Source organism: Aquimarina megaterium XH134 (genome assembly GCF_000520975.1).
Lineage (GTDB): Bacteria > Bacteroidota > Bacteroidia > Flavobacteriales > Flavobacteriaceae > Aquimarina > Aquimarina megaterium.
This window is the reverse complement of sequence record NZ_JACB01000067.1, coordinates 1-43658: the sequence shown is the minus strand read 5'-3', so window position 1 is coordinate 43658 and position 43658 is coordinate 1. Positions and strand designations below refer to the sequence as shown.

Annotated in this window: 32 protein-coding genes; 16 read left to right on the top strand and 16 right to left on the bottom strand. The window is 32.8% G+C overall.

The window, feature by feature from the left end:
- From leuB to Z053_RS0126250, 4 genes are all read right to left on the bottom strand, one after another.
- A partial coding sequence (gene leuB / locus Z053_RS0126265) for a 3-isopropylmalate dehydrogenase (protein WP_025667937.1) occupies nt 1–1080 on the bottom strand: 1080 nt, incomplete at its 3' end.
- Between the two features lie 102 nt (nt 1081–1182).
- The gene (gene leuD / locus Z053_RS0126260; protein ID WP_025667936.1) at nt 1183–1770 is read right to left on the bottom strand and encodes a 3-isopropylmalate dehydratase small subunit; all 588 of its coding nucleotides are present in this window, start codon (nt 1768–1770) and stop codon (nt 1183–1185) included.
- Nucleotides 1771–1772: 2 nt separating this feature from the next.
- The gene (gene leuC, locus Z053_RS0126255; RefSeq protein WP_025667935.1) at nt 1773–3155 is read right to left on the bottom strand and encodes a 3-isopropylmalate dehydratase large subunit; all 1383 of its coding nucleotides are present in this window, start codon (nt 3153–3155) and stop codon (nt 1773–1775) included.
- A gap of 54 nt (nt 3156–3209) precedes the next feature.
- The gene (locus tag Z053_RS0126250; protein WP_025667934.1) at nt 3210–4379 is read right to left on the bottom strand and encodes a 2-isopropylmalate synthase; all 1170 of its coding nucleotides are present in this window, start codon (nt 4377–4379) and stop codon (nt 3210–3212) included.
- Between the two features lie 208 nt (nt 4380–4587).
- Between Z053_RS0126250 and Z053_RS0126245 the strand changes: the two genes are divergently transcribed.
- The 3 genes from Z053_RS0126245 to Z053_RS0126235 all read left to right on the top strand — a co-directional run bounded on the left by Z053_RS0126245 (nt 4588) and on the right by Z053_RS0126235 (nt 9682).
- Nucleotides 4588–6132 (top strand): class I SAM-dependent methyltransferase, encoded by a 1545-nt coding sequence (locus tag Z053_RS0126245; protein WP_025667933.1) that lies wholly within the window; start codon nt 4588–4590, stop codon nt 6130–6132.
- 187 nt (nt 6133–6319) lie between these two features.
- Nucleotides 6320–8818, top strand: coding sequence for a T9SS type B sorting domain-containing protein (locus Z053_RS0126240; RefSeq protein WP_025667932.1), 2499 nt, complete (start codon nt 6320–6322; stop codon nt 8816–8818).
- A 54-nt stretch (nt 8819–8872) separates the two neighbouring features.
- Nucleotides 8873–9682 carry a DMT family transporter gene (locus Z053_RS0126235; protein ID WP_025667931.1) on the top strand — a complete coding sequence of 270 codons (810 nt, stop codon included), beginning with the start codon at nt 8873–8875 and terminating at the stop codon, nt 9680–9682.
- A 23-nt stretch (nt 9683–9705) separates the two neighbouring features.
- Here Z053_RS0126235 and Z053_RS0126230 read toward each other — a convergent pair whose 3' ends face one another.
- Nucleotides 9706–10404, bottom strand: coding sequence for an RluA family pseudouridine synthase (locus tag Z053_RS0126230; protein ID WP_025667929.1), 699 nt, complete (start codon nt 10402–10404; stop codon nt 9706–9708).
- A 138-nt stretch (nt 10405–10542) separates the two neighbouring features.
- Entirely contained in the window at nt 10543–11361 is an 819-nt protein-coding gene (gene panB / locus Z053_RS0126225) for a 3-methyl-2-oxobutanoate hydroxymethyltransferase (protein WP_025667928.1), read from the bottom strand.
- A 159-nt stretch (nt 11362–11520) separates the two neighbouring features.
- On the opposite strand from panB, the gene Z053_RS0126220 reads away from it, so the two are divergent.
- Nucleotides 11521–12000 (top strand): nuclear transport factor 2 family protein, encoded by a 480-nt coding sequence (locus tag Z053_RS0126220; protein WP_025667927.1) that lies wholly within the window; start codon nt 11521–11523, stop codon nt 11998–12000.
- Between the two features lie 71 nt (nt 12001–12071).
- Here the strand turns inward: Z053_RS0126220 and Z053_RS0126215 are convergent, their stop codons facing one another.
- Nucleotides 12072–13496, bottom strand: a complete 1425-nt coding sequence (locus Z053_RS0126215; protein ID WP_025667926.1) for an L-serine ammonia-lyase — start codon at nt 13494–13496, stop codon at nt 12072–12074.
- Between the two features lie 227 nt (nt 13497–13723).
- Here Z053_RS0126215 and dnaK point away from each other — a divergent pair, with 227 nt between their 5' ends.
- Nucleotides 13724–15643 (top strand): molecular chaperone DnaK, encoded by a 1920-nt coding sequence (dnaK, locus tag Z053_RS0126210; protein WP_025667925.1) that lies wholly within the window; start codon nt 13724–13726, stop codon nt 15641–15643.
- Between the two features lie 95 nt (nt 15644–15738).
- On the opposite strand, the gene Z053_RS29405 is transcribed toward dnaK, so the two are convergent.
- Entirely contained in the window at nt 15739–15927 is a 189-nt protein-coding gene (locus tag Z053_RS29405) for a hypothetical protein (protein WP_025667924.1), read from the bottom strand.
- 423 nt (nt 15928–16350) lie between these two features.
- Between Z053_RS29405 and Z053_RS0126200 the strand changes: the two genes are divergently transcribed.
- The gene (locus Z053_RS0126200; RefSeq protein ID WP_025667923.1) at nt 16351–17085 is read left to right on the top strand and encodes a head GIN domain-containing protein; all 735 of its coding nucleotides are present in this window, start codon (nt 16351–16353) and stop codon (nt 17083–17085) included.
- A 71-nt stretch (nt 17086–17156) separates the two neighbouring features.
- On the opposite strand, the gene Z053_RS0126195 is transcribed toward Z053_RS0126200, so the two are convergent.
- From Z053_RS0126195 to Z053_RS0126185, 3 genes are read right to left on the bottom strand one after another with little or no spacing between them, the layout of a single operon-like run.
- A complete protein-coding gene (locus tag Z053_RS0126195; protein ID WP_025667922.1) occupies nt 17157–17834 on the bottom strand; it encodes a DNA alkylation repair protein in 678 nt (225 codons plus the stop codon).
- Nucleotides 17835–17847: 13 nt separating this feature from the next.
- Nucleotides 17848–19563: a gamma-glutamyltransferase gene (ggt, locus tag Z053_RS0126190; protein ID WP_035096938.1), complete on the bottom strand. Its 1716-nt coding sequence runs from the start codon at nt 19561–19563 to the stop codon at nt 17848–17850.
- Entirely contained in the window at nt 19560–20147 is a 588-nt protein-coding gene (locus tag Z053_RS0126185; protein WP_025667920.1) for an acyl carrier protein phosphodiesterase, read from the bottom strand. The genes ggt and Z053_RS0126185 overlap by 4 nt, the downstream gene beginning before the upstream one ends.
- Nucleotides 20148–20464: 317 nt before the next feature.
- On the opposite strand from Z053_RS0126185, the gene glmM reads away from it, so the two are divergent.
- The gene (glmM, locus tag Z053_RS0126180) at nt 20465–21853 is read left to right on the top strand and encodes a phosphoglucosamine mutase (RefSeq protein ID WP_025667919.1); all 1389 of its coding nucleotides are present in this window, start codon (nt 20465–20467) and stop codon (nt 21851–21853) included.
- Between the two features lie 411 nt (nt 21854–22264).
- Here glmM and Z053_RS0126175 read toward each other — a convergent pair whose 3' ends face one another.
- From Z053_RS0126175 to Z053_RS0126165, 3 genes are all read right to left on the bottom strand, one after another.
- On the bottom strand, nt 22265–23164 hold the full coding sequence (locus tag Z053_RS0126175) for a lysophospholipid acyltransferase family protein (RefSeq protein ID WP_025667918.1): 900 nt from the start codon (nt 23162–23164) through the stop codon (nt 22265–22267).
- Nucleotides 23165–23230: 66 nt separating this feature from the next.
- Nucleotides 23231–24130: a lysophospholipid acyltransferase family protein gene (locus Z053_RS0126170; protein ID WP_025667917.1), complete on the bottom strand. Its 900-nt coding sequence runs from the start codon at nt 24128–24130 to the stop codon at nt 23231–23233.
- Nucleotides 24131–24262: 132 nt separating this feature from the next.
- Nucleotides 24263–25162 (bottom strand): lysophospholipid acyltransferase family protein, encoded by a 900-nt coding sequence (locus tag Z053_RS0126165; protein ID WP_025667916.1) that lies wholly within the window; start codon nt 25160–25162, stop codon nt 24263–24265.
- Nucleotides 25163–25302: 140 nt separating this feature from the next.
- Here Z053_RS0126165 and Z053_RS0126160 point away from each other — a divergent pair, with 140 nt between their 5' ends.
- A complete protein-coding gene (locus Z053_RS0126160) occupies nt 25303–25953 on the top strand; it encodes a rhomboid family intramembrane serine protease (protein ID WP_025667915.1) in 651 nt (216 codons plus the stop codon).
- Nucleotides 25954–26005: 52 nt separating this feature from the next.
- Here Z053_RS0126160 and Z053_RS0126155 read toward each other — a convergent pair whose 3' ends face one another.
- Nucleotides 26006–27139, bottom strand: coding sequence for a TlpA disulfide reductase family protein (locus Z053_RS0126155; RefSeq protein ID WP_025667914.1), 1134 nt, complete (start codon nt 27137–27139; stop codon nt 26006–26008).
- Nucleotides 27140–27515: 376 nt separating this feature from the next.
- Here Z053_RS0126155 and Z053_RS0126150 point away from each other — a divergent pair, with 376 nt between their 5' ends.
- Nucleotides 27516–29879 (top strand): hypothetical protein, encoded by a 2364-nt coding sequence (locus Z053_RS0126150; protein ID WP_025667913.1) that lies wholly within the window; start codon nt 27516–27518, stop codon nt 29877–29879.
- Nucleotides 29880–29965: 86 nt separating this feature from the next.
- On the opposite strand, the gene Z053_RS0126145 is transcribed toward Z053_RS0126150, so the two are convergent.
- On the bottom strand, nt 29966–31147 hold the full coding sequence (locus Z053_RS0126145; RefSeq protein ID WP_025667912.1) for a Pycsar system effector family protein: 1182 nt from the start codon (nt 31145–31147) through the stop codon (nt 29966–29968).
- Between the two features lie 56 nt (nt 31148–31203).
- Between Z053_RS0126145 and Z053_RS0126140 the strand changes: the two genes are divergently transcribed.
- The 7 genes from Z053_RS0126140 to Z053_RS0126110 all read left to right on the top strand — a co-directional run.
- Entirely contained in the window at nt 31204–34908 is a 3705-nt protein-coding gene (locus Z053_RS0126140) for a metallophosphoesterase (RefSeq protein WP_025667911.1), read from the top strand.
- Nucleotides 34909–36093: 1185 nt separating this feature from the next.
- Nucleotides 36094–38730, top strand: coding sequence for a S8 family serine peptidase (locus tag Z053_RS30555; protein ID WP_025667910.1), 2637 nt, complete (start codon nt 36094–36096; stop codon nt 38728–38730).
- A 625-nt stretch (nt 38731–39355) separates the two neighbouring features.
- The gene (locus Z053_RS0126130) at nt 39356–39553 is read left to right on the top strand and encodes a hypothetical protein (protein WP_025667909.1); all 198 of its coding nucleotides are present in this window, start codon (nt 39356–39358) and stop codon (nt 39551–39553) included.
- Nucleotides 39554–39839: 286 nt separating this feature from the next.
- Nucleotides 39840–40685 (top strand): hypothetical protein, encoded by an 846-nt coding sequence (locus Z053_RS30550; protein ID WP_025667908.1) that lies wholly within the window; start codon nt 39840–39842, stop codon nt 40683–40685.
- A 90-nt stretch (nt 40686–40775) separates the two neighbouring features.
- Nucleotides 40776–41864, top strand: coding sequence for a hypothetical protein (locus Z053_RS30545; RefSeq protein WP_152538401.1), 1089 nt, complete (start codon nt 40776–40778; stop codon nt 41862–41864).
- Nucleotides 41865–41885: 21 nt separating this feature from the next.
- Complete coding sequence (locus Z053_RS30540) at nt 41886–42794, top strand: tail fiber protein (protein ID WP_025667906.1); 909 nt, start codon at nt 41886–41888, stop codon at nt 42792–42794.
- Nucleotides 42795–42842: 48 nt separating this feature from the next.
- A partial coding sequence (locus Z053_RS0126110; RefSeq protein WP_025667905.1) for a hypothetical protein occupies nt 42843–43658 on the top strand: 816 nt, incomplete at its 3' end.

Sequence of the window (43658 nt, the reverse complement as noted above, 5' to 3'; positions counted from 1 at the left end):
AAAATTGATATTAGAATCCTCGGGATTTAATATGTAATCAGCAATAAAATCTCCTACTTTTTCTGTGGTAAGTGGGTTACTAGGATTTAGATCAGAAGTAGTAAGATTTAACTCTAACGCTTTTTCTACAGCATCTCTAATTGCATTGGCTTCTCCTAATAAATTAAAATGCTCTAATAACATAGCGGCAGATAATATAGCGGCAATTGGATTAGCTATTCCTTTTCCTGTTGCCTGCGGATAAGATCCATGTATAGGCTCAAACATACAGCATGTATTTCCAATAGAAGCAGATGCTAAGAGACCAATAGATCCACCAATCACACTAGCTTCGTCAGAAATAATATCACCAAACATGTTTTCGGTAAGAATTACATCAAACTGACTAGGGTTGAGTATCATTTGCATTGCAGCATTATCAACAAATAAAAAGTCTAAGGTTACATCGCTATAGGCTACAGCGATTTCGGTAACTACTTTTCTCCATAAGCGAGATGATTCTAATACATTGGCTTTATCTACAAGAGTAAGTTTTTTTCTTCGCTTTTGTGCTGCTTTAAATGCCAAATGAGCGATACGTTCGATTTCTTCTCTAGAATATTCGCAAAGATCAGAAGCAACGTTACCATCATCGCTTAATTCTTTTTTACCAAAATAGATACCACCAGTTAACTCACGATAGATAGAAATATCTGTTCCTTCGATAATCTCACGTTTAAGAGGTGATTTGTCGATTAAAGTAGAATAGGCCTTTACAGGACGAATATTAGCATAGAGCCCAAGTTCTTTTCGTAATTTTAATAGACCTTGTTCGGGACGAACCGGAGCACTAGGGTCGTTGTCATATTTTGGAGCACCAATTGCGCCAAACAAAACAGCATCTGTTTGTACACAGAGTTCTAAGGTTTCATCTGGTAATGGGGTTCCGGTTTTGTCAATGGCAATAGCACCTACTAATCCTTCTTTAAAAATAAAGGAATGATCAAAGTTATGTGCGATTGCCTCTAATGCTTTTATAGCCTGTGCGGTCACTTCTGGGCCAATACCGTCTCCTGATAATACTGCGATATCTAATTTCATAAGTTTATTCTTTTTGTCACACTAAACTTGTCGAAGTGTTTTTTTGTTCTTGATTGTAGTTTATAAGACTTCGACCAGCTCTGCCTGACAACTTATATGTATTTATATTCTTTCGTTTTCAAATTCTTCTATTTCTGCTTTATTACTGATTAAAAAATCAATGTCATCATAACCATTCATAAGGCAGGTTTTTTTGTACGGGTTAATCTCAAAAGTTGAAGAAGAACCAGTAGCGAGAATGGTAATTTTCTGAGCTTCAAGATCTACTTCAATTTGCGTATTAGCATCTTTTTCAATTTCATTAAATAAGTCTTGTAGGTATTCTGGAGTTACCTGAATGGGTAATACTCCGTTATTAAGAGCGTTTCCTTTAAAAATGTCAGCAAAAAAACTAGATATCACTACTTTAAAACCATAGTCATTAATTGCCCATGCGGCATGTTCTCTACTAGATCCGCATCCAAAGTTATCTCCTGCTACTAATATTTTACCTTTATAAGTAGTATCATTCAATACAAAATCATGATTTATACTTCCATTTTTATGAAAGCGCCAATCTCTAAATAAATTTTCTCCAAATCCTTCGCGACTAGTAGCTTTTAAAAACCGTGCAGGAATGATTTGATCTGTATCTACATTTTCTATAGATAATGGTATAGCAGAGGATGTTAGTTTAGTAAACTTATCCATAATTAATTTAATTGTTTAGTAATATCAATAATTTTTCCTTCTATAGCTGTAGCTGCAGCAACTAGAGGGCTTGCTAAAATTGTTCTTGCACCTTGTCCTTGTCGTCCTTCAAAATTTCGATTAGAAGTAGATACGCAATATTCTCCTTCCGGAATTTTATCATCGTTCATTGCCAGACATGCAGAGCATCCAGGCTGTCGTAATTGAAATCCAGCGTTTTCAAAAACATCTTTTAATCCTTCTTCAACGATTTGCTGTGCTACGAGTTGCGATCCCGGAACAAACCAAGCAGTTACATTGTTGGCCTTTTTCTTACCTTTAATATAGTTTGCAGCAATTCTAAAATCTTCGATTCTACTATTGGTACAGCTTCCTATAAAAACATAATTTACTTCTTGATCTACGAGAGATTGTCCTTTCTCAAAATTCATATAAGCTAATGATTTTTCGAATGAAGCATTATCTTCTACAGGTATATTTTCTGATATTTTGATTCCCATTCCTGGATTTGTACCATAAGTAATCATGGGTTCTATATCCGATGCATCAAAATGATACTCTTTATCGAATACCGCATCTTTATCTGTAGGTAATGTTTTCCAGTAGGCAACTTTTTTGTCGAATTCGACCCCTTTAGGCGCAAATTCTTTGCCTTTGATATATTCAAAAGTAGTTTCATCTGGGGCAATCATTCCTCCTCGGGCACCCATTTCGATACTCATATTACAGACAGTCATTCTGCCTTCCATTGACATATCTTCAAATACATTACCAGCATATTCACAAAAATATCCAGTACCGGCATTAGTACCAAGTTTTGCGATCACATATAAAATTACATCTTTTGGTAATACGCCAGGTTTTAACTGCCCATTTACATTAACTCTAAGGCTTTTTGGTTTTTGAAGCAGTAAACACTGACTGGCAAATACCTGTGCTACCTGACTGGTTCCTATACCAAAAGCAATGGTTCCGAATGCACCGTGTGTAGAAGTATGGCTATCACCACAAACCATAGTCATTCCAGGTTGTGTAATACCTAATTCTGGTGCCATTACATGAACAATACCATTATATTTATGACCAAGGCCATATAATGTAATTTCATTTTTCTCACAATTTTTGGTAAGCTGCTCGAGTTGATTTCTGGATAATGCATCTTTAACAGGAAGATGTTGGTCTTCTGTAGGCGTATTATGATCTGCAGTAGCTACAATTTGATCGGGTCTAAAAACAGGAATCCCACGTTGTTCTAATTCTCCAAATGCTTGTGGGCTGGTAACCTCATGAATTAGATGTTTATCAATATATAATATTTGTGGGCCGTCTTGTATCTCTTTGACTACATGCGCATCCCATACTTTGTCAAATAAAGTTTTCTTCATATGTATATAAAACACCTACACAAAAATAATGCTTTTGTAGGCTTTTAGTATTATTTATGCTACTACAGTAGCTACATTAGTATTTTTCATAATTTGATGAATATCTTCATCGATAACTTCTTTCTTACGATCAGCAAATTTCAAAAATTCTGAATAAACATCATCTAATTGAAGTTTAGATAATTCGTAACCAACTTTTTTGGCTCTATAAGCTAGTGCAGCTCTACCGCTTCTGGCGGTAAGTACAATAGCAGACTCTGTAACTCCAACTTCCTCGGGATCAATAATTTCATAAGTCTCCCGATTTTTAATTACTCCGTCCTGGTGTATTCCCGAACTATGAGCAAAAGCATTAGCTCCGACAATTGCTTTATTAGGTTGTACCATCATACCCATATGATCAGATACCATTTGGCTGGTACTGTATAATAATTTAGAATCAATATCGGTATTTAGATTTAAATACGGATGTTGTTTCATAATCATAACTACTTCTTCTAGAGATGTATTGCCTGCACGTTCACCGATACCATTAATTGTACATTCAATTTGTCGAGCACCATTAATTGCTCCTGCGATAGAATTTGCAGTAGCAAGGCCTAAATCATTATGACAGTGGCAAGAAATAATAACATTATCTATACCTTTTACATTTTCTTTAAGGTATTTAATTTTAGCACCGTATTCTTCTGGCAAACAATACCCGGTTGTATCAGGAATATTAAGTACAGTTGCACCAGCTTTGATCATAGCTTCGCATACACGAGCTAAAAATTCATTATCAGTTCTCCCGGCGTCTTCTGCAAAAAACTCAACATCCTCTACAAAGGATTTTGCATATTTAACTGCAGCAACTCCTTTTTCTATTACCTTATCTTGTGTAGAATTAAATTTATATTTAATATGAGACTCAGAAGTACCTATACCTGTATGGATTCTAGGTCTTTTTGCATAACTTAAAGCTTCTGCAGCAACCTTAATATCTTTTTCTACAGCTCTGGTTAATCCACATACAGTTGCATTTTTTACGATTTTGGCTATTTCACTTACCGAAGTAAAATCTCCTGGGCTCGAAACAGGGAATCCTGCTTCTATAATATCTACACCCAAAAGATCGAGTTGTTCTGCAATAACTAGTTTCTGTTGCGTATTTAATTTACATCCAGGGACCTGTTCTCCGTCTCTTAATGTGGTATCGAATATTTGAACTTTATTATTACTCATAGAAATACAGTGAATTTGACTTTTAGTGTTATCTATAAAAACATCATTATTTTAAAATATTCTTAAAAGATGTTTCTTTAATCTCTTACGAATTTATATTTTGGGAATTCAAAAAGGAAGTATTTGATTACTGATTTTACAATGCTAAAATCTTTTAATTAAAACATAACTATTTTTAAATCAGTTAATTATATTATATTTTCATACAATGACTAATGACCAAAAAGATCCATTGTTTGTTTTAGTGAAGTCACTTTCTAAATCAGAAAAACGACAATTTAAGGTATATGTAGGACGATTAGGAGTAAACACAGATTCAAAATTTCTAGCTCTTTTTAATCATTTGGATAAACACGATACTCTGGATGAAGATCTTATTGTTTCAAAAGGAATTGTAAAAAAACAACAATTTTCTAATCTTAAAGCTCATTTATATAAACAAATATTAATTAGTTTAAGACTAAGCCCATTACATCAAAATACTCGATCACAAATACGAGAACAATTAGATTTTGCCTCTATATTATATCATAAAGGACTATATAAGCAAAGCCTTAAGGTATTAGATAAAGCCAAAACCCTGGCTATGGAAAATGAAGAGCATAATATTGCTTATGAAATTGTAGAGTTTGAAAAAATTATAGAAACGCAATATATAACCAGAAGTATCAATAGTAGGGCAGATGAGCTAACGGTAGAAGCCAAGATGTTAAGTATGAAAAACGTGTTGACTAGTAGGTTGTCTAATTTATCTCTTCAGTTGTATGGTTTGATGCTTAAAAGTGGTTATGTAAGAAACGATAAAGAACATCAGGAAATTACTAATTATTTTAATGGGAAACTGCCAAAATATGAATGGAATATGTTAGGGTTTAGAGAAAAACTTTGGCTATATAAAGCTCATCTGTGGTATAGTTTTATTGTTCAGGATTTTTTATCGTGTTATAAATATTCGAAGAAATGGTTGGATTTATTTTATGAGCACCCAAAAATGATTGTTCAAAATCCTGTTTTTTTTCTTAGAGGAAATCACTATTTATTAGAGTCTTTGTATCTCATAAAAGATAAAACACAATTAAGATCAACTTTGCAAGAATTCGAAAATAGAATTACCGATCTTACTTTTCCTAAAGATGATAATATAGAAGTTTTATCTTTTCAATTTATTTATAACAATAAGTTGAATGTTCATTTTTTAGAAGGAAGTTTTGACGAAGGAGAGTATTTGGTAGAAGAGATTCTTAGCGGAATATCAGAATTTAAAAATCGTTTGGATGATCATCATATAATGGTACTTTATTATAAGATTGGGTGTTTATATTTTGGAATGGCAAATCATCGAAAATGTATTGAATACCTATCCAAAATTATTAATAATAAATCTTTGAAGATGAGAGAAGACTTGATGTGCTTCTCCAGAGTACTAAGTTTGGTAGCTCATTATGAAGCTGGGATGGATTATCATTTAGAAACCCAACTAAAAGAGACTTATCGGTTTTTAATAAAAATGAATGACCTACATGAAGTACAAAAAGAAATGATCAAATTTCTTAAAAACCTTGGAGATATTTACCCTCACCAAATTAAAGAGGAGTTTAGAAAACTTCATAAAAGATTAAAACAGTATGAAGATCACCCTTATGAAAAGAGAGCTTTTTTGTATTTGGATATTCTTTCATGGCTCGAAAGCAATATTGAAGGGAGACCTGTTGCAGATATAATAAAGGAGAAAGCAAAAGGGCTAATAAGGTAACTTAAATTTTTATAAAGAGCTGAAAGTTAATTAGTATTTTATATCTTTCGTCCTTTGAAAAATAATTGGAATACTTTATAGAATTAAAATACGAGTATTTTAGTTTCTAATATGCAACTTTGAAACTTTCTCTGTAAGAATAAGAAATAGAGCATATGAGGTATATTCCATTTAATAGTAAGTCGTAATGAATTTATGGATACCGAAAAGCTCTACTGCAAAAAGAGTTTTTTATATTTGTTTTTTTACCGTATTATCTATCAATGCTCAGATAACGGTAGATGATAACTCTTTCACTGTAGAGCAGTTGGTAGAAGATGTTTTGATAGATAGCCCTTGTGCAACGGTAGAAAATATTTCTTCTTTTACTGGAACCAATTTTGGATTTAATGGTATAGGTTATTTTGAATCTAATAATTCTGGTTTTGAGATTGATAGAGGAGTCATTTTAAGTACAGGTAATGCAAGAAGCGCAATTGGCCCAAACGGACCGATTGCATTGTCTGAAGGTGATAACTCGGGATGGGGTGGTGATAGTGATTTGGGATCAGTGACTAGCACAGTTAATTTACATAATGCCAGTTATATCCAATTTGATTTTGTACCAACCATAGATTTTATAAGTTTTGACTTCTTGTTTGCTTCAGAAGAGTATACAGAAGCTTTTCCTTGTACATTTTCTGATGTTTTTGCTTTTATCCTTACCGATTCATCTGGAAATTCTAGAAACTTAGCGGTTGTGCCGGGTACAAATATTCCTATTAAAGTTACTACAGTTAATGAAGGAGTAGATTTAAATAATGATGGAGATTTTGTTGATGTGATTAACCAGGTTTCAGAATGTCCTCCAAGAAACCCAAATTTCTATAATAGAACAATTCGGCCGGGAAGTGCTGCTCCTATAGATTTTAATGGGTATACAAAAGTATTGACAGCCGAAGGAAGCGTAGTGGTTGGTGAGCGATATACAATTAAATTAGTGATTGCAGAACATCGAGATGGACAATTTGATTCTGCGGTATTTCTAGCCGCCGGAAGTTTTAATATTGGAGGAGATTTGGGAGAAGACAGAACATTAGCGTCTGGTAACCCGGGATGTCTTGGAGTACCAATTACCCTAAACGCTACAGTAGGAAATAACCCTACCTATACCTGGAGAAAAAATGGAGCTCCTTTAGCAGCAGGTGACGGAACAACGCTTATAGCAGGAGGTGCTCAATTAGAGGTTACGCAAAATGGAGTGTATAGTGTAGAAGTAAATATTGCTAACGGATGTTCATCATCAGACTCTATTAATGTTGAATTTGTTCCTCCTCCAAATGTTTTGAATTCGGTACAGCTTCTGCAATGTGATGATGATATCGATGGCTTTTCATTGTTCAATTTATCTGAAGCAAATTCTTTGATATCTACTAATGCTGCAAATGAGACTTTTTCATATTATTTAACAGAACAGCAAGCTATTAGAGGGGATTCTGCAGATCAGATCACCAATTTTACAGCATACCCTAATCCAATTGTACAAAACAGTGTGGTGTATGCCAGAGTAGAATCTATAACAGATTGTTTTAGAACATCAAGAATTGATCTCGAAGTCTCATCAACTCAAATTCCGGCTAATTTTAATCTTACATATACAGCATGTGAGGCAAACGATGTTGACCCTACAGATGGGGTTGCATCATTTGATTTTAGTGATGCTACTCCTCAAATAATTCAGTTATACCCTGGTGGTCAAAATTTAACAATTAGGTATTACGAAAACCAGGCAGATGCGTTATCCGAACAAAATGAGATAACCGATATCTCTAACTATAGAAATAATTCATCTCCTTTTAGAGCTACGCTATATGTAAGAGTAGAGAATAGTGCGGCGAATTCCTGTCTAGGATTAGGAGAGCATATTACTTTAATAGTTAACCCTTTTGAACCTATTACGTTTGAAGATGAGTATACATTATGTTTAGAAAGAGATGGGCAAGTACTTAATCTGGCGCCCGAAGATCGTATAGAAACTGGATTAAAGCCTTCAGATTATACGTTTCAATGGTATACAGGGACTGCTCCTGTAGCAGGAAACGAAATACCAGGAGAAGTAGATACTTCTTTTTTGCCAGATACTCCCGGGCAGTATAGTGTATTAGCTACAAGTATAATTACAGGATGTGAAATATCAAAAAGTACAACGGTAGTAACCTCTTATCCTCCAGAAAGTATTACGGCAGAATTGCTATCGGGAGCTTTTTCTGATAATGCCACTATTGAAGTTACAGTCGTCGGAAATGGAACATATGAATTTAGAATAGATAATAGAGAATGGCAAGCGTCTAATATTTTTACGGGAGTTTCAAGAGGAGAGCATACCGTATTTGTAAGAGATTTGCGTATGTGTGATGAACTAGAATCTAAAGTAGAAGTAGTAGTAGACTATCCAAAGTATTTTACACCTAACGGAGATGGATTTCATGACTCTTGGGGAATCACAGGAAGTACAAATGTTATAATAACTCAGATTCTAATTTTTAATAGATTTGGTAAACTCTTAAAAGACCTTGGTGCAAACGGTAACTGGGATGGAACATATAGCGGAAAACAATTGCCAGCAAGTGATTATTGGTTTAAAGTGCGTTATATTGAAAATGGTGTACCAAAAGTATTTAATTCTAATTTCTCACTAATTCGATAAACCTTGTCAAAAAGTAACCAACACTTAAGAAACATACTCGAGTTAAATTTTGCTATGTTGCTCATTAGTACCTCGGGGGTATTAGGAAGACATATCGATATGCCTGTACCGGTTATTATTGGTTATAGAGCTATATTAGCGGCGTGCATATTATTCTTGTTTTGTAAATGGAAAAAGATATCATTTAGAATTGATACTAAGGATCGTATTCCCATTCTTGTGGGAGGGATGCTTATGGGGCTACATTGGATCACTTATTTTTATGCTCTAAAAATGTCAAATGTGGCTATTGGTATGTTATCTTTGTTTACTTACCCAGTCATTACGGCTTTACTAGAGCCTTTGGTGTTAAAAGTTAAATTTCAGAAAATGCATTTGATGCTGGGAGTACTTGTCCTAGTAGGAATTTATTTTTTGGTTCCGGATTTTAGTATAGAAAATACGTATGCTAAAGCTGTTGCCATGGGAGTATTTTCGGCACTATGTTATGCTCTTCGAAATCTAATCATGAAAACAAAAGTTAGTAATTATCATGGTTCTATGTTAATGTGGTATCAATTAATAATAATGGTAGTACTGTTATCGCCTGCCTTATTTATTATGGATAGCTCGGGCATTATTAGCCAATTTCCTTTTGTTTTGATTTTAGCCTTGTTAACTACTGCAATAGGCCATACCTTGTTTTTATATAGTTTTAAACGATTTTCTGCAACAACGGCTAGTATTATTGGTAGTATCCAACCGGTATATGGTATTATTCTTGGAATCATTTTTTTAAGAGAAGTACCTGTACTTTCTACGGTTATTGGAGGTATTTTGATTTTAACATCTGTAGTGATCGAAAGTATACGAACTTACAAATAGTTAAACGGTAATAACCCAAAAGCTTAATTTAGACAATCTTTCCAAATAGGATCAGAAGGAGGAGGAGCGATGATAGCTATAGTTTCTTTTTTAACGGGATGAATAAAAGTTAATTTTCGGGCATGTAAATGAATACTTCCGTCTTTATTACTACGATGTGCTCCATATTTTAGGTCACCTTTGATTATGCAACCAATACTGGAGAGTTGTGATCGTATTTGATGATGGCGCCCTGTATGAAGATCAATTTCTAACAAACAATAATTATCTAACTTTTTGATTAGTTGATATTCTAAAACTGCTTTTTTGCTATCAGGAACTTCGGTAGCATGTGCATACGATTTATTTTGTCTTGGATTGCGTTTTAACCAATGTGTTAAGTTGTCATGTTTTTTAGGAGGACAATCTTTTACCACAGCCCAATATGTTTTTTGAGCTTCTTTGTTTGCAAATAACGCGTTAAGCCTAGGAAGTGCTTTGCTTGTTCTTGCAAATACGACAATTCCGCTGGTAGGACGATCTAAACGGTGTACAACCCCTAGATATACTGCCCCCGGTTTATTATATTTTTCTGCAATATACTCTTTGACAACTTCGCTAAGAGGTTTGTCCCCCGTTTTATCACCTTGTACAATATCCCCTGGGCGCTTATTAACAATAATAATATGATTATCTTCATGCAGCACCTGAAGATTGTTTTTATTTGAAATGATTTTTGACATCCGTGATTTTTAGATCGTTTGATTTTTAGAACTATTGTAATGAAGACTTAAATTTTGATGTCATTTTAATAATTAATTTCAATCCTATAAAAAGTTTATTAAGTTTGATTTGATCGATAAACTTTAAATTGAATGAAATTAATATTGCTCATTCTCATTAGGAAAATCAACAGCTTTCACATCGGTAACGTATTGTTTAAAAGCATTAGTCATTTCTGTATATAAATCTAAATAACGTCTTAAAAAACGAGGATTAAATTCATGGGTCATTCCTAGCATGTCATGAGTAACCAATACTTGTCCATCTACACCATTTCCTGCTCCAATACCAATGATAGGAATAGTAAGGCTTTCAGCTACTTCTTTAGCCAATTTGGCAGGAACTTTTTCAAGAACGATTGCAAAACATCCTGCTTTCTCAAGCATAAGTGCATCTTGTTTTAGTTTCTGGGCTTCTTGTTCTTCTTTGGCACGAACAGTATAGGTTCCAAATTTATATATAGATTGTGGAGTAAGACCAAGGTGTCCCATAACCGGGATACCGGCATTAAGGATTCTTTTAATAGATTCCTTAACTTCTTTTCCTCCTTCAAGTTTTACAGCATGCCCCCCTGATTCCTTCATAATACGAATTGCAGAACGTAAAGCTTCTTTAGGATCACTCTGGTAGCTTCCAAAGGGTAAATCTACAACGATTAGTGCGCGATCGATTGCTCGAATTACAGAAGATGCATGATAAATCATCTGATCTAATGTAATCGGCAAAGTAGTTTCATGACCTGCCATTACATTTGAAGCAGAATCCCCGACGAGAATAACATCTACTCCGGCACCATCTACAATTTTGGCCATCGTGTAATCGTAAGCGGTTAGCATCGATATTTTTTCTTGGTTAGCTTTCATCTCTACAAGAGATTTTACCGTAACGCGCTTATAATCTTTTTTTGCTGTAGACATTTTAAATTGTTTTTTTAGGATTGTAAAAGTAATCAATTACCTATATGGTAACAAGTGTAATTTGTTTTTGATTTTTCTTTGATACAATGAAGTGAAAATTATATAGTATAGAAGTGATTAAAATCTTATTTTTATACCTATTCAAAAATAATGAACATTATGTATAAAGTATCAATATTGGTTGTTTTATTCTTCTCATGCCATGTTTTTTCTCAAAAAAATATATCTAAAGATGACCAAAATCGTTATGAAAAAGAAGTGAAACAGACTGTTTTAGAATTTTTTGAAGGTTTTCATGCTGGTGACACTGCTAAAATGAAAACTACTATAGATAAAAACATAGCAGTACAAACTATTGTGAGAACCAAAGAAGGAGAGATAAAAACAGTAAAGAATGATATAGAAAAAATTTTAACTGCTATACAAAATAGACCAGCAGAGCAAAAATGGGATGAACGATTATTAGCATTTAAAATCGAAGCAGATTCTGCAATTGCAAATGCATGGACTCCTTATGAGTTTTATGTCAATGATAATTTTAGCCATTGTGGCGTAAATGTATTTCAACTATTTAATGACGGTAAAACCTGGAGAATTATAGCTATCGCCGATACTCGATTTAGAGAAGGGTGTAAGTAATAACATACTTATTAAAAACCTGCAATGTTATAAGTTTTGAGCTTTGTATTTCGTTACAGGTAATTTATAGGTTAACAATCACTAAGATTTACTTTTACTGCCAAACCACCTTCACTGGTTTCTTTGTACTTTGTGTTCATATCCTGAGCAGTTTCCCACATAGTTTCAATTACTTTATCTAATGGCACTTTAGCATTTGCAGCATCCGTATCTAAAGCCATTTCGCAAGCATTAATAGCTTTTATGGCTCCCATAGCATTTCGTTCAATACATGGGATTTGTACCAATCCGGCGATGGGATCACATGTTAATCCCAGGTGATGTTCCATTGCAATTTCACTTGCCATTAATACTTGTTCTGGAGTACCTCCCATAAGTTCGGTTAATGCTCCAGCAGCCATTGCAGACGATACTCCAATTTCTGCCTGACAACCACCCATAGCTGCAGAGATCGTAGCTCCTTTTTTGAAAAGACTTCCAATTTCTCCTGCAACCAGCATAAATTGTTTTACATCATCAAAATTTGCATCATGGTTTTCGATAACCATATAATACATCATTACTGCCGGAATTACACCAGCACTTCCGTTAGTAGGAGCAGTAACTACACGACCCAAAGATGCATTTACCTCATTAACTGCCAAAGCAAAACAGGAAACCCATTTTAATATTTGACGAAATTTTACTTCGGTATTTCGTATAGCTTCAATCCATTCTGTTGGAGTAGTGTAAGCTGTAGTACCTATTAATTTTTTATGCGTATCATATGCTCGTCGTCTTACATTTAATCCACCAGGTAAAGTACCTTCAGTATGACAACCAGTATACATTGATTCTAGCATTACCTTCCAGACTTGTGCAATTCTTTCATCAATCTCGGCATCACTTTGTAAGGAACGCTCATTGTCTAGAACAATTTCAGATACTTTTTTGTTTTTCGATGTACAATATTCCAAAAGATCAGTTGCCTTATGAATTGGCATAGGAAATTGTTTGAAAGCAGTAAGTTTTTTTTCTTTTCTCTTACGTTCTTCTTTTACTACAAAACCTCCACCAATAGAATAAAAAGAAGACGATACTTTTTTTCCATCTTTCAGGTCGGCATGAAAAGTCATACCGTTAGGATGAAATTCTTTAAACTCTCTATTAAATATAATTTGTGTTTTTGGATCAAAAGATACCTGAAGTTCACTATTAAAGAAGAGTTGCTTAGAAGTGTTTATGTTTTCAATAATAGTATCAATTGTAGAAACATCAATAGTTTGAGGATCGTAACCACATAAACCTAAAATTACAGCAATGTCGGTAGCATGACCTTTTCCTGTTAGTGATAATGATCCAAAAAGATCGATAGTAATTGTTGAGACAGATTCAAAGAGTTCTTTTTCTTTAAGTTCTGTGATCCATCTTCTTCCTGCACGCCACGGACCTAATGTATGTGAACTTGAAGGGCCTACGCCTATTTTCAGCATATCAAAAACACTGATGCATTCCATAATACAAAATTATTGATAAAATTTCGGGGGTAAATATAGTTTTTTGACAACAAAGAAACTCATTTTTTAAAGAATAGTTAATATTGTTTTTCTTTTAGCTTTATGATCAATTCATTAAAGAGTATACTGCAATGATGACATCCTGTCAGATAGATCGTAATGGCATAATCATTGACTTAACAGCAATAAGTTATTAAGAATAATAGTATAACAATTTAAGATAAATAATGAGTAAAATAATAGGAATAGACTTAGGGACAACCAACTCTTGTGTTTCTGTAATGGAAGGTAATGAGCCTGTAGTAATCCCTAATGCCGAAGGTAAAAGAACTACCCCTTCTGTAATAGCTTTTGTAGAAGGAGGAGAAATTAAAGTAGGAGATCCTGCAAAACGTCAAGCGGTTACAAATCCAACTAAGACTATCTCTTCTATTAAGAGATTTATGGGAAATAAATTCTCAGAATCTTCAAAAGAAGCTGAAAGAGCAGCCTATAAAGTGGTAAAAGGAGATAATGATACACCTCGAGTAGATATCGATGGACGTTTATATACACCGCAAGAATTATCTGCAATGACACTTCAAAAAATGAAGAAAACAGCAGAGGATTATCTTGGTCAGGATGTAACCAGTGCAGTAATTACTGTACCTGCTTACTTTAATGATGCGCAACGTCAAGCTACCAAAGAAGCTGGTGAAATCGCTGGTCTTAAAGTAGAGCGAATTATTAATGAGCCTACAGCAGCAGCTTTGGCTTATGGACTTGATAAAAAAGGTACAGATCAAAAGATTGTTGTATTTGATTTTGGTGGAGGTACACATGATGTATCAATACTTGAGTTAGGAGACGGAGTTTTTGAAGTATTATCTACAGATGGAGATACCCATTTAGGAGGAGATGACGTAGATCAGAAAATCATTGATTGGTTAGCAGAAGAATTTAAGGCTGATGAGAATATGGATCTTAGACAAGACCCTATGGCTTTACAACGTCTAAAGGAAGCTGCAGAAAAAGCTAAAATCGAATTATCATCTTCTTCACAAACAGAGATTAATCTACCTTATGTTACTGCTACTTCTAGTGGACCTAAGCATTTGGTGAGATCATTAACCAGATCAAAATTTGATCAATTAATAGATGATTTAGTAAAACGTACAATAGAGCCTTGTCGTACTGCACTTAAAAGTGCAGGATTATCGACAAGTGATATCGACGAAATTATATTAGTAGGTGGGTCTACACGTATTCCTGCAGTACAAGAAGCAGTAGAAAAGTTTTTTGGGAAATCGCCAAGTAAAGGAGTAAACCCTGATGAGGTTGTAGCCGTTGGAGCTGCAATTCAAGGAGGAGTATTAACAGGAGATGTTAAAGACGTACTTTTATTAGATGTTACTCCGCTTTCTCTTGGTATTGAAACAATGGGTAATGTAATGACTAAACTTATTGATGCCAATACAACAATCCCTACCAAGAAATCACAAGTGTTTTCTACAGCAGCAGATAACCAGCCATCGGTAGAGATTCATGTACTACAAGGTGAGCGCCCAATGGCAGCAGATAATAAGACAATTGGTCGTTTTCATTTAGATGGGATTCCACCAGCACAAAGAGGAACTCCTCAGATCGAAGTTACTTTTGATATCGATGCTAATGGTATCATCAAAGTTTCTGCTACAGATAAAGCTACAAACAAATCTCAGGATATTCGTATCGAAGCTTCTTCTGGATTAACAGAGGAAGAAATCGAGAAAATGAAAAAAGAAGCAGAGGCAAATGCCGAAGCAGATAAGACAGCAAAAGAAACTGCAGATAAGCTTAATGAAGCAGATGGAATGATCTTCCAGACAGAAAAGCAACTTAAAGAGTTTGGTGATAAATTATCAGATGATAAGAAAAAACCAATCGAAGAAGCTTTAGAAGAATTGAAGAAAGCATACGAATCTAAAGATTTGGCTTTAATTCAACCTGCTCTTGATAAAATCAATGAAGCATGGAAAGTCGCTAGTGAAGAAATGTATAAAGCTCAGGCTGATGCACAACAGGGCGGACAACCTGGACCTGACGCTGGAGCGGGAGCAGACCAATCTCCTGGTGATGATTCTGAAGGAAGCGATGTAGAAGATGTTGATTTTGAAGAAGTAAAGTAAATATAAACTAGTTTGTATAATTTAAAAATGCGTAGCTTTTGGCTACGCATTTTTTGTTTTTCTATATATGACCATAGGCCTTTATCATTAGAATTCTAATATGGAGTTGGACATTCTGGAGAACCAGCACAGCAGTTATATGCATATGACCAACAACACCTTTTATGAGGATTCCAATGATAACCACCTTTTGGGCATTCACCTTTTGGAGGCCCCCCTCCAGAAATCTTTTTTTGCTCAGTTTTGTTTAAAGATTTTCCAAGATTCGAAATTTTTTTTAACATGATAAAATAAATAATTTGATTAATAAATTTACGATGGTTTAAAGACATTCGTAACTTCTGTCTTAGCTATAATTTTTTGTGTACGTAAGGCAATTTAGTTTCCTTTTTTAGATTATAAAATGCAATGTAGGTTTTAGTGATAGATGATTTGTAATTAGTGATGAGTATCATATTGTAAGTGACGAATATTTAATAATTAGGGATGATATATTTCGTTAAAAAATGAACTTGAAATGTATCCGTTTTTGATAGAGGTTTTTTATAGCTTTAATTACCTCCAATTACGCAGCTGTTTTTAGTTGCTTTTTCAGTTTTTTGAATTTTGTACTCTGCTAACTGTAACAATATGAGAATAGTTTTGTCTTTTGATTATAAATAGAGTGATCTATTCATAACTAAATTCTTCATCTAAATTATATAAATATGAAAACACAAAACATTAATATTACAATGCTGCTATGCATGGTAATAGCTTTGCTTACTATTAATCCAGTGATGGCACAAAAAAAAATGAAGGGTAATGGTAATGTTATTACCCAGGAAAGAACAATATCACCTTTTAATGAAATTATCGTAAATGGGGTTTATAATGTATACCTTACTCAGGGACAAAATGAATCTGTGAAAGTAGAAACTGATGAAAACCTGCAAGAAGCCGTAATTGTTAAAAACAAAGGGAATGTACTGGTTTTAGGCTGGAAAAAAGGAATAAACGTGAAAAGAAAAACCAAAATGAACGTTTATGTAACTCTAAAAGATATAACAAAGTTAGAGGTAAAGGGAGTGGGAAATGTTAAAACTTCTTCTAAACTTTCCTTAAACGCACTCGATGTTGAGGCATCTGGAGTAGGAAATGCATCTTTAGAGCTAGATTGTAAGAAATTAGATGGTGAAATTTCTATGGTAGGTAATTTTACTTTGAAAGGAAAGGTTGCAGAGGTAACTCTTGATAATAATGGAACAGGAGCTTTAAGAGCTTTTGATTTGGTTGCTCAGAAATTAGAGATAAATAACTCTGGTATCGGAAAAGTAGAAGTAAATGCACAACAAGAAATAAGCATAACTTCTTCTGGTATTGGTAGTGTTTATTATAAAGGAAATGCTAAAACTACAAAATTAGACCATCGTGGGATGGGTAAAATAAAAAAGGTAGATTAAGTACAGAATAATTTAAGTGTTACTATTCTTTATCTGTCATATAGAGCCCTAATACCAGGGCTCTGGGCAGATTATGATAAACGAATTCTTTTTAATCCTTCTTTTTCAGATAAAGGTTTCAGTTTAGTGTTGGTTATAAAGTTTACTACGGCATCAGGATTTACTTTTGAGTATTCTCGCAACGCCCAACCGATAGCTTTCTTTATAAAGAACTCATTAGAAGATTTATGTTGCTCACAAAGACTACATAATAATTGATAATCTGTTTGGTCTTTATATCCTAATTGAAACAAGATTGCACTTCGGTTAAGCCACATCTTATCAGAGTTTGAAAAATTCTCAATTACGGGGTGTATTTGATTTGGGAATTGCAATAAATATTTACCTAAAATATGTTTTGCTATAAAATCAACCGAATCCCACCAGGAATTAGTGGTAATCAGTTGTTCTATAAAATCAATATCACCTATATTATATTCTTTTTTTAAAAACCGATCGACCAGTTCCATAGCACAATAATGAAGTTCTCGTTGAGACTTTTTATAGAGCACATTTGCAATACTAATTACATTATCATGAGTAAGAGTAGGTGTGTATTGAAGAATAATATCTTTTAGAAGCGATTTTCTTACAGGAGCTTTTATGCCATAATAAGAAAACCGATTTTTCATATAGGCTTCCATTCGTATTGCTTCTTTAGCATTAGCATGCTCTTGAAATATAGAAATTAGAGAGGTTGTGAAATCCATGTTTTTATATAGATTAAAACCCTACGGCAGTATCATCACCTCTTTTATCTGCTCCGCCTTCGAGTCTTCCATCAGGAAGAACAAGAATACCATCAACCTTGCCTATAATTTTAGAATCTTCTTCATTAATTTGATATCCTTTTTGCCGTAGGCTATCTAATAAGGTAGTATCAAATAATTCTGGTTCAAACACTACTACATCGGGTAGCCATTGATGATGAAACCTGGGAGCATTAACCGCATCTTGCATAGTCATTCCGTATTCTTTCACATTTAAAATTGTTTGTAGTACAGAAGTAATGATGGTAGATCCACCAGGAGTACCAACAGACATCCAAAATTTTCCATCTTTCTCTACAATTGTAGGAGTCATAGAACTTAACATTCTTTTTTCGGGAGCTATTGCATTGGCTTCTGCACCTGTTAATCCAAACATATTTGGGATACCAGGTTTGGCACTAAAATCATCCATCTCATTATTTAGAAAGAAGCCTAATTCTGGAACATATAATTTAGAACCATAAGCTCCGTTAAGTGTCGTTGTTACCGAAATAGCATTTCCGAACTGATCTACAATAGAGTAGTGAGTAGTTTCATCACTTTCATACCCTGGGATACCGCCATGTTTAATATCTGAAGATAATGTAGCCTTGTCAAAACTAAAATCTAGCATGCGATCAGAAAGGTAGGATTCATTAATCAATGTATCGATAGGGATTTTTACAAAATCAGGATCACCCAAATAAAAACTGCGATCTGCATAAGCCCTTCGTTCTGCTTCTGTAATTACCTGAATACTTTTAAGAGAATTATGACCATAGCTGTTTAGATCATAAGGTTCGATCATCTTCATAATCTGAGCAAGACATATACCACCACTCGAAGGTGGAGACATAGAAGTTATATTTAGGTTCTTATACCTAAACTGTACAGGTTTACGCCATTTTGCTTTGTATTTCCCCAAATCATCCATAGTGATGATACCACCTCTGGATTGGATAAAACTGACCAGCTTTTGACCAGATTCACCTTCATATAACTCGGCAGCTCCATTTTTAATAATCCTTTCTAATGTTTCAGCCAGTTTTATGTTTTTTAAGGTATCATTGGCTTTATAACCCCTAAGAATAGGAATTGTATCTTCATTAGCCTCATAGAATAAATCTTTATAATGTACAAAGCGTCTTTCTTGTTTTTCGGTAATGACAAAACCTCTTTTTGCCAATTGCACTACAGGAGTAAGTATATCTTCAATAGGTAAGGAACCAAATTTTTTATGCACTTCAAAAATACCGGCAATAGTTCCGGGAACACCAACAGCCATAGCACCAAGTTGACTTTTTTTAGGGATAAACTCTCCCTTGTCATCCAGGTACATATCTTTGGTAGCAGCCAAAGGTCCTTTTTCTCTATAATCCAAAGCTCCGGTTTCACCATTAGCTTTTCGGTATACCATAAATCCACCACCTCCCAGATTTCCTGCTACAGGGTATGTAACCGCTAGAGCCATCGCTGTACCAACCATAGCATCAAAAGCATTTCCTCCTTTTTTCATGATGTCTGCTCCAATTTTTGAAGCTTCTTCCCGGGCAGAAACAACCATAGCTTTTTGGGTAACAAGACCAACAACTGGTTTGACCTCTTGCTTTATTTCTGTATTGGTTTTACATGAAAAACTTATAACAAGTAAAGAAATGTAAAATAAATGTCTAATGGATCTTATGTTCATAATATTCTTATTTCATTTTTAGTGTAAAACTCTAATTCTTCAAAAAAAGAACGAAATTCTTTATCAAAATCAGCGTAATATTGTTCGAGTTCGATAACTGCAAAATTCATCTTAGATCTATTTTTTGTTCTCTGATTCATTTGATATAATATAGTGCCAATTCCTTGAATGGTTGCATAGCTAAGAAGCCAGTTGTCTTTAATCATATAGGGCATAAAATTTTGAATCTGTTTGGGTAAAACTTCATGATATTCATATAATAAATCATAAAACTCTGCTACATACGTTTCAAGAGGAATATCAGAATATTCTTTCCAATTAGCTGCAAGAAAATGATCATAAAGAACATCTACGATTACAGTACTGTAATGCCTGTATTTTGGAAATAACCTAGACACACTTTTTCTTACAATGGTATGAGTATCGGTATAAGAGTCAATTTTACGATGCAAAGTGATACCTTGCTGAATACGATTGGGATATTGTAGTAGTTGCTTTTTTCCTTTGACAGAGTCTGCTATAAAATTACCTATTTTAAGTTCTTGGTCTTCACCAGAAAGATATATGTGGGCTAGAAAATTCATTGGGTTAAAATACGATTTTTTAAATACTAATATCTATTAATTATAGTCGTTTGTAAGACAAAAAGTATCACTTGTAAAAAAGTAAAGGCCAACAGTTAAAATAAATTACTTTTGATGATATACCTAAAACATAGATGATGAGGTGCGCTATTATTATTTTGCATTTATCGTGTAATAAAGAAATAGCAAGTGAAGATTTTAAAGATCTATTAATTTTAGAAAAAACTGATTGTGTTTATAAAATTATAACCTATTAAATTGTTGCTGTTTGTCATATCTTGTACATTTGTTCGAAATAGAAAAATCAATCAAAATATATGACATTAATAAAATCAATTTCAGGGATTAGAGGAACAATTGGAGGAACAGTTGGTGATAATCTTACTCCGGTAGATGCGGTAAAATTTGCTTCGGCTTATGGAAGTTGGCTAAAAAATGAAACTAATAAAGATCACCCAATAGTAGTTGTTGGTCGAGATGCCAGAATTTCTGGCCCTATGATTCAGCAATTGGTAATGAATAGTTTGGTTGGATTAGGGATTCATGTTATTGATTTAGGCCTTTCTACGACACCTACCGTAGAGATTGCTGTTCCTTTAGAAAAAGCAGATGGAGGAATAATTCTTACAGCTAGTCACAATCCGAAACAGTGGAATGCGTTAAAATTACTGAACCATAAAGGAGAATTTTTGAATGCAGAGAATGGTAAAAAGATTTTGGATATAGCAGAAAATGATGAATATGTTTTTGCAGAGGTTGATGATTTGGGAAGTATCACAGTAAATGATACCTATATCGATAAACATATTGAAGAAGTGCTAAATCTATCTCTGGTAGATGCAGAATTGGTGAGTAAATCTGGTTTCAAAGTTGTTGTAGATGCTGTTAATTCTACAGGAGGTATTGCCATACCGAGATTACTTAAGAAAATGGGAGTAGAGACTATTGAATTATATTGTGAGCCTAATGGACACTTCCCCCATAACCCAGAACCATTAAAAGAACATTTAACAGATTTGTCAGAATTAGTAGTTAAGGAGAAGGCAGATATGGGAATCACCGTCGATCCTGATGTAGATCGTCTTGCTTTTATGAGTGAGAATGGAGAAATGTTTGGAGAAGAATATACATTGGTTGCCTGTGCCGATTTTGTATTAGGAAAAACTGGTGGCAATACTGTTTCTAATTTATCATCAAGTAGAGCGTTAAGAGATGTAACACAAAAACATAATGGTAACTACGAAGCAAGTGCTGTGGGCGAGGTTAATGTAGTAGAGTTGATGAAAGCAAATAATGCAGTTATCGGTGGCGAAGGTAATGGAGGGATTATATATCCAGAATCACATTACGGAAGAGATTCGTTGGTAGGAGTAGCCTTATTCCTTACACACCTGGCAGAAAAGAAATGCAGTGTAAGCGAGTTACGAGATAGTTACCCTTCTTATTTTATGAGTAAAAATAAAATTCAGCTAACTCCAGATTTAGATGTTGATGCTATTTTAAAAGGGTTTCATTCAAAATACGTTTCAGAAGAGGTCTCTACTGTTGATGGCGTAAAAGTAGATTTTGAAGATTGCTGGGTACATTTACGTAAAAGTAATACGGAACCTATTATTCGTATTTATACCGAAGCCTTGAGCCAGGAAAAAGCAGACTCATTAGCAGAAGATACGATCGTTACTTTAAAAGAAATAGCTGGAATCTAAAATTTAACCAAACGTATTATTTGCTTTGAACTTTTCTTTGAAAAGAGTAGGTAAGATATCTATTTCTACTTCGGGTTGATGTAGATATCTTATTTTTAGATAAAATTAAGGTTAAATAATATTCTTCTATTTACTCTGGTATTTTTAGAACCTAGATTAGGAAGAAGTTTAGGGCAAAGTTCTTATTAATAGATAGGTGTATTAGTGATATACATGTTTTAAAGTGAAAATATAGGAAATGTTTATGTAATAAACCCCTGGAAACCATTAGGCTTAATTACTTCGTATGCCAAAAACATAACATCTAATAAATTCTAAAAGGCATCAGGTTTGGTAAAAAGAATATAGCTCTGCTAGGATAATAAAATATACTTGATCAAACTATACGTTATAACAAATTTGACGCATAGATTAATCGACTATGGCTCCCTCAGGAATTTGTGAATTCCTATGTTTCCAGCGTTTGTGAGTCCATAAGTAATATTGAGGTTTTTCGCGAATTTGATTCTCTAGTAATTGAAGGTATTTTTTTATGATGAAATATGGCTCTTCTTCTTTGCTGTTTTCAGAGATAGGGATAAATCTTACTTCATAATGCCCTCGTTTTACTTTTTCTACATGAAGATATAACACAATAACATCAAGTCGTTGTGCTAAGAACTCGCCTCCTAAAAATATAGGAACTTTGACTCCCATAAAATCGGTCCAATATTTTGCGTTGTAAATTTTTGGAGATTGATCAGAGATCATACCATATCCGCATACAGTACCTTCCTTTTTATCTTTTATAATTTGTCTTGCAACCTTATGACTTGGAATAAGTCGGGAGTCAAAACGCCCTCGGATACGATGCGCAAGACGATCAAAATATTTGTTTTCTATTTGTTTATAGATTCCTACACATGGGTTTAAAGAAACAAGATCAACTGCATTAGACCATTCGAAACTACCATAATGTCCCATTAATGTAATTATACTTTTATTTTTCCTTTCAAACTCATGAAACTCATCCAGATTTACAACTTTATATCGTTTTATTAATTCTTCTCTAGAAATTGAAAGCGATTTTGTCATTTCTAAAAACATATCACACATATGTTTATAAAATGATTTACTAATATCATGGATTTCTTTTTTAGATTTTTCTGGGAAAACCAGTTGTAAGTTTCCTGTTACTGTTTTTCTTCTGTACCTAATGACATAGTATACCAAAATATAAGCAAAGGTAGAAAATGCATAAAATAATCGCCAAGGTAGTTTAGAGATGCCTAATATTATAGGATAAACTAAGTAATATATAATTAATTGCATAAATGTAGTGTAGTTAAAAACGCATAAAGATAAGCTTATTTGGCAGTATGTGGATGAATCCAAATTTTAATCTATAGTGGCATCTTCAGGAATAGGCGCATTGCGGTGTTTCCATCGTTTGTGAGACCATAGGTAATACTGTGGTTTATTATTAATTTGGTTTTCCAGTAATCTAAGGTAACTTTTTACAATAGAATAATCTTCACAGTTTTTCGAGTCTTCTGTTAGTGTAACAAAAGTAGCCTGATAGTACCCTCTTTTTATTTTTTCAACTTGTAGATAATATGTATTTAATCCTAATCGTTTCGATAATACTTCTGCACCTAAAAAAACAGGAACCTTAATGCCCATAAAATCAGTCCAAAAGGTTGCTTTATATAATTTTGGAGATTGATCAGAAATTAGTCCGTACATATATAACCCTCCTTTAGTTTGGTCTTCTGTGATTACTTTCATCGCATCTTTGGTACCTACTATTCTCGAACCAAATCGGGCTCTAATTCGATGTACTAACCGATCGAAGTATTTATTTCCTATTTTCTTATATACTCCAACTGCCTGAAAATTTGTTTGTATATCAATTACATTTGCCCACTCATAACTAGCATAATGGGCCATAAGTATCATTATATTTTCTTCCTTAGCTTCTAATTCGTGTAGTTTTTCAATATTTGTAACCTTAAATCGTTCTTTCATTTCTTCATTTGAAATGGATATCGATTTAATCATTTCAAGAAACATATCACACATATGCTGGTAAAACTCTTTTCGTATTTTTTTGATTTCTCGAAAAGTTTTGTTTGGGAAAACTAACTCTAGGTTTTGAGTTACAGTTTTTCTTCGGTATCGAAAAATATAATATACCAGGAAAAAAATGCCTGTAGAAAATGCATAAAAAAGTCTCCATGGTAATTTTGAAATAAACCATAAAAAAGGGTAAACTAATTTATAGATAATTAATTGCATAAAAAGGAGGGGTTTAATTCACGAAAATAGTAGTATTTTGTTAAAACCAGCGATTTGAGTATTAAAAAAAATAAAAATATAGCGTAATAAAAACGAAATGATAAAATTGTTAGAGAACACAATATGTTTGATCTAATCTACTACTGCACTTTTAGGAATTTTTGTATTTCGATGTTTCCATCGTCTATGAGTCCAAAGATAATACTCAGGATTTTCTTTGATTTGATTTTCTAATAAAGAGAGATAGTTTTTTGTAATAAAATGGTCTTCACAGTTTTTGGGATCATCGGTAATTTTTATGAATTTTGCTTGATAATAACCACGTTTTATTTTCTCTACTTTTAGGTACATTACAGGCATATCTAACCTTTTTGCCAGTACTTCTCCTCCTGTAATAACAGGAACTTTAATGTTCATGAAATCAGTCCAGTATAATGCATTTTTCAATTTAGGAGATTGATCAGATAACAAGCCATAGGCGCATAATTTGCCGTTTACTTTATCTCGAGTAATCTCTTTAATCACCTTACGATGCCTTATAAGTCTTGTATTAAATCTACCTCTTATACGATGTGCTAATTGATCAAAATGTTTGTTTTTAATTTTTTTGTACACACCAACTATAGGAAAATCCATTGCAAATTGAGCAGCAATTGCCCACTCATAACTAGCATAATGCCCCATTAATACAATAATACTTTTTTGATGAGATTGTATTTCTTTAAAAGTATGAGGGTCAAGTATTGTAAATCTTTTGGTCATTTCTTCTTTAGAAATAGAAAGACTTTTTATCATTTCCATAAACATATCGCACATATGTTTATAAAATTTTTTACGAATTTTATAAATTTCATCTATAGGTTTTTCGGGAAAAGCTAATGTTAGGTTTTTTGTAACTACCTTTTTTCTATAGCCAATAATGTGATACACTAAAATATAAACAGTACTGGATAAAAAATATAATAATCGCCAGGGTAATTTAGATATTACCCACAACATTGGATAGACTAAACGATATACAAATAATTGCATTCGATAAAATTAAATTGAGGACACAAATATAAAATTATTCGCTTTTTTTTATCATAAACTTTTGCTAATAAGAAAAGGATAATTTAGTTAGATTTTTTGAGGTTAAAATATATAGTATATTTGGATAAAATTAAAGTTGCATGGGGACACTTGACATAGTTATAATTATAATTATTGGGGCTAATATATTGATGTCATTAAAGGGGTTTAATGATTTTTCATTTTTTGAGAAATATAAGTTTAATATAGGAGGGATAAGAAGAGGAGAACAGCTAAGAATGTTAACTTCAGGTTTTTTGCATGTAGATATGATGCATTTGTTCTTTAATATGTTTACACTCTATTTTTTTGCGCCTGTTGTTGTTAGCTTTTTTGGTAATGTTAAGTTTTTGATAGTATATTTTGGGAGTTTATTAATGGGGAATTTGTTTTCCTTGTTTTTTCATAAAGACGAATATCATTATAGTGCCGTAGGAGCGAGTGGTGCTGTTTCTGGAGTTATATATGCGGGCATATTATTTAGACCAGATATGAGTTTATATTTGATGTTTATTCCAATTCCTATTCCTGCATATATTTTTGGTATAGGGTATTTAGTATATTCTATTTTTGGGATGAAAAACCAAATAGGAAATATAGGCCATGACGCGCATTTTGGAGGAGCCGTTGGAGGGTATGTAATAACTTTAATATTGGCTCCCTGGTTATTTCAGGAAAATTTATTTATGATAGGTTTATTAGCAGTTCCTATTATAATCCTTTTTATTTTACAAAGGCTAGGAAAACTATAAGTAAAAAACGACCCACAAGAGGTCGTTTTTTACTTATATTCTATATGTTGAATTAAAGAGACTTTTGTTCTAGTAATTCTGATATTTTCTTTTCTAATGCGGGTCCTCTAAGGTTCTTGGCAATTACATTTCCTTTTTCATCGATGATAAAAGTGGCAGGTATGGATCTCACACCATAGGCTCTGGCAATTGGTTCTTGCCAAAATTGTAAATTAGAAACATGATTCCATTCTAGGTTATCATCAGCAATTGCTTTGGTCCAGGCTTCTTGTTTTTTGTCTAAAGAGACTCCTATAATATTAAGTCCTTTATCGTGGTATTTGTTATATACTTTTACAACATTTGGATTTTCTATCCTACAAGGCTTACACCACGAAGCCCAAAAATCGATAATGGTAATTTTACCCATAGATTCTTTAAGAGATAGCATCTTACCTTCTGGAGTTGGAGCAGAAAAATCTTCGGCAGTAACACCAATATCTATTTTCTTTTGTTTAGAAACAGCTACTGCATTATTGATAAGCATGTTTAAGTTTTTACCTAACCTTGTTGGTTTTAGGGTATCATCAATTTGATCAAATTTCAATTTAGCTTCTTGTGCGGTTAACATCTTAAGGTTTAAGAGCTCTGTGATAGCTATAATAGATACTAGTGAATTCGTATTATCTGTAATATCTTTTCTAAATTGCTTTTCTTTTTCAATCAATTCTTGTCTTTCGAGAGCTATCTTAACCACTTTATCGGTTTCACCCAATTTTGAAGCAATCTGATATTGATTATTTAGATTTAATTTCTCTTCACCATATTTTTTAATAGTATTAATATAGGAAAAGAACAACTCATTTTCAGAACCTCCTTTAACTACAGAAGAGCGTAAACTATCTTTGTAAATAGTCATTTCAATAGGATTGTTCTCAGCCATAAACAATACATTACCTCTTATGTCTTTAAAAGTTAAATAATTAAAATCATTATTTTCTGGAGGAGGTAAAGTGATCTCAAACTTATCCTGTTGTATGCTTGCAGAATCAATAATAATAGGCCTGTTAGATTGACTAATTGCATTAACATACACTACTGTTCCATCTTCGAAACCAGCAGTATTGGCAGTAATAGTATATCCTTTTTGATCTTTTTGACAAGCTACAAGTAGGAGAATTGTAACAAACAAAGCAACTCTTTTCATAATAATTTGGATTATTTGATCGTAAAAATAAAGAATCCAAAGTATATACTCCAAAAATTAACGTTGTAGATAAAAAGAATTGTTAAAAACTCTATTTAGGTGTTCTACAAAATCAAAAGAAAAATCGTATCTTTTATGTAACAAATCCATAGGTTTTTAGTCTAACATAAATAGCAGATACCTACGGATTTTTAATAAAAAGATGGCAGAATTCAATTTTAATGGATTTTATGTCCAATTTTTTCAATTGCATTCGTCAAGTATAGTAGTACTATAGATATATTATATTTTCAGAATAATAATCTAATTAATTGTTAATATCTAGTGATACAATTTGGTTTGTATTATTTTTGTAAACGACCAGAAAAGAGCAGACATGAGGGGTTTAGAGCAAGATTTTCCATTAGACATATCGATTAGTTTTTCAAAGTTTTTTGAACATTACAGAGAATTGTTCAAAAATGGTAATGAACTTGTTAGGGACAGAGCTTCACGAGTTTTAGAAATTGCAAAAGAATACCCTGAATTGGAAGAAGGGATAAAGGAAGAAACGAGAATAAATGAATTGCTACCTCAGATTGATTTGATATTAGAAGATTCTTTTGCACAAATTCTACAGCAAAATGAAATAAAGATTGCTACAATACCTTTTCATAATACAGTATTAAAATCATCTCAACGTTATCAAAATATAATAGCCACTGCAGGTAAAGATTTTGAGCCTCAGATTAAAAATTTTGATCAGAATCATTATTACATCATGGGATGTAGTATGGTTTTGAGTATTTATTATGGATATAATATTGATTTTAGAAGGCCTTTCTTTTATGATATTCCTGATGCTATGGGGATAATGAGGCATTATAGAATCATGTATAACGGGGACTTTATAGATATTATAAAATCAGATAGAGCCAAAGATATTACAGATGAGGATGTAGCAGAATTACTAGATAATTTTGATAATGTAGATATCTGGAAAGAAAAATTTCCCCCGCATAGCTGGCTTTTTAAAGGCGTGGTTATTGCAAATATGTTTGATGTTACAACAGATGTTTCGTTGTCTGACTTTAAAACTAGCCTTATTAAATATGATAAAACACAAGGTGATTTTGTTGGTAGTTTTCAACAAATTTTTAGGGCAATATTTAATTTATATGAAATTAAAGTTGGGTTTTCTAGCTATAATCCAGAAGAAGAAGTATTAGAAAGAGTACCTTTTAAGGATATAGATAGTTACATTTTGTACGATAAATATTCTGATTGTTGTGAATCTGCTCTATGTGATGGAACATATCATTATCTTTTTGAAGAGTTTACATATTTTGCTATTTCTGATGTAAAAAAATATCAAAAGTTAGCTAAGGATCAGATCATGTATAAAAATCTGATAGCTCAAGGCATTAATAGTGCAATACTTGCTCCTATAAAAAGCGGCAATAAATTACTAGGTATTTTAGAAATCGTATCGCCTAATGTTCATGAATTGAATAGTATTAATGCTAATAAATTACAGGATGTTATGCCATATTTGGTAGATTCTGTTCTACGTTCTAAATCCAAAACAGAGAATGAGTTAGAGTTGATTATCCAGCAAGAATGTACTTCGATTCACCCTAGTGTACATTGGAAGTTTAAACAAGAAGCAAAACGATTTATGCGAGCGATGGTAGATGAGAATCCCGTATCCTTTAGAGAAGTCGTTTTTGATAATGTATATCCACTATATGGGCAAATTGATATAAAAGGCTCTTCCGAGGCCCGTAATCAAGCAATACAAAAAGACCTGGTATTACAACTTAAAGGAATTGCTAAAGTAATTAATAAAGTTATAGAATCTGATCCGATACCTATTTATGAGCAATTAAAATATAGAACAAATCGATATATCAATTCTATCACAGAACAATTACAAGTAGATAGTGAACAGAAAATTTTAAACTTTATTAAAAAAGAAATTACACCATTGTTTAAGCACCTTAAACAGAAAAGTGTTGAGCTAGATGAGCTTATTGGTCAATATGATGATATGTTGGATAAGGTTATAAAAACAGTATATAAACATCGTAAAGCATACGATGAGTCTGTTATGCTTATCAATAAAAAGATGGCATCTTTATTAGACCAAAAACAAGATGAAGCGCAAGGAATGTATCCGCATTATTTTGAACGTTTCAAATCTGACGGGGTAGAGCACAATATGTATATCGGAGAATCGATAACAAAACAAGACAGCTTTAATAAAGTGTATTTGTATAACCTAAGATTATGGCAGTTACAGATAATGTGCGAAATGGAAAATGCATATTATCAAATGAAAAAAGATTTACCTATAGCACTGGATGTAGCTTCTATGGTTTTGGTATTCAATTCTTCTTTATCGGTTAGGTTTAGAATGGATGAAAAAAGATTTGATGTTGATGGAACCTATAATGCAAGGTATGAAGTTGTAAAAAAACGTGTAGACAAATCTAAAATTAAAGGTACAGATCAACGAGTTACAGAAAAAGGTAAATTGGTGATTATCTATTCTCAACGCTCTGATGAAAGAGAATATATCAAATATCTTAATTTCCTGCAATCTAAGAATTACCTCGAAGAAGAAATTGAGATTGTAGAATTAGATAATCTTCAGGGAGTTACTGGGTTAAAAGCACTACGTGTTAATATTCTATATCATAAGAGTGAACAAGATAAAGAATACTATACATATGAAGATTTGATGAAAGAAATTAATTAAATCAGGAATTGTCATTCCTGATGATTATCTTTTTTATAGCATTAGCATATGTTATAAAAGTATAGTATACCATCTACCAAATTATCTTATTGTAGTGAGTTAAATGCAAAAATAAATGAAATAACAGAGGTTATAATCCCTATCATAAAAACGGTATATGTAACCCTTAAGATTTTGTATTTTTTATGCAAAACTTTACCTAAAAAGTAAAGGTCTTTTATCATCGTATCATAGATGTATTCTTTATCATTCATTAGATCTGTCATTGCTGATTTATATTCATCTAATGGCATTTTATGAAAATTTCCGAAAAATAATAAGTTAACTTTCTTCTCTTCTATTTCTTTACGAGTAAACTCCCCACTTGTTATATTAGGGCGTGTTGCCAATACAGATAATACTATAGAAGCGATACAAAATATGATAAATATCAAAGTTGGATATATCAGATATTGATTAGAAGGGTTATCTAGCTTAGGTATAAGATTTGATAATGCAAGAGATATAATAATAGCATTTACAGAAAGTAATATATTGGCTTTTGTATCAGCAATATCACTTAGTTTCATATGATTCCTTAAGGTAACTCTAAATAAAGTTTGTATTCCTTTTTCGGGGTTTTCTTCTCTCAGTAATTTTTTCAATTTTTCCTTTTCCCGTTTCTTTTCCTTTTTTAGTTTCGCTTGTTCTTCCAACATTTTGGTAAGATTTTCTTCTTTTTTTGGTTTCCAATGAGAGATAGCATACTCGGTATAGTACTGATGTTTGTTTTTAAATAGATCGATATTAGCCTTTAGCCAATCAGAAGGGGTTAAATCTTTAATGGCATTAAGTTTAAATTCACACCTTAACAGTTCGCTTGTTTCTCCATAATAGTCTTTTGCAAAATGAGAAGCATCGGCATCCCGTATAATTTCTTCCATAAGATTAGTAGGGACATGCTCCATTTTGGTCGCCATAATTTGTTCCGAAACTTGATTTATAACCTCTTGAGAAACATTTTGTTGACCTAAAAAATCTTTGGCTATCTCTACGCTATATTCTTCATGATTTTTAGAACTTTTAGAGTACCCGGTATCATGTAACAATGCGGTAAGCAATAAAACTTCTTTATCTTCATCAGATAAATTAGTATTATCAATAATTTCTTTTGTACTTTTAAATACTCTTTTGGTATGATCGTAATTATGGTAGATACAAGAATTAGGGAGCTCTTTTTCAAAAAGTTCCGAAACGAAATGATCTGTTTTTTCTAGTAGAGAAGACATACTTTTAATTTTTCGATAACCAAAATAATTAAAAAAAAGAGATTGTACTTCAAACAATGAATAAATATAATAAGATTCTAATTATTTGTGTTGCTTTTTTACTCAGTTCATGTGCAACATACGCTCCTCAATATAAAGTCGAAAATTTTACTCAAACATTACCCAATAGTGCTATAGAAAAGACATTTTATCTGGTGGGAGATGCTGGAAATGCCAAAATGAAAGAGAGTACAGAAGGACTTTCGATTCTTAAAAAAGTATTAGATACTGCAAAAACAAAAGACGATTATCTTATTTTTTTAGGAGATAATATTTATCAAAAAGGAATGCCCGAAAAAAAATCTCCGGAAAGAGCTTTGGGAGAACATAGAATAGATACACAAATTGAAGCAACTAAGGATTTTGATGGAGATGTTGTTTTTATTCCGGGAAATCATGATTGGTATGCTAATGGGGTAGAAGGTCTATATCGACAAGAGCGGTATGTGACCAAAAAAATGAATAATAAAAAAGCTTTTTTACCAACAAAAGGGTGTCCTATCGAAAGCGTAGAAATTAGCGATAAAGTACATTTGTTGATCTTGGATACGCAGTGGTATTTGGCTAATTGGGATAAGAATCCAACGATGAATGACAATTGTGAAATTAAAACTCGTGAAAAATTCTTTCTTGAGGTAGAGGGTGAATTAAAAAAACACAGTAAGAAAACTATCCTTGTTGCGATGCATCACCCCATGTTTACGAATGGTATACATGGAGGGAAATATAGCTTTGATAAACATATTTTTCCTTCAAAAAAGAAAATACCTCTTCCAATTTTGGGTTCATTAGCTGCTCAGATACGGTCTCAGGGAGGGATTTCTACACAGGATTTATCTAATGTTCATTATAATAAATTAATGAGAAGACTATCTACAATGACAAGGGATTTGGATAAGGTAGTTTTTGTTTCGGGGCATGAACACTCTTTGCAGTATATCGATAGTAATGGGTTAAAACAAATTGTATCGGGTTCTGGATCCAAAGTTTCATCGGTTTCTTTAGGGAAAGATGGATTGTTTGCATACCCGGGGCAGGGCTTTGCAATATTAGATGTATACAAAGATGGTTCTTCTAATGTTCGCTTTTTTGGAAATGATAACGGAAACCCAAAATTGGTATATCAAACTATAGTTCATCAAAAAGAAAAAGAATTTGATTTTAGCGGTGTTAAGAATTCTTTTGAACCAGAAGTTTCGGCTTCAATTTATACTAAAGATGAAGTAAAAAAATCAAAATTGTATCAATCGATGTGGGGTGATCACTATCGGTATGTATACGGAACCGATATAAAAGTTCCTGTGGCCACTCTAGATACCTTAATGGGAGGTTTTACTATTGATAGACAAGGAGGAGGACAGGTGACAAGATCGCTACGTCTTATCGATAAAGAAGGAAAACGCTATAGCCTTAGAGCAATGCGTAAAAGTGTTACGCAATTTTTACAGAAAGGAGTATTTAAATATACATATCTCGAAGATGGATTTGATGACACGTTTACAGAAGACCTCCTTTCTGATTTCTATACATCTAGCTATCCTTATGCGTTTTTGGCTGTTGGTACATTGGCTGATGCAATAAGAGTGTATCATGCAAATCCTAAGTTGTATTATATTCCAAAACATCCTGCATTGGGTAAATACAATGAAAGTTTTGGTGATGAAATATATTTTTTAGAAGAACGACCAGGGAAAGAGTATAAAGACGAGGTTACTTTTGGAAAACCTGATGATATCGAAAGTACAGATGATTTGTTAAGTAGACTAAGGAAAGACGAAAAATATCAAATGGACGAAGAACACTATATAAGAACCAGACTTTTTGATATGATCTTAGGAGATTGGGACCGCCATTCTGATCAATGGAGATGGGCTCGTTTTGATACTAAAAATGGTAAAGAGTACAGACCTATTCCAAGAGATAGAGATCAGGTGTTTTCTAATTATGATGGAATACTTATGGATGTCGTAAAATTTGTGGTTCCGTTAGTTCGTAAGTTTCAGGTATACGATGGAGAACTTAAAAAAGTGAGGTGGATTAACCAATCAGGGCTACCATTAGATAGAACATTAACACAGAACTCAGGAAAAGAAATCTGGATAGAACAAGCAAGATATATTAAAGAAAACCTTTCTGATACTGCTATTGAAAAAGCATTTACAAATCTTCCAAATAATCTTCAGGATGAGACAATAGAAAAAATAAAAAGAGATCTTAAACTCAGAAGAGATAATATTGAAGATATCGCTAATCGTTACTATACATATCTTTCAAAACATGTTATTATTACAGGAACAGATAAAGATGATCTTTTTGAAATACTTAGAGAAGAAGGAAAAACAACGATACAGATTTCGAGAATAAAAGGAGATAAAAAGCAAAAACCATATAGTAGTAGAAGTTTTACTGCTAAAGAAACTAAAGAAATTTGGATTTATGGGTTGGATGATGACGATCGATTTGTTGTAAAAGGAAAAGGAAGTAACCTGATAAAAATTCGAATTGTTGGGGGCCAGAATAATGACACTTATGCGATAGAGAATGGAAGAAAAATAAAAATCTATGACCATAAATCAAAACCTAATACTATAGAGAAAAAAGGTGGAGCAAAATTTATACTAAGTAATATCTATGACTATAATGTATATGATTACAATAAGTATGTAGGTAAAACGAATACGATAACGCCTTTTATTGGCTTTAATCCCGATGATGGACTTAACATTAATGTAACAGACGTATATACAATAAATGGATTTAAAAATAATCCATACCATAGTAAACATAGATTTAGGGCAGCATATTACTTTCAGACAGAAGGTTATGATTTGTCATACTCGGGAGAATTTGTAAATGCATTAGGAAACTGGAACTTCCTTATTGATGCAGTGTATACAAGTGAGAATTTTGCACAAAACTTTTTTGGCTTCGGAAACAATACTTTTAATCCGGATGACGAATTAGATTTGGATTTTAACAGAGTAAAGCTAGGAATTTGGTCATTTGGGTTAGGAGTTTCTAAAAGAGATCGTTATGGTAGTGAGTTTTCGGTTAAAGCAGCATTTGAAGGTATAGAGGTTCAAGATACTCAAGATCGATTTATTACGTCGGGCTTGGATTTTGTAACGGTAGACCCTGTTTTCTTCGAAAGAAAATATTTTACAAATCTAGAGATGATGTATAAATTCGAAAGCTATGATAATGATATTAACCCTACCAGAGGAATGTTGTTTAAATTACAAACTGGTGTAAGAACGAATGTAGAAGATACGAATAGAACATATGGATATATTTATCCAAGACTAGGTTTTTATAATTCGATAACTAGAGATCGCAGGTTAGTGCTTAAAACAGATGTAATTGCAGAAATCAATCTTGGTGATGGTTTTGAGTTTTACCAGGGTGCCAATCTGGGAGGTACAAAAGGGTTGAGAGGATATAGAGAAGAACGTTTTACTGGTGAAAGCGCACTAGCATTTAATGGAGATTTAAGATATAGTTTTAATAAATTTAAAACAGGTTTATTGCCGTTGCAATTAGGAGTCTTTGGTGGTTATGATATTGGTAGAGTGTGGTTAGATGGCGAAGATTCTGATCGATGGCATGATTCTGTAGGTGGAGGCATCTGGCTTAATGCTATGGATACTATTGGAGGGCAGTTAGGAGTATTTTCTAGTGATGATGGATTGCGATTTACATTTGGTTTTGGGATGAGCTTATAGAACTTTATAGTATTTAAAAAACTTCTTATACTTGAAATACCCTACTATAAAATAGTTTGTACACTCATCCTAATGAATATTAGTACAGGAAGGGACGCACTAATTAAAATACGTTTTTATTTATAAAATGCCAATGTAGACACAGAAACACAAACTCAAGATTCTAAACTTATGTTAAAAGATAAAAATCATTCTCGTGAAGTAAAAGTTACTGTAAATACTATTGCTTATTTCTATTTGTAAATGACTCCGATTACCTTCTCTATAAGGAGGTGAAAGTTCTCGTGAAGACAAATGAGGATCTACCACAAATAGCATTAGCATAAAAAGTGTTGAACAACGATTTTTTTGTTTCAATGTATAAATAAATGATCATAAACTTGAATATAATATCGATTTGTGAATTAGAATATTGTAAAAATAGTACTGATTTATTGCGAATAAGATTTGTTAACTTGTTAATTAAAAGTTAATTTAGTGTTAAATAGGGTTGAATTTGATTAAATCAGTATTGGTTTTTTCTTCTTAAATTTTCTCCAATTTCGACATTCTTCTTTTTAGTTTAACCCTTTGATTTCTAATAACGCAACAGTGTTGCGTTATTAGAAATCAAAGGTGATTTACCTGATTCAATAATGACAATAGAGTTATAACTATCTGTTTGTTACGTGTTTGCCGTATTTGTTTATTTGAATTAATCTCTACTTTTGAATAACAAATTTTAATAAGAGCTCAACATTTTAATTTAAACAAATAAGTTTAACACAAAAAATCAAACAATAATGAAAACTCAACTGAAAATTTTAAGCACACTAACAGTCTTTTCTCTCTTCTTTTATAGTTGTGAATAAGAAATGGATAAACACGATATCCATTTGGCTGAATAGAGTATAAAACTACTTTTGAAAATAGTGGAATTAACTTTATAGATAATTTAGATAAGCGTATCATTACGTTTAATTCTCGTCTACCAAAAAAATAAAACATATTTATTTAAAAATAGGCATCTATTTTTGAATGAAGTGATTTGACTTTTTTTAATTCGCTGTAAAAAATATCTTTTTTTACTTAACCCCTTTCTTTTTCTCACTTTATAGGAGTGCTATGAAGTGTCAAAAACACTGTTTTTTGTATAGAATTAAAAAAGTTTAAACTACTTCAATAATAATTTAACAAACAAACATCATGCAAAACATAATATATAAAATAGCACCATTGATGTTACTGTTTTTTACAGTAAGTGTCTTTGGACAAAAACAATCAGATAATTTCTATTACTACAAAGGAGAAAAATTCTTTTTAAATATAAATACTAGAACTATTTCTATTTCATTTGAGGGAGAAAATTCTATTAACTCTTTCAAATCTTTACGTAGTAATTCAATAAAAATAAAAGAAATAGTTGAAGATAATTCGAGAGCTACTGTAGTTTCATTAGATGCTAAAGCAATTTCTAAGAAAGCTGTAAAAAGCTATTATATGGAAGTGTCTACAAGCAAAAACATGACTATAGAAGATTATTATAAAGAGATCGAATCTTATAAGAAATTACCTAATACTTTAATGGCTTCTCCAACATATATAACAAAGAGTGGAGGAGAATTAGGGTTGTCAAATAATTTCTATGTAAAACTTAAAGATAAAAATGACATTGATATTCTCTATAAAAAAGCAAAAGAGATGAATCTAGAAGTATTAGGTCATGATAAGTACATGCCACTTTGGTTTACGCTTTCTGTAACATCCAAAAATAAATTAAATTCAATACAGCTTGCTAATATTTTTTATGAAACAGGTTGGTTTGAGAGTACAGAACCAGCTTTCATGTATCACAATATAGAAACTTCGAATGATACTTACTTCAATAACCAGTGGTCTTTAAATAATACAGGGCAGAATGGAGGAACGGTAGGAATTGATATCAATATGGAGGAAGCTTGGAGCATAACTACCGGAGATCCAAGTATCAAAACAGCTGTGTATGATCATGGGTTAGAAATGAATCATCCAGATTTACAAGCTAATGTTCACGGAACAGGGTTTGATGCAAATAACGGAACAACACCAGCCACAGTAAGAGGAAATCACGGAACTGCTTGTGCTGGTATTATAGGAGCGGTTAAAGATAATAATTTAGGGATTTCGGGTGTTGCTCCTACTTCAAAATTAATGTCGATCAGTATCAATCTTAGGACGTCAGATACTCCGTCTCAATTAGCAAGTGGTTTTAATTGGGCGTGGCAAAATGGAGCAGATGTGATTAGTAATTCTTGGGGAGGATATGCTCCTTCTAGTATTATAGACAATGCTATAACAAATACATTAACTAATGGTAGAGGAGGAAAAGGTTGTGTCATTGTTTTTGCTGCAGGTAATGAGAATAATACAAATATTCGATACCCAGGAAATAGTAATCCAGATTTATTAATAGTAGGAGCAATGAGCCCTTGCGCAGAGCGTAAAAACCCAAACTCCTGTGATGGAGAGAGTCAGTGGGGGAGTTGTTATGGTAGCCAATTAGATATTGTAGCTCCTGGAGTAAAAATGCCAACTACAGATAGACAGGGGGCAAATGGATATTCTACATCAGATTATACGCAAACTTTTAACGGAACTTCATCAGCATGTCCAGTAGTAGCTGGAGTAGCAGCACTAATATTAAGCGTTAATCCAAACTTAACATATAGTGAGGTAAATAATATTATCGAGCAATCCGCTCAGAAAGTAGGAACATATACATATGCTACTGCAGGAGGGCGTCCAAATGGAACTTGGAATAATCAAATGGGGTATGGTTTGGTTGATGCGCATCAAGCAGTCTTATTGGCTCAGAATGGTTCTGGTTCTGATTCTGAAGCTCCAACAGCACCATCCAATCTGGTCTCTACTGGAAAAACTAAAACTAGTGTAAGTTTAAGTTGGACAGCCTCAACAGACAATGTAGGTGTAACAGCGTATGATGTTTACAACGGGAGTAACCTTTCTACTACGGTAAATGGTACCACAGCAACAATATCAGGATTAACGCCAAATACAAGTTATGATTTTACCATCAAAGCTAAAGATGCAGCAGGTAATGTATCAGGAGCAAGTAATGTATTAACAGTTACAACAGATCCTAATAATGATGGAGGAACACCACCGACTTATTGTGCGGCAGAAGCTACAAATGGGCCTGAACATATTGCAAAGGTTAAATTTGGGACAATAGATAATAGTTCAGCCAGAGATTCTTATCATGATTATACAAATATATCTACAGATGTTGCTAAGAATAATAGTTATGCATTATCGGTAGTTATTGGTCAACCATATGGTAATGATAATGAAGTAACGGCATGGATTGATTGGAATATTGATGGTGATTTTGAGGATGCAGGTGAACAATATTTATTATCAAAAAGTAGCACCTCAGAAGCTTCGATTTCAATTCCAGTACCATCAGGTGCATCTATAGGAACTACAGGTATGCGTATTAGAGTTTCTTATAATAGTAGTAGTAGAACTCCTTGTGGGACAAGAAGTTATGGGGAGGTTGAGGATTATGCTGTGAATATCAAAGGATCAAAATCTGGATTAATCACTGAATCCATTGACGATATGCTTATTTATCCAAATCCAACTCCAGAACAATTTGTTATTTCATCTAAACTAATAGGGGCTCAAATAACTCTTATTAACTCCAATGGTGTAATAGTAAAAAAAGAAAAAATGACTTCAAGTAAAACAAAAGTTGATTTATCAGGGCTTCCTTCAGGGTTTTATCAAGTGCAGTTAATTTTGGGGTCAAAAAAATTATCAAAAACTGTTGTAATACAATAAGTTTTGATTGTAAGATCCTGTTTATCTGAGGGAATCTTATTTTAACTTCTGAAATACCAGAACATAATAAATTTAATAGAGGTCAGTATTTAAATACTGACCTCTATACGTTTTTCTTCCTCTGTAATATGTGAAGTTTAATTTTTTTTTTAATTCGCTATAAAAATGCCTTTTTTACTCAATTTTCATATCCTTCGCCAGAATCAAAAAGGGTTAAGCCCATCAATATGATGTATTAGGAATCTCAATCAATATTGGTGTAATAGTTAAGATTTAATTTGATATCTGCAATGGTTTTGCTAGGTTTATGTACGTTAGATTTATGATAAAACGACTATTATGCGCAAGCGATTTGAATTACCAGTGATCGGGGGCTTCGGATATCGGAAGTAGAAATTCCTACCAAAAACTGCGATGAACTTCCCCTTGTTTTACTGCCTTTACAAACCATTTATTATAATGCGGATTATCATAGGTGTATGTTCGAGATCATAGAATCAGTTGTTAGAAGAGGAAAAAGCCAAAAAGGCCGTGAAGGGATATCTTATCGAAGGTGCATTTTATTGAGTAAATTTAGGTTGGAAATGGTATAAGATATAGTTTTAATACATTTAAAACAGGTTTATTGCCATTGCAATTAGGAGTTTTTGGTGGTTATGATATTGGTAGAGTGTGGTTAGATGGCGAAGATTCTGATCGATGGCATGATTCTGTAGGTGGAGGCATCTGGCTTAATGCTATGGATACTATTGGAGGGCAGTTAGGAGTATTTTCTAGTGATGATGGATTGCGATTTACATTTGGTTTTGGGATGAGCTTATAGAACTTTATAGTATTTAAAAAACTTCTTATACTTGAAATACCCTACTATAAAATAGTACTACGACTATATGATATTCTATATTTGGTAGTATATTCTGGTAACCTAAATATAATCATAAAAATTTAACATAACAATAACCGTAAGCTATGGTTTTTTAGTCTTATTATATTCTATATTTATTAAAAATTACCTCATAATCAGGATTCGAAAGAATTCTGTTATGGGGTTTTTTTATGTCAAAATGTGACATCACAATAATCTTAAAACCAACTTAAAATTACACAAAATGAAAAAAACAATTTTATTAATTGGATTGATCATATTGAGTTTTAATTCGAAAGCTCAAAATGAAACAATTGAAGGTACATTAACAGTTAAAAGCGCTTCAGATGCGATAGCAACATTTCAAACTTTAGATGACAAATGGCTTTATACTCAGTGGAAAAATAAGACAGGAGTTCGTAAAGCATATATGGGGTTTGATCCAAGTCTTACTAATTTTATTTTAGGTCTTGAAAACGGGGCTAATAAATTTTCTGTTAATAATGGAAGTTTACATCTTAATGGAGGAGCATTCTATGTGAGTAGCACTTCAGATGCAATAGCAACATTTCAAACCTTAGATGACAAATGGCTTTATACGCAATGGAAAAATAAGGCAGGAGTTCGTAAGGCTTATATGGGGTTTAATCCTAACCTTACCAATTTCATTCTAGGGCTGGAAAATGGAGCGAATAAATTTTTAATACCGAATGGAAAAGTTGGTATCGGAACCAATAATACAGGAGCACATAAACTGGCAGTAGAAGGGTCTATAGGCGCACGCGAAATAATGGTAGAAGCAAATGGGTGGTCAGATTTCGTTTTTGAAACTAATTATAACCTTCCTACACTTATCGAAGTAGAAAACCACATCAAAGAAAAAGGACATTTAAAAGATATTCCAAGTGCTAAAGAAGTAGAAAAAAATGGGTTTTATCTAGGAGCAATGGATGCTAAATTACTACAAAAAATAGAGGAACTTACACTGTATACCATTCAACAGGAAAAAGAAATTAAAAAATTAAAGTCTCTAAATACAAAACTTCAAGAATTAAACCTTCGATTAGAAAAACTAGAATCTCAAAGGTAAAGACGTATAACAATTTAATATTAAATATGTACATCATCATACAAGAAGTACATAACTAATATAGTACATAACCAACTTAAATTACACAAAATGAAAAAAGCAGTTTTTATACTCATTCTAATGGGTATTAGTTCGGGAATTTATGCCCAACATAATTATGATAATCAAAATACTATTTATTCAAAATCCGGTAATGTAGGTATAAGTACAACAAACCCTATAGCAAAAATGCATATTACAGGAGGTTCAAATAATTGGAACGAATCTACTCCGGGAACTTCAGTAGGTTCTATCCATTTAGATCCCGAGAATTCGAGTAATCATTTTGGAAGTGCTATCACTTTTGGAGCATCAGACTCGTCTAATGGAGAAACTGCTCAGGCAGGTATCTATGTTCGAAGCGATGGTAGTTATGGGACAAAAATGTATTTTTCAACAACCAACGCATACGTTTCTGGTTCTAAAACGGCTATGACTATAGATCATGTAGGTAAAGTAGGTATAGGTACAAATGTTCCTAAATCCCAACTTCAGATCGCAGGGGGCTCAAAGAATTGGAGTGAATCAATTCCTGGGCTATCCGTTGGTTCTATTCATTTAGACCCTGAGAATTCGAGTAACCATTTTGGAAGTGCTATCACTTTTGGAGCATCAGACTCATCTAATGGAGAAACTGCTCAGGCAGGTATCTATGTAAGAAGTGATGGTAGTTATGGGACAAAAATGTATTTTTCAACAACCAACGCATACGTTTCTGGTTCTAAAACAGCTATGACTATAGATCATGTAGGTAAAGTAGGTATAGGGACAATAACAACAGGATCTCATAAGCTTGCAGTAGATGGCTCGATAGGAGCAAGAGAAATCAAAGTAGAAGCAACTAGCTGGTCAGATTTCGTTTTTGAAACCGATTATAACCTTCCTACGCTTAGTGAAGTAGAAAACCACATCAAAGAAAAAGGTCATTTAAAAGATATTCCAAATGCTAAAGATGTAGCAAAAAATGGGATTTATCTAGGAGCGATGGATGCTAAATTACTTCAAAAAATCGAAGAGCTAACACTGTATACGATACAACAGGAAAAAGAAATTAAACGGCAAGCTAGTGAAATTGAAGAATTGAAATCTTTGTCTAATAGATTATCAGAAATAGAAAAATTAATTGAAGCAAAAAAATAAACCAACTTAAAATTACACAAAATGAAAAAAGCAGTTTTTATACTTATTCTAATGGGTATTAGTTCGGGAATTTATGCCCAACATAATTATGATAATCAAAATACTATTTATTCAAATAGTGGAAATGTAGGGATTGGAACACAAACCCCTTCCAATGCACAAGGCTGGCATAGAGTATTAGATGTTGCAGGTTCACAACATTCCAAAATTTTAGCAACAAGTGTTAATACTGAATTTAGAACTGGTATGTATTCTCATAGTTCCTGGCATGGAGGAGGAGGTTTTGTTGGTACAGAAAGTAATCACAATCTACATTTTATAACAGGTTATGGACCAAAGATGAGCATTTTAACCAATGGAAATGTAGGGGTAGGAACACTAACTCCTTCAAATAGACAAGGTTGGGATAGAGTATTGGATGTTTCAGGTTCAAGACATTCAAAAATTTTATCAACAACAACTGATTCCAAACATAGAGTAGGTATGTATTCTCATAAGTCTTGGTATGGTGGAGGAGGTTTTGTTGGTACAGAAAGTAACCATAATTTACATCTTATTACAAATTATGCCTCAAAGATGACCATTTTAACAAATGGTAATGTCGGGATAGGAACACAGAATCCAGATTCTAAACTTACCGTAAAAGGAAATATTCACTCTCGAGAAATAAAAGTAACGGCTACAGCAGGAGGGGCTGATTTTGTATTTGCAAATGAGTATCAGTTGCCTTCTTTAGCAGAGGTAGAAGCTTTTGTAAAGAAAAACAAACATTTACCAGAAATAGCATCGGCTAAAGAGATGGAAAAGAATGGTATTCATTTAGCCGAAATGAATATAAAGCTACTTCAAAAGATAGAGGAATTGACTTTGTATGTAATTGAACAAAACAAACGTATTAGTTTGTTAGAATCTAAGTCTACCAAGAAATAAAATATACTCTAGTAATATACAACTGTTTTTAAATAACAAATAAACATCATGAGAAATATAATATATAAAATAACACCATTGATTTTGTTGTTTCTTACTGTTAGTGCCTTTGGGCAAAGACAATTAGATAATTTCTACTATTATAAAGGAGAAAAAGTGTTTTTAACCATAAATACTAAAACTATTTCTATCTCATTCGAGGGAGAGAATTCAATTAATTCTTTTAAATCTTTGAATAGTAATTTGATTAAAACAACAGAGATAATAGAAGATAATGCAAGAGCGACAGTAATTGCAATAGACGATAAGGCTACTAATAGGAAAGCTATAAAAAGCTATTATATGGAAATATCTATGACCAAAAACATGTCTATAATGGATTACTATAGAGAGATTGAGTCGTATAAAAGTACACCTAATATCTTAAAAGCTTCGCCGGCATATATTACTAAAAGTGGAGGAGAATTAGGGTTGTCAAATAATTTTTATGTAAAACTTAAAAATAAAGATGACGTTGATATTCTTTATAAAAAAGCAAAAGAAATGAATGTAGAGATCTTAGGTCATGATAAGTACATGCCACTTTGGTTTACGCTTTCTGTAACATCCAAAAATAAATTAAATTCAATACAACTTGCCAACATTTTTTATGAAACGGGATGGTTTGAAAGTACAGAGCCCGCTTTTATGTATCACAATATAGAAACTTCAAATGATACTTATTTCAATAACCAATGGTCTTTAAATAATACAGGACAGAATGGAGGGACAGCGGGAATTGATATCAATATGCAGCAGGCTTGGGGAATAACTACAGGAGATCCAAGTATTAAAACAGCTGTATATGATCATGGGTTAGAAATG

Coding starts and splice junctions, on each gene's coding strand:
- leuD (WP_025667936.1), bottom strand. CDS start 1,770: ATGGATAAGTTTACTAAACTAACATCCTCTGCTATACCATTATCTATA.
- leuC (WP_025667935.1), bottom strand. CDS start 3,155: ATGAAGAAAACTTTATTTGACAAAGTATGGGATGCGCATGTAGTCAAA.
- Z053_RS0126250 (WP_025667934.1), bottom strand. CDS start 4,379: ATGAGTAATAATAAAGTTCAAATATTCGATACCACATTAAGAGACGGA.
- Z053_RS0126245 (WP_025667933.1), top strand. CDS start 4,588: ATGACTAATGACCAAAAAGATCCATTGTTTGTTTTAGTGAAGTCACTT.
- Z053_RS0126240 (WP_025667932.1), top strand. CDS start 6,320: ATGAATTTATGGATACCGAAAAGCTCTACTGCAAAAAGAGTTTTTTAT.
- Z053_RS0126235 (WP_025667931.1), top strand. CDS start 8,873: ATGTTGCTCATTAGTACCTCGGGGGTATTAGGAAGACATATCGATATG.
- Z053_RS0126230 (WP_025667929.1), bottom strand. CDS start 10,404: ATGTCAAAAATCATTTCAAATAAAAACAATCTTCAGGTGCTGCATGAA.
- panB (WP_025667928.1), bottom strand. CDS start 11,361: ATGTCTACAGCAAAAAAAGATTATAAGCGCGTTACGGTAAAATCTCTT.
- Z053_RS0126220 (WP_025667927.1), top strand. CDS start 11,521: ATGTATAAAGTATCAATATTGGTTGTTTTATTCTTCTCATGCCATGTT.
- Z053_RS0126215 (WP_025667926.1), bottom strand. CDS start 13,496: ATGGAATGCATCAGTGTTTTTGATATGCTGAAAATAGGCGTAGGCCCT.
- dnaK (WP_025667925.1), top strand. CDS start 13,724: ATGAGTAAAATAATAGGAATAGACTTAGGGACAACCAACTCTTGTGTT.
- Z053_RS29405 (WP_025667924.1), bottom strand. CDS start 15,927: ATGTTAAAAAAAATTTCGAATCTTGGAAAATCTTTAAACAAAACTGAG.
- Z053_RS0126200 (WP_025667923.1), top strand. CDS start 16,351: ATGAAAACACAAAACATTAATATTACAATGCTGCTATGCATGGTAATA.
- Z053_RS0126195 (WP_025667922.1), bottom strand. CDS start 17,834: ATGGATTTCACAACCTCTCTAATTTCTATATTTCAAGAGCATGCTAAT.
- ggt (WP_035096938.1), bottom strand. CDS start 19,563: ATGAACATAAGATCCATTAGACATTTATTTTACATTTCTTTACTTGTT.
- Z053_RS0126185 (WP_025667920.1), bottom strand. CDS start 20,147: ATGAATTTTCTAGCCCACATATATCTTTCTGGTGAAGACCAAGAACTT.
- glmM (WP_025667919.1), top strand. CDS start 20,465: ATGACATTAATAAAATCAATTTCAGGGATTAGAGGAACAATTGGAGGA.
- Z053_RS0126175 (WP_025667918.1), bottom strand. CDS start 23,164: ATGCAATTAATTATATATTACTTAGTTTATCCTATAATATTAGGCATC.
- Z053_RS0126170 (WP_025667917.1), bottom strand. CDS start 24,130: ATGCAATTAATTATCTATAAATTAGTTTACCCTTTTTTATGGTTTATT.
- Z053_RS0126165 (WP_025667916.1), bottom strand. CDS start 25,162: ATGCAATTATTTGTATATCGTTTAGTCTATCCAATGTTGTGGGTAATA.
- Z053_RS0126160 (WP_025667915.1), top strand. CDS start 25,303: ATGGGGACACTTGACATAGTTATAATTATAATTATTGGGGCTAATATA.
- Z053_RS0126155 (WP_025667914.1), bottom strand. CDS start 27,139: ATGAAAAGAGTTGCTTTGTTTGTTACAATTCTCCTACTTGTAGCTTGT.
- Z053_RS0126150 (WP_025667913.1), top strand. CDS start 27,516: ATGAGGGGTTTAGAGCAAGATTTTCCATTAGACATATCGATTAGTTTT.
- Z053_RS0126145 (WP_025667912.1), bottom strand. CDS start 31,147: ATGTCTTCTCTACTAGAAAAAACAGATCATTTCGTTTCGGAACTTTTT.
- Z053_RS0126140 (WP_025667911.1), top strand. CDS start 31,204: ATGAATAAATATAATAAGATTCTAATTATTTGTGTTGCTTTTTTACTC.
- Z053_RS30555 (WP_025667910.1), top strand. CDS start 36,094: ATGCAAAACATAATATATAAAATAGCACCATTGATGTTACTGTTTTTT.
- Z053_RS30550 (WP_025667908.1), top strand. CDS start 39,840: ATGAAAAAAACAATTTTATTAATTGGATTGATCATATTGAGTTTTAAT.
- Z053_RS30545 (WP_152538401.1), top strand. CDS start 40,776: ATGAAAAAAGCAGTTTTTATACTCATTCTAATGGGTATTAGTTCGGGA.
- Z053_RS30540 (WP_025667906.1), top strand. CDS start 41,886: ATGAAAAAAGCAGTTTTTATACTTATTCTAATGGGTATTAGTTCGGGA.